The sequence below is a fragment of the Aromatoleum tolulyticum genome, assembly GCF_900156155.1.
Lineage (GTDB): Bacteria > Pseudomonadota > Gammaproteobacteria > Burkholderiales > Rhodocyclaceae > Aromatoleum > Aromatoleum tolulyticum.
The window spans coordinates 1-57671 of the sequence record NZ_FTMD01000009.1 but is presented as its reverse complement, the minus strand read 5'-3'; the positions used below and the strand labels follow the sequence as shown (position 1 = coordinate 57671).

The window sequence follows — 57671 nt, the reverse complement described above, 5'->3', positions numbered from 1 at the left end:
GTGCCAGGCGCTGCAGCGAGGTGTGCAGTTGCGCGGCCGTGCCGCCGAAGAGGCGGCCGCATCCCGCGCTGAACAGCGTGTCGCCCGCGAACACGATGCCGGGCGTGTGGTAGGCGATGTGCGTCGGTGTGTGGCCCGGGATCGCGAGCACGGAGAACCGGAGTTCGAGGGCGTGGAGGACGACCTCGTCGCCGTCGCCGACGCGGCGCGTGACGCCGGGGATGTTCTCTCCGGCGGGGCCGAACACGGCGGGGTGGTGGCGCGCGGCGAGTTCGGCCACGCCGCCGATGTGGTCGTCGTGGTGGTGGGTGAGCAGGATCGCCACGAGCCGCAAGCCGTGTTCCCGCAGGGCCGCTTCGACGACGGATGCGTCGCCGGGGTCGACGACCGCCGCCCAGGGGCCGCGGCGAAGCAACCAGATATAGTTATCGCGGAAGGCCGGAAGAGGGATAATGTCGGCGCTGCGGATTTTTGAGTGCTGATCGTCCATGTCCATCCTCAGTCTGTCGGACTGGCTTGAAACCCCGCAGGGAAGTTATCTGCTGCGATGGGAGCAGGCCAAGTTCGATCTCATGGTAGCCGACATTTTCGGCTACAACGCCGTGCAGATCGGATTGCCGGAATACGACTTCCTGCGCGGCAACCGCATTCCGTTCCGTTTCCATTGCGCGCGCTCCGGCGACATCGCAGTCGTTGCGGAGGGCGGCGCGTTGCCGTTCGCGTCGACGAGCATCGATCTCGTGCTGTTGCCGCACGTGCTGGAATTCTCGCGCAATCCGCACCAGGTGCTGCGCGAGGTCGAGCGGGTGCTGGTGCCCGAGGGCAGCGTGATCATCGCGGGGTTCAATCCCCTGAGTTTGTGGGGATTGCGGCGCCTGGCGGCGCGGCGTTCGGGGGGCTACCCGTGGCGCGGGCAGTACCTGTCGGTGCGCCGCACGAAGGACTGGCTGGCGCTGCTGGGTTTCGAGACCCAGGCGGGCAGCTTCGGCTGCTACGCGCCGGCGTTCGCGAGCACGAAATGGCTGGAACGCTGGGGCTTCATGGACAAGGCGGGTGACCGCTGGTGGCCGATCTGTGGCGGTGCCTACATCATCCAGGGCATCAAGCGGGTGCAGGGAATGCGCCTGATAACGCCGAACTGGCGCGATGCGCGCGCCGCGGCAAAGCGCCTTTCACCGGTGGCCCAGCGTGGGCGGCAGGTGACGGGCGGCGTACAGAAAGTGGAATAGATGGAAGAAGTCGAGATATTTACCGACGGGGCCTGCAGCGGCAACCCGGGACCCGGCGGCTGGGGCGCGATCCTGCGCAGCGGCCCGCACGAGAAGGAAATCTGGGGCGGGGAGCCGCAGACGACCAACAACCGCATGGAACTGCTCGCGGTGATCCGCGCGCTGGAGACGCTCAAGCGCCCGGTTGCGGCGCGCGTGCATACCGACAGCCAGTACGTGCAGAAAGGCATCTCCGAGTGGATCCACGGCTGGAAGAAGCGCGGGTGGAAGACCGCTTCGCGCGAGCCGGTGAAGAACGAGGACCTGTGGCGTGCGCTCGACGAGGCGGCGAGCCGCCACAAGGTCGCGTGGATCTGGGTGCGCGGTCATGCGGGGCACGCGGAGAACGAGCGCGCGGACGAACTCGCGCGCCGCGGTGTCGAGGCCGTGCGTGCGCGCGGCACCGTCGTCGCGGAAATCTGATCAACCGTCCCGCGAGGACGCGAACGAACTACCGGGGATGAACCCTTGAGACAGATTGTCCTGGATACCGAAACCACGGGCCTCGACTGGCGCAATGGCGACCGCGTGATCGAGATCGGCTGCGTGGAACTGCTCAACCGCAACCTGACCGGGCGGCACTACCACGTCTATATCAATCCGGAACGGGGGATCGACGCCGAAGCGGTGGCGGTGCACGGCATCACCGAGGAGTTCCTCGTCGACAAGCCGAAATTCCGCGATGTTGCGGGCGAGTTCATGGATTTCGTCCGCGATTCGGAACTTGTGATCCACAACGCGAGTTTCGACGTCGGCTTCCTCGACCACGAACTGTCGCTGCTGGGGCATCCGAAGCTCGGTGCGATGTGTTCGGGCGTGATCGACACGCTCAAGATGGCCAAGGAGCTGAATCCGGGCAAGAAGGCCTCGCTCGACGCCCTGTGCGACCGCTTCGAGATCGACAACGCCGCGCGTACCCTGCATGGCGCGCTGCTCGACGCGGAACTGCTCGCCGAGGTCTATCTGGCGATGACCCGCGGGCAGGAAAGCCTGATGATGCTGCTCGACGACGAGCCGGGGATGGACAGCCTCGACGCCAGCGGCAGCCCGATCCAGCGGCCGCCGCTGCGCGTGCTGCGCCCGTCGGCCGACGAACTGGCCGAGCATGACCGCGTGCTGCAGGACATCGTCAAGGCCAACAAGGGCGCCTGCCTGTGGATTCCGCCAGTGCCCGCGGAGGAAGCACCGGTCGCCTGACCGCCTCGGTGCATGCGCCCGGAAAGGTGGGCTTCGTCATTCCTAGATACTGTTATCCGGTTCAAATGCCGTGCAATCTGGCGTAGGGCGGGAGCAGCGCAGCGCATCCCGCCAATCCACCGCTGCGCCGCTCCCCTGCGGCGAGATTCATTTGGTCGACCGGTGGTGTTGGGCTGCGGGCGCAGAGATTGATGGTGAAGAAGCAGGTTCCGCCCGGGGATGCGGTTGCCGCGATGTTCGGGTATTCGCGAATCATGCAAAATAATATTTTGCACGGAAGGAGGCGGGATTCGCTGCGCTGCTCCCGCCCTACGAAACGGGTTAAACGCAAACGAAATCCCGATTGTCCGACGATGCGCGCACTCGCGCGATCAAGCTTTGCATGTGGGCTGATGACGCCTTCAGAGGATGAGCCGCCCCCCCGGCAGGCTTCCGGCTTGCTCCAGCCGCGTGACGGTGGGGCCGAGGTCCAGGCCGGTCTTTTCCTTCAGCGTACGGGCGCGGTCGCGCAGTTCGGCGACCGGAATGTCGATCCGGTCGCCCGCCGCGCCGAAGGCGACGACGTTGCCGCTGTCGCAGGACGGGAACGCGATCGCGCGGTCGTCGAAGGCGGTGATGATGCGATCGACGCTGGAACGGAAGCCGCGCGAGCGTCCGAAGAGGTTCACCGACATCAGCCCCTGTTCCGACAGCCGCGCCCGCGCCGCGGCGTAGAACGGGGCAGTGTCCAACGCGCCGGCGCGGGCGTTGCGGTCGAAGCCGTCGACGAGGATGAGGTCGAACTTGCGCTCGGTCTCCATCACGTAGCGCACGCCGTCGCCGACGTGGACCGCCAGCCGCTCGTCCTCGTCCGGCAGCTTGAAGAACTGGCGCGCCGCGGCGACGACGCGCGCTTCGATCTCGACCACCTGGGTGCGCGTCTGCGGGCAATGGTGATGCAGGAAGCGCGTCAGCGACGCCGCGCCGAGTCCGATCACGAGCGCCGTGCGCGGCCACTCCTCGGCGTCGCGCAGCAGCAGGCCCGCCATCATCTCGCGCGTGTAGGCGAGTTCGAGCGCGTTGGGGCGGCGGATGCGCATCGCGCCCTGGACCCACTCGGAGCCGAAATGCAGGTAGCGGACGCCGCCGTCTTCGCTGATGTCGATCGGGGTGCTCATGCCGTCAACCGCTTCAAGGCGTACAGCTGTTCGAGCGCCTCGCGCGGGCTGAGGCTGTCGGGATCGATGTCGGACAGTGCGGTGAGCGCCGGATGCGACAGCGGCTCGTCGTCCGCTTCGGGCAGTGCGGCGAACAGGTCGGCCTGCGGGCCGGCGCCGACTTCGCGGTTTTCCAGCGCGCGCAGACGGCGCTTGGCGTCGCGGATCACCGAGCCGGGAATGCCGGCCAGCGCCGCGACCTCGATCCCGTAGCTCTGGCTCGCGGGTCCTTCCTCGACGGCGTGCAGGAAGACGATGCGGTGCGCGTGCTCGACCGCGTCGAGGTGCACGTTGGCGCACTCGGGATAGTCGGCGTTGAGGCGCGTGAGTTCGAAGTAATGGGTGGAGAAGAGCGTGAGGCAGCGGTTCTTCTCCAGCAGGTGGCGTGCGATCGCGAAGGCCAGCGCGAGGCCGTCGAAGGTCGAGGTGCCGCGGCCGATCTCGTCCATCAGCACGAGGCTCTGGTCGGTGGCGCCGTGCAGGATCGCCGAGGCCTCGGTCATCTCGACCATGAAGGTCGAGCGGCCCGACGCGAGGTCGTCAGAGGCGCCGATGCGCGTGAAGATCGCATCGAGCGGACCGATGCGCGCGGCCTGCGCGGGCACGAAGGCGCCGACGTGGGCGAGCAGCGCGATGAGCGCGACCTGGCGCATGAAGGTCGATTTACCGCCCATGTTCGGGCCGGTGATCATCTGCATGCGGCGCGTCGGTGCGAGGCTGCAGTCGTTGGCGATGAAATTCTCGACCTGGCGCTCGACCACCGGGTGGCGGCCGCCGACGATGTCCATGCCGGGCTGGTCCGAGAACTGCGGGCAGACGTAGCCGTAGCGCACGGCGGCCTCGCCGAAGGCGCCGAGGCCGTCGAGGCAGGCGAGGGAGCGGGCGATGTGCTGAAGTTTCGGAATGTGGGCGGCGAGGTCTTCGAGCAAGGCCTCGTAAAGCATCTTCTCGCGCGCGAGCGCGCGCTCCTGCGCGAACAGCGCCTTGTCCTCGAAGGCCTTCAGTTCGGGGGTGATGTAGCGTTCGGCGTTCTTCAGCGTCTGGCGGCGGCGGTAGTCGTCGGGCACCTTGGCGGCGTTCGCATGGCTGACCTCGATGTAGAAGCCATGCACCTTGTTGAACTCGACCTTCAGGTTCGCGATGCCGCTGCGTTCGCGCTCGCGCGCCTCGAGCGCCATCAGGAACTCGCCGCAGTTGGTCTGGATGCCGCGCAGTTCGTCGAGCTCGGCATCGAAGCCGGTGGCGATGACGCCGCCGTCGCGCACCGCCGCGGCAGGTTCGGGGGCGACCGCGCGCACGAGGAGATCGAGGGCGGCTTCCGGTATGCCGAGCCCGGCCGCGAGTTGGGCGAGCAACGCGGATTGCGGACGGCCGAGCGCGTCGTGCAGCTCGGGCAGGCGCGCGAGGCTGTCGCGCAGCGCGGCGAGATCGCGCGGGCGGGCGCTGCGCAGCGCGATGCGCGCCGTGATGCGGTCGACGTCCGCGACGCCGCGCAGGGCCTGGCGGGCGTTCGCGAGCATGCGCGCATCGCCGGTGTCGTTGCCGATCAGCTCGCTGACGGCGCCGTGGCGCGCGGCGGCGTGGTGTCGGTCGCGCAGCGGGTGATGCAGGGCGTGGCGCAGCCAGCGCGAGCCCATGCTGGTCACGCACGAGTCCAGCAGCGAGAGCAGGGTGGGCGAGGGCTCGCCGCGCAGGGTCTCGGTGAGTTCGAGGTTGCGTCGCGTCGCCGCGTCGAGGCGGAGGTATTCCGATTCGCGCTCGACCTTGAGGCTGGTGACGTGTTCGAGGCTCTGGCGCTGCGTGCTGCGCGCGTAGTCGAAGAGGGCTGCGGCAGCACCCAGCGCGACCGGCATGGCTTCGACGCCGAAGCCGGTCAGGTCGCGCGTGCCGAAGTGGTTGGTGAGCAGCCGTTCGCCGGTTTCGCCTTCGAATTGCCAGTCGGCAAGGCGGCGCAACACCGGCGACAGCGTCTCGACCAGCGGCAGCGCGAGGCCGTCGGGCACCAGCACCTCGGCCGGACGCAGGCGTTCGAACTGGGCCTGCAAGTGTTCGGCGGGACATTCCATCACGCGCAGGTCGCCGTTCGCGAGGTTCAGCCAAGCGAGGCCGAGGACGCCGCGATGCAGGTTCGCCGCGAGCAGGAGCGAATCGGAGCGGTCGTCGAGGAGGGCCGCGTCGGTGAGCGTGCCCGGGGTCACGATGCGGCTGACGGCACGCTCCATGGGTCCCTTGGTGGCACCGGGGTCGCCGACCTGTTCCGCGATGACGACCGATTCGCCGAGCTTCACCAGCCGCGCGAGGTATTGCTCGACGGCGTGGAAGGGGACGCCGGCCATCTTGATCGGTCGTCCCGCGGACTGTCCGCGCGTCGTCAGTGTGATGTCGAGCAGTCGGGCGGCCTTCTCGGCATCCTCGAAGAACAGTTCGTAGAAGTCGCCCATCCGGTAGAAGAGCAGCGTGTCGGGGTGCTGCTGCTTGATCCGGAGGTACTGCACCATCATGGGAGTATGGCCGGCGAACTCGTCATCGTTCAGCGGCTTGGGTAATGTTTCTTTTTTCATTCAGTAGCTTGTCTGATTCTGTCGACGACTTCCCGATCGTCCTGCGTCATCTGTCGTCACGCTGGGGAGATCAGCCGGCCGGGTCTGGTCCGCGGCATCGATCTGGTGACGCGCCGTCGGCGGGAGGCGAAGCCATCCGGACGACGACGGCAAAGGTCGTATTGTCTTCGAAGACCACCCCGCACGCGAGCGCTGCATCAACGATGACGCATTCGACGCGACGGGTGCGCCGATTCGATGAGCGCGCGGCGTCGAAAACCGTGGATCTGCTGTCGCGTGCAGACAAGTGGCCTCCTGGCGACTCACGTAACTTGAGGGCGCATTACAGGAGGAGAGACATGCACGACACACAACAAAAGCGCTGGACGCTGACCGTTGCCTGCGCCAGCGCCGCAGGGCAGGTCGCCGCGATTTCCGGCTTCCTTGATCGTCAGGGCTGCTACATCAACGAGTTCTCGTGCTTCGACGACGACCTCAGCGATCGCTTCTTCGTGCGCTGCGTGTTCAGCCGCGAAACCGAGGGCGAGCGCGAGGGCGCGGTCGACGTGGCGACCCTGCGCCATGAGTTCGCGCCGCTGGCGAAGCGTTTCGACATGGACTGGGCGATGCACGCGCTGTGCGCGCGGCCCAAGGTCCTGATCATGGTGTCGAAGCTCGATCACTGCCTGCGCGACCTGCTCTATCGCTGGCGCATCGGGGAGCTGCCTATCGACATCGTCGGTATCGTGTCGAATCATCCCGACCTGGAATTCCTCGCCGCGGCCGATGGCCTGCCGTTCCACCATGTCCCCGTGACGGCCGAGACCAAGCCGCAGCAGGAAGCGAAGCTGATGGGGATCGTCGACGAGACGGGCGCCGAGCTGGTGGTGCTGGCGCGCTACATGCAGGTGCTGAGCGAGGACCTGTGCAGGCGTCTCGATGGTCGCGCGATCAACATTCATCATTCCTTCCTGCCCGGATTCAAGGGGGCGAAGCCGTATCACCAGGCGCATGCGCGCGGCGTGAAGCTGATCGGCGCGACGGCCCACTACGTGACGACGGACCTCGACGAGGGGCCGATCATCGAGCAGGTGGTCGACCGTGTGACGCACGCGCACAGTGCCGAACAGTTGCTCTCGGTCGGTCGCGACATGGAATGCCAGGCGCTCGCGCGGGCCGTGCTGTATCACGTCGAGCGTCGCGTCTTCCTCAACGGCACCCGTACGGTCGTCCTGCCCTGATCGTGTCGATTCCGTCGGTCGGCGTCTTGATGGCGCCGGCGGTGCGTATAGACTTCGACCAGAAACTACGACTTTCAGGGTATCTCGATGAGCAACGCGACTCCCGGCCACGGGCCGGGCCACTGGGCCGGGCGCGGCGGCGACGCGCCGATCCGCTTCGGCTTTCTCCTTGTTCCCGACTTCACGCTGATCGGCTTCGGCGCGGCGGTCGATCCCCTGCGTCTTGCGAACATGGTCGCGCGCAGGAAGCTGTATGAGTTCGTGACGATCACGATGGACGGCGAGCCGGTGCGTTCGAGTGCCGGCATCTGCGTTCAGCCCGACCATGCGGCGGCCGATGCGGGCGACCTCGACGGCGTCTTCGTCGTCGGCCCGAATCCGCTGCCGATCGCCGGCACCGAGCCGATCCAGCGCTGGCTGCGCACGCTCGCGGGCCGCGGCGTCGCGCTCGGCGGGGTGGATACGGGCAGTTATTTCCTCGCCTGCGCGGGGCTGCTCGACGGACATCGCAGCACGATCCATTGGGAGGACATGGATGCGCTGCTCGACCGTTTCCCGCGCCTGGTCGTGTCGAACAAGCTCTACGAGGTCGACCGCAACCGCTGCTCATGCAGCGGCGGCATCGCGCCAGTGGAGATGATGATCCACCTGATCGGCCTCGGCGGAGGAGGGCGCAAGGTGGCGAAGGCGGTGGCCGAGCTGCTGATCTACGAGTGCCGCGGCCCGGACGAGAAGCAGAAGACCTCGCTGCGCGACGTCTCCAACGCGTCGCATCCCAAGCTCGTCGAGGCGATCAAGCTGATGGAGTGCAACATCGAGGAACCGCTGTCGATGGAGGAACTGGCGGCGCACATGCAGTTCTCGGCGCGCCAGCTCGAACGCCTTTTCCGCGAGACGCTCAACTGCACGCCGCGGCAGTACTACCTGCAGATCCGCCTCGAGCGCGCGCGCCAGCTTCTTACGCGCACCAACCGTCCGATCGCCGACATCGTGATGGCCTGCGGATTCGTGTCCTTCGCGCATTTCTCGCATCGCTACCACGCCGGCTTCGGCATCTCGCCGAGCGCCGAGCGCCGGCGTCACACTGGAGACGCGGCAGGGTCGGCCAAGCCGGCCTGAGTCCCGTCACGCCCTCGGTTCCCCTCTCCCACGGTCGTTCCGCGACCGGGTTGCGCGCCTCCGGCCGGTTTCGGCCGGAGGTTTTTTTACGTCGTTTTCACGAAACAGACTGTCGGCAGCCGGATATCAACGCGGGACGCCCGTCACTAGGATAGGGTTAAATACAGCCGGTCTGGCGGCGGTACCGAGCGCGGTCTTGCGTGACGAGCCATGCCAGCAGTGCAGGATGACCAGGGAGCGGGTACACAAAGACTCCCGGCATCACCGCATCGCCCCTTCGGGGGCGAAGCGGCAAAACAAATACAAGACAGCAAGGCCACACAAAGGAGGCAGTACGATGGAGTACGGAACAGCGAGAATCCCGCACGACAAGCGGGAATACGGGTTCGTCGACACGGTATTCACGTGGTTCGGATCCGGGGTCAACACGGGATCGTGGGTTTTCGGCGGCATGGCGGCCGCGCTCGGGATGTCGTTCGTGTGGTGGTACAGCGCCGTGTACCTGCCGCTGATGATGATCCCGTGGGCGATGGTGGCGTGGATCGGGTGGAAGCACGGGGCGTCCACGGTGACGTCGACGATTCCCGCGCTCGGCGTGAAGGGCGCGCGCTTCATGGGCATCGGCGAATTCCTCGGGCTGATCGGCTGGCCCAGCATCAACACCTTCATCGCCGCGATCTCGCTGACGCACGTGTTCCACGCGATGTTCGACTGGCCTGCCTATGGTTCGCCGGGTTCCACCTGGCCGCTGGTCGCCGGCATCCTCGTGACGGCGCTGCTGCAGGGCATCATCGTGTGCATCGGCCACAGTGCGATCAAGTACCTGGAATGGCTGGCGGTGGTGCTGTTGCTCGTGCTCGGCATCTGGGAGACGAAGGTCGTGCTCGAGCATTGGGACTACGACAAGATCGCGAACTTCACCCTGCCGGCGGCCCAGCATTCGCCGGCGTTCTACATCGATCTGGCGTTCGGGTTCTGCTGGGGCTGGGCGCAGATCTGCGACTTCTCGCGTTTCTCGAAGAGTTCCGCCTCGGCCACCGTCGGCAGCTGGCTGGGCGTGAACCTGGGGCAGGGGTGGTTCATGCTGGTCGGTGCGATCGGCGTCATCGGCGTCGTCCTCGAAACGGGCGTCTTCGATCCGAACAACGCCGACCCGAGCTCGACCATCGCTTCGCTCGGCCTGGGCATGGTGGCCTTCCTCGTGGTCTTCTTCGCCACGGTGAGCACCAACGTCACGGTTCTTTACGGTGCGGGGATGGGACTGGTCGGGGCTGCACGCACGTCGAATCCGCGCAAATTCCTGTACTTCATCGCGATCCTGCAACTGGTGATGTGCTTCCTGCCGCTGGTGTTCGACAGCTTCATCCACTACTTCGAGTTCTTCCTCGGCATCGTGGGCGGCGTTTTCATCCCCTTGTGGACCCTCGTCGTACTCGATTATTTCGTGGTGCGGCGGGCGCGCGTGCGCGACGAGGATCTCTTTGCCGGCGAGGACCGTCTCGGGCGCACGCTGAGTGCGCTGGGCGACTGGAACATCTGCGGGTGGGTCGCAATGATCGCCGGACTGGCGGTGTTCTATCTGCTGCACTACGGGTTCAAGGAAATCGCCATCGTCACGACGGCCTCGCTGCCCGCCATTGCGGTCACCGCGGTGGCCTACCTGCTGCTGGTTGCGGTGAAGGGCGTCCCGGCACAGTCGCGGGTGATGAAACGCGCCTGAGCAGCATTGATTGACAGACTCGGCCCGACACACGACTGCCGGCAGGGCAGGTGGTCGGGCCGGCACGAGGAGACGAATGAATGAAGAGTGTTCACATTTCCGAGCTCGCCTGGCCGGAATACGATGCCCGGGTCCGCGACGGCCGGACCCCGGTCTTGATCCCGGTCGGCGCGCTCGAGCAACACGGCCCCCACATGTCGATGAACCCGGACGTGCTGCTTCCCACCGCCATCTCGGAACGGGTCGCGGAGCGCATCGGCGCACTCGTCGCGCCGCCCATCGCCTACGGCTACAAGTCGCAGCAGAAGAGCGGGGGCGGCAACCACATGCCGGGGACGACCAGTCTCGACGGCATGACGGTGACCTGCACGATCCGCGACGTGCTCAAGGAACTCGCGCGCCACGGTGTGCGCCGCACGGTGCTGGTCAATGGCCATTACGAGAATTCGGCCTTCATCGTCGAGGGGGTCGATCTCGCACAACGGGAATTGCGCTGGGACGGCATCCGCGATTTCTCCACGGTCGTCCTGTCGTATTGGGATTTCGTGACCCAGGAGGCGATCGACGCGATCTACCAGGGCGAGTTTCCGGGTTGGGCGGTCGAACATGGGGGCGTGCTGGAGACTTCGCTGATGCTTCATCTGCATCCGCAGCTCGTGGATATGGAAAAGGTCTGCGACCACGCGCCGGCGCAATTCCCGCCCTATGACTTCTTCCCGATCAAGCCCGAATGGACTCCGGCTTCCGGTTGCCTGTCATCGGCGAAGCGCGCGAGCGCACAGCATGGCGAAACCTTGCTGAAGGTTTGCGTCGACGGCATCAGCACGGAATTGATGTCCGCCTTCGAGTGATCCTGCCGCGGCGCGCCGCCCGGGCGTCGTCGCTGAATTGAAATCGACCCTGTCTGCGTCATGCGACGACGCAGGCAGGGCCGATTGCCGTTTACGCCCCGCACCCGTCCGCAATTCGTCGTGATCGCCGGGAGCCCGTATTGGCCCCGCTCCGCTGATCCAACGATGGGTTGCCGAACTCCAATTATCCGCTGATTTTCGACTGCCGGCCCGATGTCGTCAGCACGACAAGGCGCGTCGATATCAGGAAATGCGTCGGGGCTGCGCATTTCCATACTTGCCTCCACCTGATCCCGAAAAGTACAGCAACAAATCGGCCGGATCAGTCAGGGTGCGCCGCAGGCGCTTGCGACTCGAGTTTGAAGAGGAGGGATTTGCGCAGATCGATTCGCGTGTCGAGCAAAAACATTCCGGATGGCCCATTGAGAACTGCAAAAGCAGTCGCGCCACGGTAATCAAAACAATGAATTAACACCAAAGGAAAGCGAATGAAGAGCATTGGACGGAAATCCGGCTCCGCCTTTATTGCGGGCTGCTGTGTCGCTCTAGGGATGGTCGCAGCGAAAAATGCGTTCGCCACGGAAAGCTGGCAGAACACCAACGTGACCGTCGGGTATACGACGGAATCCAAATTCGATCCCGTCTTCGGCACCGGCACGGCCGACAAGAAATTGACGACCGTGCGCCTCGAACATTTCGGCGTGCATGAATACGGCGACAATTATTTCTTCTTCGATACCTATCATGGCAAGGAAGTCGGCAGCTTTTTCGGCTTCGGCGCAGGTTCCTTCGGGGAGCAGACCAAGGACCAGTATTTCGGCGTGTGGAATCCGCGGCTGAGCCTCTCCAAGATCACCGGCGCGAATCTCTCGTTCGGATTCATTGCGGACGTGAATCTCGCGGCGCGCCTCGAACGGGGTTCCTATGCGAATTTCCGTGCGAACAATTTCGGCGTTGCCTTCGACCTGAAAGTGCCGGGTTTCAGCTTCTTCGAAACCGACTTCTACGCACGCAGCGCGAGGTTTACCGGGGACGGAGGAAAGGACATCCACACGCTGTTCTGGCGCACGTTCGCGATGCTGCCGTTCGAGATCGGCGGGTTCAAACTCACCTGGTCGCCGTTGCTGCTCGTGAACTTCAACAACAAGCAGCGCGACAACACCATCTTCGTTCAGCCCGACCTGTGGCTGAAACTCAACAAGCATTTCGACATCGGCTATCGGCACGAATACGCGACGTACAAGAAGACGCCTGGCGAAGGCGGGGGTACGTACTCGCGCACCACGCCGACGCTGCAGGTGCGTTGGAACTTCTGATTTTCCGCCGACCACGATCGGCCGCCGCCGCATGCAGGTTGACGGCCGATTGCCAATGTATTCCGAAGATTCGTCGTCTGGTCAGGAGAGCTGCCGCAGCCGCCGCGGCCTGCCGATCCGTTCGTGCCAAAGGAGATCGAAATGAAAGAGGAAGACAAGAACCTGCAGTCGCCGTTCCGCCGTCGCTTCCTGCAGGGCAGCAGCGCCCTCGCAGTCGGCAGCGCATTGCCACTGTCGCTCGTGTCCGCGAACAGTAGTGCGCAAAGCGCCGGTCAGCCGCGTACGCTGACCATGCTGGCGTGGTACGGCCATGCCGAGCCGGACATCGTTGCCGAGTTCGAGGCCAAGTACAACGTCAAGGTGAAGCCGAAGTACTACACCGGCGGCGACAACATGCTGGCGCTGATCTCGCAGTCGCCGGCCGGGACCTACGACCTGATCCTGTCCGACGCGGAGTACGTGCCGCAGCTGCGCAAGGCGGGCTACCTCGAGCGGCTCGAGGCGAAGGACTACGCGTTCGACGACTATTTCCCCGAGTTCCAGAAGTTTCCCGGGCACTGGGACGGCAACGACCTGTACGCCGTGATGGTCCGCTTCGGCTTCCTCGGCGTCGCGTACAACACCGATGCGGTGCCGGAGAGCAAGGCGCGCTCGTTCAAGGTGTACTGGGACCCGGCCTACAAGGGCAAGGTGGGGCACTTCGACTGGTATCTGCCGAACATGGGCGAGATGAGCCTGTACGCGGGCCACAAGGCGCCCTACAAGCTCGAGGCGGACCAGTTCTCGAAGCTCAAGACCGTGATGAAGAGCCTGCGTCCCCAGGTCGCCGGCTTCTTCGACTACGGCGGCACCTTCAGCGGCCTGAAAAACGGGCAGCTCCAGCTGGTGTGCGGCATCGGCGACTGGATCACCGGCACGCTCGCGCGCTCGGGGGCGAAGGTGAGCTCGGTCGTTCCGGACGAGGGCGGCCTGCAGTGGACCGAGTCCCTGTCGATCGGCAAGGGCACGCGCAACCGTGACCTCGCCAACGCGTTCATCCAGTACATCACCTCCGCACAGGGTCAGGTGAAGTCCGCGAAGATGGCGGCGTATCCGGCGCTGATCCCGAACCGCAAGGGCTGGGAGCTGCTGGGGCAGAGCGATCCGGCCGAGGCGCGCCGGCAGGGCATGGTGTTGCAGGGGCACAATGTGATGGACGACATCCGCTCCGGGAAAATCGTCTTCCGCCAGCTGCCCGTGCAGCAGAGTATCGAGGACTGGAACGACTTCTGGTCCGAGTACAAGGAAAAAGCCTGACCCTTCCCGCTTCGCCGGACGGGTCGCGGGCCCGTCCGGCGGCATCCCGGAGCCATCGCCATGTCGTCGAATTCCAGCCGTCGGAGGTGGCCGCTGTTGCTGCCACCGCTGCTGTGGCAGCTGACCTTTTTCCTGCTGCCGCTGCTTTTCCTTTTCGTCATCTCGTTCTGGAGTGTCGTCAATTTCCGGCTGGAACCGGACATGACCCTCAAGAACTGGGACTTCATGCTGAGCCGCAGCTCCTTCTGGTCGGCCTACGGCCATACGTGGTCCCTGGCGCTGGGCGCGGCGGTCGTCACGACCTGCTGTTCCTTTCCTGCGGCCTGCAGCCTCGCGTTCACCGTGTCGGAGCGCACGCGCAAGCTCGCGCTGATGTTCCTGGTGGTGCCGTTCTTCACCAGCTACCTGGTGCGCGTGTATTCGTGGCAGGCCTTCCTCGCGGACAACGGCATCGTCAATGCCTTGCTCGCGCTCGTGGGCCTGGACGGGCTGCCGATGCTCAATTCCGACTTCGGTTCGCTCGTCGGCTACGTGACGCTGGCGCTGCCGCTCGTGACGCTGGTGCAGACGATGGGGCTGGCGCAGATCGACCGCAACCTGATCGAAGCGGCGCATAACCTGCGCGCCGGGCCGGTGCGGACGCTGTTCGAGGTGATCATGCCGCTGGCGAAACCCTCGCTGGTCGTGGGGGCGCTCTTCGCGTTCATCCTCGCCTTCGGTGATTTCGTCGCGCCCACCTATCTCGGCGGCGGTGCACCGCCGACGCTGAGCAACCTGATCATCGACACCACCAAATCCGGCCAGCAGTGGCCGCGTGCCGCGGTGGTCGCGATCGTGATGATCCTCACCCTCGTCGTCACCTCCCTTGCGGCGGTGCGGCTTGCCTACGGGAGGCGCAAATGATGCTGAGACTCGGCCGCTGGTTCGGGTGGGCTTATACGGGCTACACCTTCCTTTTCATCCTGGCGCCGATCGCCGCCAGCCTGGTGTTCTCGTTCAACGCGGATCGCTTCCCGTCCTTGCCGCTGAAGGGATTCACGACGGAATGGTATGGCGGAACCTTCACCGATCCGCTGGTCATCGAGGCGTTCCAGCGCAGCGTGATGGTGTCGATCCCCGTGGCGCTGCTGTCGACGATCCTCGGCTTCTGCGCGGCCTACTGCGACTTCCGCTTCGATTTCCGCGGCAAGTCGCTGTTCAGCCTGCTGATGCTGCTGCCGCCGACGATCCCCGCCGTCATCATGGGGCTGGGGATGCTGTCCTACCTCTCCCGCATGAGCCTCGCCGGGGAGGTCTGGGCCGTGCTGATCAGCCACGTCGTCATCGCCTTGCCCTTCGCGATGGCGATGATCCGGCTGCGTCTGGCGCAGATGGACAGCGCGCTGGAGGAGGCCTCGTGGAACCTGCGGGCGTCCCCGGCGCAGACCCTGTGGTACGTCGTCCTGCCCTTCTGCAAGCAGAGCCTGGTCGCCGCCTTCCTGATCACCGCGGCGGTGTCTTTCGACGAATTCGCCGTCGCGTGGTTCGTGTCGGGCCTCAACGAGACGGTTCCGGTGCGCGTGCTGGTGTTCCTGCAGGGGCAGGTCAGTCCCGTGATCAACGCGATCGGCACGGCGGTATTCACCTCCTCGATCTTCCTGGTTGCAATCGGAATGGCCTTTTCCGGCATGGGCAAGGCGAAACGCGCAGCCGCCGAGGCCCCCGCTCAGCCGGCAGCAGGTGCGCTGGTCTCCAACAACGGTTTGTCTTTGTGAGAGTGATCATGAGTGAAGCACTGGTAGAGATCGATCGCGTATCGAAGAGGTTCGGCGACTACACGGCGGTGACCGACACCTCGTTCAGCATCGGCGAGGGCGAATTCCTCGCGATCATGGGTTCGAGCGGCTGCGGCAAGACGACCATGCTGCGCATGCTGGCGGGGCTGGAGGAGCCGAGCGAGGGGGAGATCCGCCTCGAGGGCCGGTCGCAGAAGGGTCTGCCGCCGTGGCGGCGGGACCTGCCGCTGGTGTGGCAGAGCCTCGCGCTCTTCCCCTTCCTGAGCGTGCTCGACAACGTCGGCTTCGGCCTGAAGATGCGCGGCGTCGCGAAAGCGGAGCGCGATCGGCGCTCGCTGGCGTGGCTGCACAAGCTGGAGCTCGGCGAGTTCGCGAGCCGCAACGTGATGCAGCTCTCGGGCGGTCAGCGGCAACGCGTCGCGCTGGCGCGGGCGCTCGTCACCGAGCCCAAGGTGCTGCTGCTCGACGAGCCGCTGAGCGCGCTCGACGCCCACCTCAGCGTGCGCATGCAGGCCTTGCTGCGCTCCCTGCAGCGCGAGCTGGGCATCACCTTCGTGTATGTCACGCACAGCCAGACCGAGGCCTTCTCGATGGCCGACCGCGTCGTGATCATGAGCCGCGGCAAGGTGGAGCAGATCGGCTCGCCACAGGCGATCTACCGTCACCCGGCGAACCGCTTCGTCGCCGAATTCATCGGCAACGTGACGATCCTGCGCGGGAGCGTCGCGGAAGTCGGGGAACAGGCGGTGCGGCTGAACACGGCGACCGGGGGGATGAGCGTGTCGCGCGGCAACTTCGCGGGTTCGCACGGGGCGCAGGCGGACTTCTACGTCAATGCCGACCAGATCGCGATCGGCGACGAACCACGGCACGAGAACCACGTGCGTGCGCGTTTCCTGAGCCACAAGTTCATCGGCAACATGGTCACGCTGTTCCTGGAGGTGCCCGGCATCGAGGACGACCTCAAGGTCATCCTGCCCGAAAGGACCTACGACTGCCTCGGCATGCAGCCGGGCGACTCGGTCGTGGCGTCCTGGCCAGCTGCTGCGGCGCACTTTTTCGGCGGCGCCGCCTGACCCCGGCGGGCCGCGTTCCGTGCGCATTTTCGCCGTCGTCGTTTTCACGCAAACGCCCGTCGAAGTGCGGAAATTGGCGGCCCCGTCCCTTCTCTAGCATGGACTCACGTTGTCGGTGCGCAAGTTCTTAGGCGACCGGCGATGGTATCCGGAACACCCCACCACATATAACAGGAGCGGATGGACATGACGAATCTGGTTACCGGCATTCAGTCGATCAAGGAGATGAAGGACCTGCTGCGCATCGAGAACGGCGAGAAGGTGAAGCACACGTTCTCCGAGCAGGAGTTCCACAACCGCCAGGCGAAGCTGCGCGCTTACATGGCGGCCAACGACATCGACGCAGTGCTGTTCACGTCGATGCACAACATCAACTACTACAGCGACTTCCTGTACTGCTCGTTCGGCCGTCCCTACGGCCTCGTCGTGACGCAGGAGAAGGTCGTCTCGATCAGCGCCAACATCGACGGCGGCCAGCCGTGGCGTCGCACGGTGGGCGACTACAACGTCGTCTACACCGACTGGCGCCGCGACAACTACTTCCGCGCGATCCAGCAGGAGATCCCCAACAAGGGCCGCGTGGGCGTCGAGTACGACCACATCCCGGTCGATCGCCTGGAGAAGCTGAAGGCGGCGTTGCCGGCGGTCGCGCTGACCGACATCGGCGCACCGACGATGCGCATGCGCATGGTCAAGTCGGCCGAGGAAATCGCGCTGATCAGGCACGGCGCGCAAGTGTGCGACGTCGGCGGCGCAGCGCTGGCGGCGGCGGTGCATGAAGGCGTGCCCGAGCATGAAGTCGCACTCGCCTCCACGCAGGCGATGGTGCGCGAGATCGCCAAGCGCTTCCCCGATTCGGAACTGATGGACACCTGGACCTGGTTCCAGTCCGGCATCAACACCGACGGCGCGCACAACCCGGTCACGACACGCAAGGTGCAGAAGGGCGACATCCTGTCGCTGAACTGCTTTTCGATGATCTCGGGCTACTACACGGCGCTCGAGCGCACGATGTTCTACGATCATTGTGACGACGCCTCGCTCAAGCTGTGGGAAGTGAACGTCAAGGTGCACGAGGCCGGCCTCAAGCTCGTGAAGCCGGGCGTGCGCTGCTGCGACGTGGCCGCCCAGCTCAATGAGATCTTCGCCGAGCACGGCCTGCTGCAGTACCGCACCTTCGGTTACGGCCACTCCTTCGGCGTGCTGTCGCACTACTACGGCCGCGAGGCGGGCCTCGAATTCCGCGAGGACATCGACACGGTGCTCGAGCCGAACATGGTCGTGTCGATCGAGCCGATGATCATGCTGCCCCAAGGCATGCCCGGCGCGGGCGGCTACCGCGAGCACGACATCCTCGTCGTGACCGAGAACGGCGCCGAAAACATCACCGGCTTCAAGTACGGGCCGGAGCACAACATCATCCGCCGCTAAGTCGACGGAATCAGGCCTGTCGCGCCCGCGGCAGGCCGCCAAAACAAATGACTGCCCCGCAAGAGGGCGGCGATCACACCGGAGACACGCTCATGAAAAAAAGCCGCAGGGTCTCGTCCTAGAGCACCCTTCGCGTCGATCCCCAAGAGGTCGCTGACGACCCGCCTTCCGTGCCGCACCGTTGCGGCAGGAGCGACGCTGCCTGATCACCCGGATTCAACCTCCCGCGCGCCCGTGCCTTTCGGGCCCGCCGTGGCTTGCCGTGCGCGTCGGACGGATTCACACCTGGTTTCGTGGAGACAACATGAATACACAACAAGCCGTACTGAGCGGGTTCGCCGTGGATAGCGAACAGCGACTCGTGCGTCGCGCCGCCGCCGGAAGCTTCATCGGCAATTTCGTCGAATGGTTCGACTACGCGGCCTATGGCTATCTCGCCACCATCATCGCCGCGGTGTTCTTTCCCAGCGAGGACCGTGCGACGGCATTGATGTCGACCTTCGCCGTGTTCGCGATCTCGTTCTTTGTGCGCCCGATCGGAGGGGTGATCTGGGGTCACATCGGCGACCGTATCGGTCGTCGCGATGCCCTTTCGCTGTCAATCCTGATCATGTCGGGGTCGACTTTCCTCATAGCCTTTCTGCCCAGTTACGAGATGGTCGGCATCTGGGCACCGGTTCTCCTGTTAGTCGTCCGCCTGGTGCAGGGGTTTTCGGCGTCGGGTGAATACGCCGGCGCTTCGGCCTTCATCGCGGAGTACGCACCGCCGAAGAAGCGTGGCCTGTACACCAGCCTGGTCCCCGCCAGCACGGCGGCTGGGCTTCTGTTCGGCTCGCTGCTCATCGCGTGGATGCATACGGTGCTGACGACCGAGGAAATGCATTCGTGGGGCTGGCGCCTGCCTTTCCTGCTCGCCGCGCCTTTCGGCCTGGTCGGCCGCTGGATCCGCTCCAACCTCGAGGACACGCCGGCGTTCCGCGCGATGGAATCGAAGCACGCGCACAAGGAAGCTGCGCCGATCGGACTGCTGCTTACCCGCTACCGCCGGACGGTGCTCGTCGCGCTCGGCGTTTCCAGCTTGAACGCTGTCGGTTTCTATGTGCTGCTGTCGTACATGCCGACCTACCTCAGCACGGAGCAGGGGCTGAGCGAGGCGGCGTCCTTCCGGGCAGCGACGATCTCGCTGACGGCCTACATCGGGTTCATCTTCCTGATGGGCAAGCTATCCGACATGTTCGGGCGCAAGACGATGCTGGTCTTCGCGTCGGTGAGTTTCATGGCCATGAGCGTCACGCTGTTCGAGGCGCTGCCGGGGGCCAGTTTCGAGATGATGCTGGCCATCCAGATCATGTTCGGGCTCTTGCTCGCGATGAACGACGGCACGCTCGCGTGCTTCCTCGCCGAGAGCTTCCCGACCACGGTGCGCTACAGCGGCTTCGCGTTGAGCTTCAACCTTGCGAACACGCTTTTCGGCGGCACCGCCCCGTTCGTCTGCACGTGGCTGATCAAGAACACCGGCAACCCGTTCGCGCCGGCCTGGTACCTGGTCGGCGCCGCGGTCGTGTCGCTGGTCGCGATCCTCGCAACGCGCGCGCACTCGGGCGAGGACTTCATCGAAGCGAGAAGCTGAGCGGGAATCGCGTCGCTGCCGGAGAAGCACAGGTCGCAGGCCGGCAAGCGACGCGCAGGCCGACTGCCTATGTACGATCCACGTCACCGGCCCGGCGCCGGTGACGCCCCAGTCCCACAGAGACCCCAGCCATGAAATTCATCACCGCTTCCTCCGCCGCATCGCCGGCCGGACCGTATTCCCCGGCCGTGCAGGCCGGCAACCTGCTCTTCGTCTCGGGACAGATCCCGCTCGCCGCCGACGGGTCGGTCGCCGGCGAGGACATCACGACGCAGACCCGCCAAGTGTTTGCGAACCTCGAAGCGATCCTTGCGCAAGCGGATGCCGGCCTCGCGCACGTCGTCAAGACGACCGTGTTCCTGAAGGATCTCGGCGACTTCGCCGATATGAACGCGGTGTACGCCGAGGCCTTCGGCGAGCACCGCCCGGCGCGCTCGACGGTGCAGGTCGCGAAGCTGCCGCGCGACGTGCGCGTCGAAATCGAGGCGATTGCCGTCTTGGGCTGATCGGCGGCCGACGAACAGGTTGCGCTCGTCGTTATTGCTGGCACCCGTCACGTAGCCGTCGGCATGCACCACATTGACCAAGTAACGGTTCGCGCCCTTCGAGGTGCCGGTCCAGTCGCCACCGTCGGTCGGATAGAAGCCGACTTGGATATCCACCGGGCCGGACTTGTACTGGAACTTCGCGCCCAGGTTGTGGACATCTTCCAGTCCGACTCCGGCGGTTGCGCAGTGTTGTGACAGGTGTATTTACAGTTTCCCTCCTACCTACTTCTCCGGCAGGGTCTGCGCTACCGCGAGCAGATCGGCGAGCGTCGTGTCGGGCAGCGTGATCAGCGAGATCATCGGGATGCCGGGCTGGCCGAAGCGGGCCTTGTGCATGAACTCCCACGGATTCTCGCGCGCGATGGTGCCGACGTATTCCGGGGTCTCGGGCGTCTTGAAGTTCAGCGTCTTGCCGTCGAAACCGTGGCACACCGCGCAGATGGTCTGGTAGGTCGGCGCGCCGCGGCCCGGTTCGCCGCGCGACTTCCGCGTCGCCCGATCGATGTGCTGGTCCATGTCGATCTGCCCGAGGCTCACGAAGAGCGCCAGTTTCTCCATCTCGCCGCGGCCGATCATCGCCTCCGTATAGCGGTGATTGTCATCGCTGATGATCTTGAGGATCGCCTTCGGATCGGCGCCGACCATCGCGCGCAGGCCCTTGATGCCGGTGTAGTGGGAGCCCTTGCCGTAGGCCCCGTCTGCGCCCTTGTAGTCCCAGCCGTGGCACTCCTTGCAGCGCCAGGTCGCCTCGCCCTTCTGCTTGCCGCTGGCGGGATAGGCCGGATGCGTCTCGGCCGGCAGTTCCTTGCCGAGCACCTTGCCCCAGTTGTCGTAGAGTTGCCCGCCGCGCGCGATGTCCCACACCTGGCTGCGCGCTTGCTCCGAATCGGCCGAGGTGGTCATTGGTACGACCAGCACGACTGTGGCCGCCAGGCCGCGCATGATGCCTACGGCGAGTCCTGATGGATGTCGCTTCATATTCCCCTCCATTGGGTATGGTCATGATGCAAACGGCACACGTCGCTAATCATTTCTAGCACGCGGACCGGTGGGAGGACAGAAGCGTGTCCGGACGATGAGCGACCGGATCCAGGGACTGTCCGAATGGGCTGGGGCGCGACATCATCCCCGTGGACTTTGGCATTGACGACGTTCGTGCCGTTGCACGGCAGCTCGCCGCTTGTTTGTGCACAAGACGCGCGAGTCCTTCCCGCCGGTCCGTATCAAGCAAACGCGTGACGGATACAGGCAAAAGCGTCGCGGCCTAACTTCCTAACATCTCCTCCCATGAAGCCGCCATCCGTTGCGGCCGCTGTCGGCGACGACAGTCCCAACCAGAGGAGACACGCTGCATGTTCGCAATGACCGACCGTATTGCCGATTTCGACGACGAGCTGAAGGCTGCGATGGATGGCGAGTTCGAGCGCCAGGAGTCGCACATCGAGCTGATCGCCTCCGAGAACTACACCAGCCCGCGCGTGCTCGAGGCACAGGGCAGCGTGCTCACCAACAAGTACGCCGAGGGCTACCCGGCGAAACGCTACTACGGCGGCTGTGAGCACGTGGATGTGGTCGAGCAGCTCGCGATCGACCGCGCGAAACTCCTCTTCGGCGCGGACTACGCCAATGTGCAGCCGCACTCGGGCTCGCAGGCGAACGCCGCGGTGTACATGGCGCTCCTGGAGCCGCACGACACGGTGCTGGGCATGAGCCTCGCGCACGGCGGCCACCTCACGCACGGCGCCAAGGTGAACTTCTCCGGCAAGCTCTACAACGCGGTGCAGTACGGCCTCGACGAGGCGACCGGCGAGATCGACTACGCCCAGGTCGAGGCGCTCGCGCGCGAGCACAAGCCCAGGATGATCGTCGCGGGCTTCTCCGCCTACTCGCGCGTGGTCGACTGGAAGCGCTTCCGCGACATCGCCGACCAGGTCGGCGCCAAGCTCTTCGTCGACATGGCCCACGTCGCGGGCTTGGTGGCCGCGGGCCTGTACCCCAACCCCATCCCCTTCGCCGACGTCGTCACCACCACCACCCACAAGACCCTGCGCGGCCCGCGCGGCGGCCTGATCCTCGCGCGTGCCAACGCGGAGCTCGAGAAGAAGCTCAACGCCGTGGTGTTCCCCGGCATCCAGGGCGGTCCGCTGATGCACGTCATCGCCGCCAAGGCCGTGGCGTTGAAGGAGGCGCTGCAGCCCGAGTTCCGCGCCTACCAGCAGCAGGTGGTGAAGAACGCCCGTGCGATGGCGGGCGTGTTCATCGAGCGCGGCTACAAGATCGTCTCGGGCGGCACCGATGATCACCTCTTCCTCGTCGATCTCGTCGCCAAGGGCCTCACCGGCAAGCAGGCCGACGCGGCGCTGGGCGCGGCGCACATCACGGTGAACAAGAACGCCGTGCCCAACGACCCGCAGTCGCCCTTCGTCACCAGCGGCATCCGCATCGGCACGCCCGCGATCACCACGCGCGGCTTCAAGGAGACGGAAGCGAAGGAACTCACGAACTGGATCTGCGACGTGCTCGACCACATCGACCGCGTTGACCAAATCGAGTCGGTGATCGCCGCGGTGCGCGAGAAGGCCCAGGCCTTGTGCGCGCGCTTCCCGGTCTATCCGGCCAGCCGCTGAGCGGCCACGGGAGCGACACGCCATGGCGATCAGCGTATTCGAGATGTTCAAGGTCGGGATCGGCCCGTCCAGTTCCCACACCGTGGGGCCCATGCGTGCCGCGCTGACCTTTGCGACCGGACTCAAGGAAGACGGCCTGCTGGCGCGCGTGCGCCGCGTCAAGGCCGAGCTCTACGGCTCGCTCGGCGCGACCGGCAAGGGCCACGGCAGCGACACGGCCGTGCTGCTCGGGCTCGAGGGCGAGGCGCCGGATCTCATCGACCCCGACACGGTCGCGGCGCGCCTCGCGCGCATCCGCGAGGCCAAGCGCCTGTCCTTGCTCGGCCTGCATCCGGTGGCCTATTGCGAGAAGACCGACCTCGTCTTCCTGCGCCGCCAGACGCTCCCGTTCCACCCCAACGGCCTGCGCCTGACGGCCTACGGCGAGGATGAGGTCGAGCTCGCGAGCCACGTGTATTACTCGGTCGGCGGCGGCTTCGTCGTGAACGAGGCGGCGGCCGGGGCGGACCGCATCGTCGAGGACCGCACCGAGCTGCCGTACCCCTTCCACAGCGCCGACCAGCTCCTCACCCAGTGCGCGGTGAACGAGCTCTCGATCAGCCAGCTGATGCTCGAGAACGAGAAGGCGTGGAGGAGCGAAGCCGAGACGAGGAACGGCCTGCTGCACATCTGGAAGGTGATGCAGGCCTGCGTGCGCCGCGGCTGCGAGATCGAAGGCACGCTCCCCGGCGGCATGAAGGTCAAGCGCCGCGCCGCGGCGATGCACCGCATGCTGTCCGCGGCGCCCGAAGCCTGCCTGCGCGACCCGCTCACGACGATGGACTGGGTGAACCTCTACGCGCTGGCGGTCAACGAGGAGAACGCCGCCGGCGGGCGCGTCGTCACCGCCCCCACGAACGGCGCGGCCGGGATCATCCCCGCGGTGCTGCACTACTACTACCGCTTCATCCCCGGCGCGACCGAGGACGGCGTCGTGCGCTTCCTCGCGACCGCCGCCGCGATCGGCATCCTCTTCAAGGAGAACGCCTCGATCTCGGGCGCCGAAGTCGGCTGCCAGGGCGAGGTCGGTGTGGCGTGCTCGATGGCCGCGGGCGCGCTCACCGAGGTGCTCGGCGGCACCCCCGAGCAGGTCGAGAACGCCGCCGAGATCGGCATGGAGCACAACCTCGGGCTCACCTGCGACCCGGTCGGCGGGCTGGTGCAGGTGCCGTGCATCGAGCGCAACGCGATGGGCTCGATCAAGGCGATCAACGCCGCGCGCATGGCGCTCCGGGGCGACGGCAAGCACTACGTGTCGCTCGACAAGGTGATCAAGACCATGCGCGACACGGGGCGCGACATGAAGGACAAGTACAAGGAAACCTCGCGCGGCGGGCTGGCCGTGAACGTCATCGAGTGCTGAAGATCAGGAGAACAGGGTCATGCAACATTACTCAGGATTCGGGCTCGTCAAGCACGCGCTCACCTACCACGAGAACTGGCAGCGCGCGTGGCGCAACCCGACGCCGAAGAAGAAGTACGACGTGATCGTCGTCGGCGGCGGCGGCCACGGGCTCGCCACCGCCTACTACCTCGCCAAGGAACACGGCATCACCAACGTCGCGGTGGTCGAGAAGGGGTGGCTGGGCGGGGGCAACACCGCGCGCAACACCACCATCGTGCGCTCGAACTACCTGTGGGACGAGGCCGCGTGGCTGTATGAGCACGCGATGAAGCTGTGGGAAGGGCTGTCGCAGGATCTGAACTACAACGTGATGTACTCCCAGCGCGGCGTCATGAACCTGGGGCACACCCTGCAGGACATGCGCGACATCCACCGGCGCGTGAACGCCAACCGCCTGAACGGCATCGACGGCGAGGTGCTCGACATCAAGCAGATTCAGGAGATCGTGCCGATCATGGACTGCTCGAAGCACACGCGCTACCCGATCATGGGCGCCTCGTGGCAGCCGCGCGGCGGCGTCGCCCGCCACGACGCGGTGGCCTGGGGCTTCGCCCGCGGCGCCGACGCGCTGGGCGTCGACATGCTGCAGCAGACCGAAGTCACCGGCATCCGCAAGAGCGGCAACAAGGTGCTCGGCGTCGAGACCACCCGCGGCTTCATCGCCGCCGACACGGTGGGCGTGGTCACCGCCGGCAACTCCGGCGTGCTCGCCAAGATGGCCGGCTTCCAGCTGCCGATCGAATCGCACCCGCTGCAGGCGCTGGTGTCCGAGCCGATGAAGCCCATCCTCGACACCGTCGTGATGTCGAACAAGGTGCACGGCTATGTGAGCCAGTCGGACAAGGGCGACCTCGTCATCGGCGCCGGCATCGACGGCTACAACGGCTACGGCCAGCGCGGCAGCTACTCGACCATCGAGCACACGCTGCAGGCGATCGTCGAACTCTTCCCGATGTTCTCGCGTGTGCGCATGAACCGCCAGTGGGGCGGCATCGTCGATACCTGCCCGGATGCGTGCCCGATCATCTCCGCGACCCCGGTCGGCGGCCTCTTCTTCAACTGCGGCTGGGGCACCGGCGGCTTCAAGGCGACCCCGGGCTCGGGCAACGTGTTCGCGGCGACGCTCGCCGCCGGCAAGCCGCACCCGCTCGCCGCCCCCTTCTCGATCGACCGCTTCATCAGCGGCAAACTCATCGACGAGCACGGCGCCGCAGGCGTCGCGCACTGACAGGAGCAGACCTCATGCTGCACATCTACTGCCCGCACTGCGCGGAATACCGCGAAGAGGAAGAGTTCCGCCCGAAGGGCGAGGCGCATATCGCGCGCCCGGTGGCGCCCGAAGCGGCGAGCGACGAGGAGTGGGGCACCTACCTCTTCTTCCGCAAGAACCCGCGCGGCCTGCACCACGAGCTGTGGTACCACGCCGCGGGCTGCCGCAAGTTCTTCAACGCCACGCGCGACACCGTGAGCTACCAGATCCTCGAAACCTACAAGGTCGGCCAGAAGCCTTCGGTGGTGGCCGGCCAATCGTCCAACAAGGGGGCGGCCAAATGAGCCAGCAGAACCGACTCGGCACGGGCGGGCGCATCGACCGCAGCCGTCCGCTGCGCTTCACCTTCAACGGCGTCGACTACCAGGGCTTCGCCGGCGACACGCTCGCGTCCGCCTTGCTCGCCAACGGCGTCGATGTCGTCAACCGCAGCTTCAAGTACTCGCGCCCGCGCGGCATCGTCGCGGCCGGCGCCGAGGAACCGAATGCGATCGTGCAGCTCGGCGCGAGCGAAGCCGCGCAGGTCCCGAACGTGCGCGCGACGCAACAGGCGCTCTACGGGGGGCTGGTGGCCGCGAGCACCAACGGCTGGCCCAACGTCGACCGCGACCTGATGGGCGTGATCGGCTCGGTCGGCGGCAAGTTCATGCCCCCGGGCTTCTACTACAAGACCTTCATGGCGCCCGCGTCGCTGTGGCCGAAGTACGAGAAGTACATCCGCAAGGCCGCGGGCCTCGGGCGCGTGCCGAAGGAAGCCGACCCCGACATCTACGACCACATCAACCGCCACTGCGACGTGCTGGTGATCGGCGCGGGCCCCGCGGGGCTGGCCGCAGCGCTCGCCGCGGCGCGCTCCGGCGCGCGCGTGATCCTGTGCGACGAGCAGGAAGAGATGGGCGGCTCGCTGCTCGACTCGCGCGAACTCGTCGACGGCCGGCCGGCTTCCGCCTGGGCCGCCGCGGTGCTCGCGGAGTTGGCGACCCTGCCCGAAGTGCTGGTGCTGCCGCGCACCACCGCCAACGGCTACCACGACCACAACTTCGTGACGCTGCACGAGCGTCGCACCGAACACCTCGCCGACCTCGCGCCGAGCCTCAACGGCCGCCGCCAGGTGCGTGCGCGCATGCACCGCGTGCGCGCCGGCGAAGTCATCCTCGCGACCGGCACGCACGAGCGTCCGCTGGTCTTCTCCAACAACGACGTGCCGGGCAACCTGGTGGCCGGGGCGGTATCGACCTACATCCGCCGCTACGCGGTCGTGCCGGGGCGCCGCCTGGTGCTGTCGACCGCCAACGACCACGCCTACCGCGCCGCGCTCGACTGGCATGACGCCGGGCGCGAGGTGGTGGCGATCGTCGATGCGCGCGAGCACCCCGAGGGCGATCTCGTCAATGAGGCACGTGCGCGCAACATCCGCATCATCCCCGGCTCCGCGGTGATCGAGGCGCAGGGCAAGAAGCGCGTGAGCGCGGTGCAGGTGGCGCGCATCGACATCGGCGGCTTCAAGGTCGCCGGCCGCGTCGAGACGCTCGCCTGCGACACGATCGCCACCTCCGGCGGCTACAGCCCGGTCGTGCATCTGGCGGCGCACACCGGCGCGCGCCCCGAGTGGCGCGACGACATTCTCGGCTTCGTCCCCGGCAAGGTGCCGGGCATGACCCCGGTGGGCGGCGTGCACGGCAAGGGCGCGCTCATCGAGGCGCTCGCCGACGGCGCCGCTGCGGGGACCGCCGCGGCGCAACGCACCGGTTTCACCGCCCCGGCAGTCGAGCTGCCCAAGGTCGCGAAGGTCCGCGAAGGCAAGGCCGCCGCGCTCTATCAGGTGCCGCACGTGAAACCCGCGATGCGCGCCCCGAAGCAGTTCGTCGATCCGCAGAACGACGTCACCGCGGCGGGCATCGAACTGGCCACGCGCGAAGGCTTCGAGTCGATCGAGCACGTCAAGCGCTACACCGGCATGGGCTTCGGCACCGATCAGGGCAAGCTCGGCAACATCAACGGCATGGCCATCGCGGCGCGCTGCCTCAAGCAGACGATCCCGCAGACCGGCACCACGGTGTTCCGCCCGAACTACACCCCGGTCACCTTCGGCGCCATCGCCGGGCGCAACTGCCGCGAGTTCTTCGACCCGCGCCGGTTCACCGCGCTGCACGCGTGGCACGTCGAGCACGGCGCGAAGTTCGAGGAAGTGGGGCAGTGGATGCGCCCGTGGTACTTCCCGCGCGGCAACGAATCCATGCATGAGGCGGTGCAGCGCGAATGCCGCGCCGTGCGCGAGAGCGTGGGCATCCTCGACGCCTCGACGCTCGGGAAGATCGAGATCCAGGGCAAGGACGCGCGCGAGTTCCTCAACCGCCTGTACACCAACGCCTGGACCAAGCTCGACGTCGGCAAGTGCCGCTACGGCCTCATGTGCAAGGACGACGGCATGGTGATGGACGACGGCGTCACCGCCTGCATCGCCGAGAACCACTTCCACATGACGACCACCACCGGCGGCGCGGCCGCCGTGCTCGACTGGATGGAGCTGTGGCACCAGACCGAATGGCCCGAGCTCGAGGTGTACTTCAACTCGGTGACCGACCACTGGGCGGCGATGGCGATCAACGGCCCGAATGCGCGCAAGCTCTTGGCCGAGCTCACCGACGACATCGACCTCTCGGGCGAGAACTTCAAGTTCATGGACTGGCGCGCAGGCACGGTCGCAGGGGTGCCGGCGCGCGTGTATCGCATCTCCTTCACCGGCGAGCTCTCGTTTGAAATCAACGTGCAGGCCAACCACGCGCTGCACGTGTGGCAGGCGCTGTTCGACAAGGGCGAGAAATACGGCCTCACCCCCTACGGCACCGAGACCATGCACGTGCTGCGTGCCGAGAAGGGCTTCATCATCGTCGGCCAGGAGACCGACGGCTCGATGACGCCCGAGGATCTCGGGATGCAGTGGTGCGTCGGCTACAAGAAGCCGTTCTCGTGGATCGGCCGGCGCGCGCTCACGCGCCCCGACACGAAGCGCGAGGACCGCAAGCAGCTCGTGGGCCTGAAGCCGCTCGACCCGCAGCTCGTGCTCGACGAGGGCGCGCAGATCGTGCTCGAGAAGGAGATCCGCATCCCGATGCCGATGGTCGGGCACGTCACCTCGAGCTACTTCAGCCCCACGCTGGGCCACGCCTTCGCGCTCGCCGTCGTCAAGGGCGGCAGCCAGCGCATGGGTCAAACCGTTTATCTGCCGATGGCCGACGGCCGGGTGCACGCGGCCGAGGTCGTGAGCCCGGTCTTCTACGACGCGGAAGGAGCACGCCAACATGTCTGATTACGCCCAAATGGAACTCAATCCGCGCGGCGCGGTGAAGTCGGAGTCGCCGCTCGCGATGACCCGCGCGCGCGTCGCGCAGGCGGCCTCGCCGCAGGAGGCGCGGGTGCTCATCTGCGAGAAGGCCTTCCTCGGCCACCTCGTGCTGCGCGGCAACGCCGATGACGAGGCGTTTCGCGCCGGCGTCGAGCGCGCGCTGGGCCTCGCGCTGCCGCTGGAGATGGGGCCGCTGTCCCTCGACGAGGCGCGCGGTATCAGCATCCAGTGGATGTCGCCCGACGAGTGGCTGCTCATCGTGCCGGCGGGGCAGGAGTTCGCCGCGGAAGCCGCGCTGCGCGGGCAACTCACCGGCCACTACGCGGTGATGAACGTGAGCGGCGGGCAGACGCTGCTCGAACTCAGCGGCCCGTGCGTGCGCGAGCTGCTGATGAAATGCACGCCCTACGACGTGCATCCGCGCCACTTCCCGGTGGGCAAGGGCGTCACGAGCGTGTTTGCGAAGAGCTCGGCCGTGATCCGGCGTGTCGGCGAGGCGCGCTGGGAGCTGGTGATCCGGCGCAGCTTCGCCGACTACCTCTATAGCTGGATTCTCGATGCGGCGGAGGAGTTCGGGGTGTTCGTCGCGTCGGGCGAGGCGGCCCGTTCTGCCGCCCGCGATGCCGCCCGCGAGCTGGCGACCGAGGCGAGGTGAAGGCGATGAGGCTCGATCGCATCGAAGCGCCGGCACCCGCGCGGCCGGGCCTCGCCGTCCCGGCCGCGGCGCCCGCAGAGCCGTGCGAGGACACCATCTTCCTGCGCGGCGTCCGCGTCGAGGCGCTGATCGGTGTGTACGAGCACGAACGCCACGCGCCCCAGCCGCTCGTGATCGACCTCGAACTGGGGCTGCAGCACGCGCGCTGCTGCGCCAGCGACGACCTGCGCGACGCGGTCGATTACGGCCAGGTGCTCGCGGCCGTGCGCCGCCTAGCGCAGGTGAACCGCGCGGTGCTTCTGGAAGCCTTCGCGCAGAACGTCGCCGATGCGCTGCTCGCGGGCTTCGAGCTCTCGTCGGTTGCGATCAGCGTGAGCAAACCGGCGATCTTCGACGCCGCCGATAGCGTCGGGGTTTCGATCCGGCGGCGTCGCGAGGCGTTGGCCGGGGCGTAAGCGCACCGAAAAGTGGCGCGAGAAACGGAATATGCAATCCATGAAAGGAGAAATGGACCGGTTTTCGTAATTGCGTAATTGGACGCATGCGTCATGCATGCCGGACGAACAAGACATCTATTCGGCACGTCGCAAGCCTTGCGCGCCTCGCGACGAGTTGTCGTCCCCGGTTCATCGTACCGCCCCAGGACACTGAAGCGGTTCACGATTTGCGCAGATTGTAATTAAATAAACCAGTTAAAACAGTGCATTGCGGTTTATATTCTGCATGTGGCATTTTTGGTTGCGGAATCGGCAGCGAGCTTCCGGATCGGCTGTGCAACGGTGTCCATTGCAGGAATCCGGAATTGGCGGCAATTGCGAGTCAATGAATTAGTTAAGCATTAAATATTGGTAATGCATGAAAAGCGGTGCTCCTAGAATCGTTCCATCGATTCTATACGGAGGCTTTCATGACGATTACCGGGCAGAAACAATCCGGCGTGATTCGGACGGCAGGACGCATTGCAGGCGAGATGCGTCATGGCTGATCCGCGGCAGGTCTATTCCGGAAAACGGCGCGTGACGCCGTCGGAGGCCTTTGTCGAAACGCTGGTCGCGCAGGGCGTGACCGATGTGTTCGGCATCGTCGGGTCGGCGTACATGGATGCGCACGACCTGTTCCCGCTGGCCGGCATCCGCTTCATCTCCACCGCGCACGAGCAGAACGCCGCCCACATGGCGGACGGGTATGCACGCGCCACCGGACGGCACGGCGTGTGCATCGCCCAGAACGGCCCGGGCGTCACGAACTTCGTCACCGCCATCGCCGCCGCCTACTGGGCGCATTCGCCGGTGGTCGCGATCACGCCTGAATCGGGCAGCCTGACGGCCGGACTCGGCGGCTTCCAGGAGACGGAGCAGCTGCCGCTGTTCTCGAAGATCACGAAGTGGCAGACGCACGTGAACAGCCCGTCGCGCATCGCCGAGCTGACCGGCCGCGCCTTCCATTACGCGCGGCACGAACGCGGGCCGACGCAGGTGAACATTCCGCGCGATTACTTCTACGGCGAGATCGAGACCGAGATTCCGCGTCCCTTCCCGGTGCGGCGCGGCGCGGGCGATGCCGAGGCGATCCGGCAGGCGGCGCAGCTCCTGGCGGAAGCGAAATCCCCGGTGATCGTCGCCGGCGGCGGCGTGGGCATGGCGGGCGGCGTGCAGGCGCTCACGGCGCTCGCCGAGCAGTTGACGGCCCCGGTGGTGAATTCCTACCTGCACAACGACAGCTTTCCGGCGAGCCATGAACTGGCGGCCGGGCCGTTGGGCTATCAGGGTTCCAAGGCGGCGATGAACCTGATCGCGCGGGCCGACGTCGTGCTGGCGATCGGCACGCGCCTCGGGCCGTTCGGCACGCTGCCCCAGTACGGCCTCGACTACTGGCCGGCCAACGCCAGGATCATCCAGGTGGATGCCGACCTGCGCGTGATCGGCCTCGTCCGTCCGGTGGCGCTCGGCATCCACGGCGATGCGAAGGCGGCGGCGGAAGCGATCCTGGCGGAGCTGCGCGCACGGCAGGGTGAGCGCGCGCGCGACGAGGCGCGGCTGGACATCATCCGCGGCGTGAAGGGGGCGTGGGAGCGCGAGCTGGCGAGCCTTGCGGGCGCGAACGAAGCAGGCCGCGTCGATCCCCGCCGTGCGCTGGCCGAATTGGCGAAGGCACGGCCGCGCAACGCGATGGTGGCGACCGACATCGGCAACGTGTGCTCGGTCTCCAACAGCTACCTGCAGTTCGACGAACCCAACTCCTTTTTTGCCGCAATGAGCTTCGGCAACTGCGGCTACGCCTTTCCCACGGCGATCGGCGCCAAGGTCGGGCGGCCCGACCGCCCGTCGATCGCCTATGTCGGCGACGGCGCGTGGGGGATGAGCCTTGCCGAGGTGTTGACCTGCGTGCGCGAAAACATCCCGGTCGTCGCGGTCGTCTTCGACAACGGCCAGTGGGGCGCGGAGAAGCGCAACCAGATCGACTACTTCGACAGCCGCTTCCTCGGCACCGATCTGCAGAACCCGAACTTCGCCGACGTGGCGCGGGCGATGGGCGCGAACGGCCTGACCGTGGAGCACGAGGACCAGGTCGGCAGCGCGCTGCGCGAGGCGATCGACAGCCAGCGTCCGACGGTGATCAACCTGCGGCTGACGCAGGCCCTGGGCGACCCCTTCCGGCGCGACGCATTCAAGCCTCCGCACCGCCTGCTGGACAAGTACGCCGCATACAGCGCGCGGGGCTGAACGACCCGCAGCAAGACATTTCGCAAACTGACCGGAGCATTCTCATGAAGATCATCCACACCGGCGCCCTGAAGCGCCGCCTGCTGGCCGCGCTGGGTTTCGGCCTCGCGCTCGCCGCCCAGCCTGCCGCCGCGGCCGAGGACGTGCTGCGCATCGGCTATCAGAAATCCTCGAGCATCCTGATCATCCTGAAAGGGCAGGGCACGCTGGAGAAGGCGCTCGCGCCGCTGGGCGTGAAGGTGCAGTGGCACGAATTCTCGTCCGGGCTGCCGCTGCTCGAAGGGGTCAATGTGGGCAGCATCGACCTGTCCGCCGACGTCGCCGAGACGGTGCCGCTGTTCGCCCAGGCGGCGGGCGCGAAGCTGACCTATCTGGCGCAGGAGACGCCGTCGCCGAGCGCGCAGGCCATCGTCGTGCCGAAGGACTCGCCGATCCGCACGGTTGCGGACCTCAAGGGCCGCAAGGTGGGCGTCGCGAAGGCCGCGGGGGCGCACAACCTGCTGCTGCAGTCGCTGGAGAAGTCCGGTCTGCGCTTCACCGATGTCGAGGCGGCCTACCTGCAGCCGGCCGACGGCCGCGCGGCGTTCGAGAAAGGCGCGATCGACGCATGGGCGATCTGGGATCCCTTCCTCGCGACGGTGCAGGCGAAGAGCGGTGCGCGGATCGTGGCCGACGGGTCGTACGCCGACGTTGGCTACCGCCGTTTCTACCTCGCCTCGACGACCTACGCGCAGCGCCGTCCCGACGTGCTGCAGAAGGTCTTCGAGCAGCTGCGCGAGACGGGCGAATGGATCAAGAAGAATCCGAAGGACGCCGCCCAGGTCCATGCGCCGCTCATCGGCCTCGATACCGCGACGGTGGAGGTCGCGAACGGGCGCCGCAGCTATGCCGTTGCGCTGGTCGACGACACGGCGCTCGCGGAACAGCAGGGCATCGCCGACGCCTTCACGACGGAGAAGCTGCTGTCGAAGAAGCTCGACGTGCGTGAGAACGACATCTGGAAGGGACTGCGATAGGCGTACGCACGACGGCGGCGCGGCGCGCAGGTCGTTCCGCCGCCGCCCGCGCAACGCTCTCGGGATGAATTCGATGAAGACCGTGACTCCTGCATTCCTGCACAGACTCGTTCCCTGGCTTCTGCCCGTGGGGCTCCTGCTCGGCTGGCAGGCCGGCACCTCGTTCGGCTGGATAGCTTCGCGCGTGCTGCCGGCGCCGCTCGACATCGGCCGCGCGCTGATCCAGCTGAGCGCTTCCGGCGAACTGTGGGCGCACCTCAAGGTGAGCTGCGCGCGGGCATTCGGCGGCTTTGCCGTCGGCGCCTTCGCCGGGCTGCTGCTGGGCTTCTGGACCGGCACGTCGCGCCTGACGGAGCGCCTGCTCGATACTTCGGTGCAGATGGTGCGCAACGTGCCGCACCTCGCGCTGACGCCGCTGGTGATCGTGTGGTTCGGCATCGGCGAGGAGGCCAAGCTGTTCCTCATCGCACTGGGCGTGATGTTCCCGGTGTACCTCAACACCTTTCACGGCATCCGCTCGGTGGACCGGCAGTTGATCGAGATGGGGCGGGCGTACGGCTTGTCCCGCTGGGGCCTTTTTCGCGAGGTGATTCTGCCCGGTGCGCTGCCGTCGATCCTCGTCGGCGTGCGCTTTGCCCTCGGGGTGATGTGGCTGACGCTGATCGTCGCCGAGACGATCGCGGCCAGCAGCGGCATCGGCTACATGGCGATGAACGCACGCGAATTCTTCCAGACGGATGTCGTGGTGCTGGCGATCCTGCTCTATGCCCTGCTGGGGAAGCTCGCGGACGTCGCGGCGAAGGGGCTGGAGCGTCATTGGCTGGGCTGGAACCCCAATTTCCAGCGTGCGGGAGCGTGAAATGCAGATTGCCGAACTCGAATACGACCTCGTCAGCCGGGCCGCAGGCGCGGGGCATGGCGTGGCCGTGTCGGCCCGCGGGCTGGAGAAGGCCTACGGCGCGCAGCAGGTGTTGCGCGCGCTCGATCTCGATATCGCGCCGGGCGAATTCGTCGCCATCGTGGGGCGCAGCGGTTGCGGCAAGAGCACGCTGCTGCGGCACGTCGCCGGCCTCGAACGGGCGGACGCGGGGACGATCCGCGTCGATGACGCCGAGCGGCGGGGCCTTGGCGCCGACACGCGCGTCATGTTCCAGGAAGCCCGGCTGCTGCCGTGGAAAACCGTGCTCGAAAACGTCGGACTGGGCCTGCCCGGCGATTGGCGCCCGCTGGCGCGCGCGGCGCTCGCTGACGTGGGGCTCGCCGAACGCGCAGACGACTGGCCGGCGGTGCTGTCGGGCGGCCAGAAGCAGCGCGTCGCGCTGGCGCGGGCGCTCGTGCATTCGCCGCGGCTGCTCCTGCTGGACGAGCCGCTCGGGGCGCTGGACGCGCTCACGCGCATCGAGATGCAGGGGCTGATCGAGCGGTTGTGGCGACAGCAGGGCTTCACCGCGCTGCTCGTGACCCACGACGTCGCGGAGGCCGTCACGCTCGCCGACCGCGTCATCCTCATCGAGAACGGCGCGATCGCGCTCGATCTGCGCATTCCCCTGCCGCGCCCGCGCGAGCGCGGTGACGGGGCCTTCGCCGAACTCGAGGGCGAGGTGCTGCATCGGGTGCTCGCCCGGGAGGCTCGGGAATCGTGACGGCCAGACTTGCTCCGCACGCGGTCACTGCCGGTGATGAGGCTGCCGTGGTCGGCGAACTGCTGCGCCGCGCCCGCGCCGCGCAGGCCGCGTTTGCCGATGCCGACCAGGACACCGTGGACCGCGTCGTCACCGGCGCCGGCTGGGCGATCATGGAACCCGCGCGCAACCGCCTGCTCGCCGAGCAGGCGGTGCGGGAGACCGGCCTCGGCAAGGTCGACGACAAGGTGCGCAAGAACCACCGCAAGACGCTGGGCCTGTTGCGCGATCTGCAAGGCGCGCGCTCGGTCGGCATCCTGAGCGAGGATCGCACCACCGGCATCACCGAGATCGCCCGTCCCGTCGGTGTCGTCGCGGCGATCACGCCCTCGACCAACCCGGCGGCGACGCCGGCGAACAACATCATCAACGCCCTCAAGGGGCGCAACGCGATCATCCTCGCGCCGTCGCCGAAGGGGGCGGGCACCTGCGCGACGCTGGTCGGCTTCGTGCAGCGCGAGCTGGAAAAGGTCGGCGTTCCGGCCGATCTCGTGCAGATGCTGCCGCCGCCGGCCTCGAAAGCGCTGATGGGCGAACTCATGCGCCAGGCCGACCTCGTCGTCGCGACCGGATCGCGGGCGAATGTCCGCGCGGCCTACGCCAGCGGCACCCCCGCGCTGGGGGTCGGTGCCGGCAACGTGGCGGCGATCGTCATGCCCGGCGCGGACTTCGCGCTGACGGCGGAGCGCATCGCGGCATCCAAGACCTTCGACAACGCCACCAGCTGCTCGTCGGAGAACAGTCTCGTCGTCGTCGGCGACGCATGGGAACCGCTCCTCGCGGCGCTGGCGCAGGCGGGCGGGGTGCTCGCGACCGCGGAGGAGCAGGCACGGCTGGAGGCCGCGATGTTCCCCGGCGGCAAGGCGGACGCCGCATTCATCGCGCAGTCCGCCCCGCGGGTGGCAGCGCTGGCCGGCCTGACGCGCACGGCCTATGCCGGCGCCCGTTTCATCCTGGTGCGGGAGCAGGGCGTCGGTCCCGATCATCCCTTCTCGGGCGAAAAGCTCTCGCCCGTGCTGACGCTGTATCGCGTCGCGGACTTCGACGCGGCGATCGCCCAGGTCGGGGCCCTGTACGAGTACCAGGGCAAGGGGCATTCGGTCGGCGTGCATGGCGCGACGGCGGACGAAGTGCTGCGTCTGGGCTTCGAGTTGCCGGTGTGCCGCGTGATCGTCGAGCAGACCCACTGCGTCGCCGTCGGCGGCGCATTCGACAACGGGCTGCCGTTCTCGCTCTCGATGGGCTGCGGCACCTGGGGCGGCAACGGCTTCTCGGATAATCTCAACTACCGTCATTTCCTCAATGTCACACGCATCGTCAGAACCATTCCCGCGCGCGAGCCGGATGAAGCGTCCGTCTTCGGCGACTATTGGCGGCGCTACGGCCGTTGAGCGGGCGGCGCCCCGTTCGGTGCGCGCGCTGCTCGAACGGCAGGCGCTGGAGCGCCCCGACGCGACCTACGCGATCTGCCCCGAGACCGGCCGCGAGCTGAGCTTCGGCCGTCTGGCACGCGCGTCGCTGTCGCTGGCGGCGCTTCTCGCAAGTCAGGGGCTTGCAGCGGGCGACCGCGTGGGGCTATTCCTGCCCAACGGCTTGCAGGCGCTGCGCCTGTTCGTCGGTACGATGGCGGCGGGCTGCGTCGCGACACCGCTCAGCCTGCTCGCGCAGCCGCAGCAGCTCGCCTACGTGCTGGAGCATTCGGACTGTCGCGTGGTGTTCGTCGCTCCCGGCCAGCGCGCAACGCTCGAAGACGCGCTGGCGCGGATCGGGCGGCACATCGCGGTCGTCGTCGTGGATCCCGACGACGATGCAGTTCCGGGCGAGGATGCGGCTGCGGCCGGCGCCGTGTGGCCACTGACCGAACCGCTGCGCGACGGCGAGGCCCTGATGATGTACACCTCCGGCACCACCGGACGGCCCAAGGGGGCCGTGCTGTCGCAGCGCAACGTTCTGGCGGGGGCGCGCTTCGTCAGCGACGCGCATGAACTCGGACCGGCCGACCGCGTATTGGCGGTGCTGCCGCTCTATCACATCAATGCGCAGATCGTGACCGCGCTCGCGCCGCTGCTGCACGGGGGCAGTCTCGTGCTGCCGCGTCGCTTCAGCGTCGGCGCGTTCTGGGGGCTCGCGGAAGAATATCGCTGCACCTGGCTCAACGTCGTGCCGACGATGATCGCCTACCTGCTCGATGCTCCGGATCGAACTACCGCGCCTGCCGGCGTGCGCTTCTGCCGCTCGGCCTCCGCGCCGCTGGCACCCGAGCTGCACCGCGCGTTCGAGGCGCGCTTCGGCATCGGCGTGATCGAAACCATGGGTCTTACCGAAACGGCGGCGCCCGTGTTCAGCAATCCGCTGGACCCGGCCCGGCGCCGCATCGGCAGTCCCGGCCGGGCATTCGGCTGCGAGGCGAGGGTGGTCGATCCGGCGACCGGCCGACCGGTGCGCGACGGCGTGCCGGGCGAGATCCAGATCCGCGGCGACAACGTCATGCTCGGCTACTACAAGGCGCCGGACGAGACGGCGAAGGGTCTGGGCGACGACGGCTGGCTGCGCACCGGCGACCTGGGCTACCGCGATGCGGACGGTTTCTACTTCATCACCGGACGTTTGAAGGAACTCATCATCAAGGGCGGCGAGAACATCGCGCCGCGCGAGATCGACGAGGCGCTGTTGCGGCACCCGGGGGTGCTCGAAGCGGCCGCCGTGGGCGTTCCCGATCCGGCCTACGGACAGGAGATCGAGGCCGCCGTGGTGCTCCGGCCCGGCGCGTCCAGCAGTGAAGCGGAGCTGCAGGGTTTTTGCCGCGTCGAACTCGGACCGTTCAAGACGCCGCGTGCGATCCGCATCGTGCAGGCGCTGCCCAAGGGGCCGTCCGGGAAGGTGCAGCGCCTGAAGCTGCTCGACGGCGTTACGGCCTGAGTGGTTTTCCCGGGCCGAACTCACTCTCGATGACGTCCGGCCGCGTCCGCGCCCGCTCGTCATCCGAAGCCGTCAGACATGCCCCTTCCACGGCAGGAGGCGGGATTCGAGGATGCGCATGCCGAGGTCGAACACCCACGCGACCGCGCCGATCACGAGGATGCCCATCAGCACCACGTCGGTACGCAGGAAGTTCGACGCGTTCATGACGAGCTGGCCGAGCCCGACCGTCGCCGCGACCAGTTCGGCGGCGACCAGCGTGGTCCAGCCGAAGCCGATGGCGATGCGCATCCCGGTCAGGATCTCCGGCAGCGCCGCGGGCAGGATCACGTGGCGCACCACCTGCAGGCGCGTCGCGCCCAGCGACAGTGCGGCATTGATCTGCTCGGGCTGCGCCGAACGCACGCCGGCGCGGGCGGATACCGCGAGCGGCGCGAAGCAGGCGAGATAGATCAGCAGCACCTTCGCGGTCTCCTCGATGCCGAACCAGATCACGATCAGGGGCAGGTAGGCGAGCGGCGGCAGCGGACGGTAGAACTCGATCGGCGGGTCGAAGACCCCGCGCGCGGTCCGCGACACACCCATCAGGATGCCGATCGGCACCGCGGTCGCGCAGGCGAGCAGGAAGCCCGCGAGCACGCGCCCGAAGCTCCACAGGAAGTGCTCGAGCAGGGTCCGCCCGCCCTGCAGCTCGCCCCGGTGGGCCGCGACCAGCGCCTCCAGGATCGCGGAAGGCGCCGGCAGCACCAGCGGGGGTATCCAGCCGCTCGCGGTGGCGAACCACCACAGCGAGAACAGCGCGCCGACCGCCGCGAGCGAGGCGCCGAGCGCGCGCCGGGTGTCGGGAAAACGGTGCGTCTGCGCGGGCGGCAGTGCTGCTCCGGCGTGGTCGATCCGGTCGGGGGCTGCAGGGAATGGAAGGACGGTCATTGCCTTGCTCATGCGGCCTCGCCATTGGCGTGGATCAGCGCGATGATGCGTTCGCGCCATTCGATGAATTCGGGATCGGACTTCACCTTGCGCGCGTCGCCGCATTCCACGTACCGGCGCGAGAAGGGCAGGTCGAAGCTGCGCACGATGCGGCCCGGCGACGGGCTCATGACGATCAGGCGCGTGGCGAGGAACAGGGCTTCCTCGACGTCGTGGGTGATGAAGAACACGATCTTGCGCTCGCTCGCCCACAGCCGCAGGACCAGCTCCTGCACCTGCTCGCGCGTGAGCGCGTCGAGTGCGCCGAAGGGCTCGTCCATCAGCAGCACGTCGGGATTGGACGCGAGCGTGCGGGCGAGGCCGACGCGCTGCTGCATGCCGCCGGAAAGCTGGTAGACCGGCCGTTCGGCAACGGCCTCCAGTCCCACGGCGCACAGCTTGTCGAGGGCGGTGCTGCGGCGCGTGGCCGCATCCACGCCGCGCATGCGCAGCCCGAACTCGACGTTGCCGCGCACCGACAACCACGGCATCAGGGCGTGCTTCTGGAACACCACGCCGCGGTCGGCGCCCGGCCCCGCGATCGGCCTGCCGTTGAGCAGGATCTCGCCGGCGGAAGGCTGGATGAAGCCGGCGATGCACGACAGCAGCGTCGTCTTGCCGCAACCCGAGGCGCCCAGCGCGACGACGAAATCGCCGTCGCGCAGATCGAGATCGACGCCCGCCAGCGCAAGCGTCGCATGCCCGGCCGCGGCACGCTTGTTCGCAAAGCGCACCGACAGACCGCGGATCGACAGCGTGCTGCGCGCCGGTTCTTCCGCCGCCATTTCGGGCACCGCGGCGGGCACTGCGTGCCGTTCGAATCCGGCGCGCAGCGGCTGGTTGGCACTCACTGCGCCGCCTTCTCGGCGTATTTCGGATTCACGCCGACCGAATAATCCGGCAGCACGTTGGCGATCGTGCCCTGGCTCTTCAGGAAGGCCGCGGTGGCCGCGAGCGAAGCCGCCGCGCCGCTCGCCTTGCCGCCGCCGAGCCAGGTCGGTGACGCCTGTTCGCTGGCGCTGGGAAAACGATACAGCGCCAGGCCGGCCGGTACGTCCTCGGCCTTCGCCCCGGTGATCTTCGCGATCGCCGCGGCTTCGGACGAGGTGCTGGTCCACCTGGCCTTGTCGCGGCGATAACGCTCGTCGGCCACGGCGAGGATCTTCGTGAACTGCGCGACGAATTCGGCGTTGTCCTTCGCCCAGTCGCGGTTCACGACGATGCCGTCGAAGGTCGATTTGCCGGTCTGCTTCGAGATCTCGCCGGACGTGATCAATTGCTTGCCGCCTGCCTTGACCTTCGACAGCACCGGTTCCCAGATGAAGGTCGCGTCGATGTCGCCACGCTCCCACGCGGCGGCCACTTCGGGCGGGCGCAGGTTCACGATCTTGACGTCGTTGGGGTTCAGCTTCGCGTGATCGAGCGCGACCAGCGTGTGGAAATGGGTGGTGGAGGTGAAGGGCACGCCGATCTTCTTGCCCCTCAGGTCGGCGAGGCTCGCGACGCCGCTGCCGTTGCGCACGACGAGCGCTTCCGCATCGTTGATGTCGTCGAGAATCCAGAACAGCTCGACCGGCAGGCCCTGCGAGATGCCGGCGGCGATCGGCGCGGAACCGGCTTCGCCGATGTGCACCTGACCGGAGGCGAGCGCACGGATCACGTCTCCGCCGCCGCCGAACTGGCGGAAATTGATCTTGTAACCCGTCGCCTTCTCGATTTCCCCGGCCGCGTGGGCCACACGCCACGGCACCAGCATGTCCTGGTAGGCGATGGTGACCTCCTTCTGCGCGGCGAAGCCCGGCGCGGAAAGGAGGGCGGAGGTCGCCGCGAGGGCGAGCAGGAAGTGGCGTCTGTCGGTCATGGGGGCACCTTTGCGAAGAACCATTGCGGTCGATTCAGGATTGGCGGGCGAGGACCCGACGGAGAACGTCGAAGATCTCGTCCAGGTGGGCGGGCTGCGCGACCAGCGCCGGCGCGAGGATGGCCGCGTCGCCGGTGGTCTTGAGATGCAGGCCGGCGTCGAACAAGGCTTTCTGCACCGCGTAGCCGCGCTGTCCCGGCTTGTCGGCGGGCTTCAGGTCGATGCCGGCGAGCAGACCGTAGTTGCGGATGTCGGCCACCACCGGCAGGTCGCGCAGCGCGTGCAGCCGAGTCTCGAAGATAGGGGCGAGCGCTTCGCCGCGGGCGAACAGATTCTCCCGTTCATAGATGTCGAGACTGGCGATGCACGCGGCGCACGCGGCGGGGTGAGCGCTCCAGGTGTAGCCGTGGAAGAATTCGATGGCATCGTCCGGCGCCGCATCGATTACGGCGTCATGGATGCGGCGGTCGACCGCCACCGCGCCCATCGGCTGGGCGCCGTTGGTGATCGCCTTGGCCATCGTGATGATGTCGGGGCGCACGCCGAAACTCTGCGCGGCAAACGCCTTGCCGGTGCGCCCGAAGCCGCAGATCACCTCGTCGAAGACGAGCAGCAGGCCGTGGCGGTCGCAGATCGCGCGCAGGCGTTCGAGATAACCCTTCGGCGGAACGAGCACGCCGGTCGATCCCGCGATCGGTTCGACGAACACGGCGGCGATCGTCTCGGCCCCGTGCAGCTCGATCAGGCGCAGCAGGTCGTCGGCGAGGTCCGCGCCGTGTTCCGGCTGGCCGCGGCTGAAGGCGTTCTGCGCCAGCCAGGTGTGGCGCATGTGGACCGCATCCGGGCCGGCATTGGCGAAGGCGCGGCGGTTGTTCACCAGGCCGGACAGCGCGACGCCGCCGAAATTGACCCCGTGATAGGCGCGCTCGCGGCTCACGAACAGCGTGCGGCGCCCCTCGCCGCGTGCGCGATGGTAGGCGAGCGCGATCTTCATCGCGCTGTCGACCGCCTCCGAACCCGAATTGACGAAGAACACCCGGTCGAGCCCGGTCGGCAGCAGCCCGGCGATCCGGCTGGCCGCCTCGAACGCGAGCGGATGGCTGCGGTAGAAGCTGGGAGTGAAGTCGAGTTCGCTCAGCTGGCGATGAACGGCGTCGGCAATTTCAGTGCGGGCATGACCCGCGGCGGTGGCGAACAGACCGGATGCGCCGTCGATGACCGGCCGCCCCTGCGGGTCGAAGTAATACATGCCGGACGCGCGGGAAAAGAGCCGCGGCTCGCGCTTGAAATCCCGGTTGGGCGTGAAAGGCAGCCAGTAGTTGTCGAGCCGGGTGGCCGGGTGGTCCGGCGGCGTGGCCCGGGGCCGGAGGGTGAGAAATTCGGTCACGAGGCGCTCCACTGACGATATGGAGCAAATGGTAGGCGTGCGCCCGGGCCGGACTGAACGAATTAGATCTGATTTGCTTATCTGGATCGGATATGTGCGGTGATCGGTTCCGGGACGGAAACCGGCGCCTGCGTGCCCACGCGCAATCGAGTGGTCCGGTCATGCGCATTCCATTCCTGTGCAGGTCGTGCGCAGGCCCGGCGCCGATTCATATGCTTCGCGAAAAATCTTGGTTCGCTCATCGAGGCGGATGCCATACGTTTCAATGATGCGACCCGCGACGCCTCGGTGTGTCGCGAGGGTTCTGGATCCGGAATGCGGGCATTTTTCCGATGGCGAAACACCGGGAGCGTGAAATGACATTTTCGAAGACCTGGCACAGGGAATGGCTTGCCGGCGCGAATGCCGCCTGGTCGTATTTCGACGAAGCATCCGCGAGCGCGCCGCGATGACGGCCGTGATCGTTGGCGGCGATCGCGTCGCACCCTATCAGGACTATCTGCATCGCCGCGGTTATGCGCCCGTGCGTCACTGGGATGGCCGGCGCGGCAGCGACAGCCGGAGGGCGATTCCGGCCGATGCGCGTCTGATGGTGATCATGGTCGATCAGGTCAATCATGGGCTCGCGGGCAAGATGCGCAGGCTCGCCAGGGAGCGCGGCGTGCCGGTGATCTTCTGTCAGCGCAGTCTGCCGCAGCTCGCTGCGGAACTCGGTTTGCTGGAAGGCGAAGGGTCCTGCGCCGGCTGATCCGGGGGCATCGCAAAGCGATCGGGCCACCCGTGGGTGGCCCGATCGTTGTTCTGCCCCGGCCGGCGATGCGGCGCAGCCTGCGGGCCGATCAGCCGGTTTTCCCTAGTCGACCTTCGCTCCCGAGTCCCTGACGGCCTTCGCCCATTTGGTGCTTTCGGCGGCGAGGAAGGCGTCGAGGGCGGCGGGCTGGGCAATCTGCCTGAGGGTGAGGCCGATGCTCTCGAGCTGACGCACGTCGCCGCTCTGTTCCGCTCCCTGCAGTTCGGCGGCGAGCCGGTCGACGATCGGACGCGGCGTGCCGGCGGGGGCGAACAGGCCCCACCAGGCGGTGCTTTCGACCTTTACGCCCGCCTGCGCGAAGGTCGGGACCTGCGGCAGCACGGGCGACGCTTCGGCCGAACTGATCGCGATGACCTTGAGCTTGCCGGCGCGGACGTGCGGCAACACCGACTGGAGCGGATCGAACGCCAGTTCGATGTGGCCGCCGAGCAGATCCTGCAGCGCCGCGGCGCTGCCCTTGTAGGGGACGTGGGTGAGCGGGGCGGAGCTCGCCTGCTTGAACATCTCGCCGGTCAGGTGACCCGGCGTGCCGTTGCCGGCCGTGCCGAAGCGCAGCGATTGGCGGCCGGCGAGTGCGAGCAGTTCAGCCACGGTATTGGCGGGGACGGACGGATGCGCGACGAGCGCGACCGGCGCGGCGGCAAGGATGGCGACGGGCGCGAGATCCTTGCGCGGGTCGTAGCTGAGCCGGGCGTAGAGCGCGGGATTGATTGCGGCCGTCCCGACCGTGCCGAGGAGCAGCGTGTAGCCGTCCGGATTCGCTTTCGCGACGTTGTCGGCACCGACGTTGCCACCCGCGCCGCCGCGGTTCTCGATCACCACCGGCTTGCCGAGGCTGCGCGTCAGCGCTTCGGCGAAGGGGCGCGCGACGATGTCGGTGGGGCCGCCCGGCGGGAAGGGCACGACGACCTTGATCGGCTGCGCGGGGTAGGGCGCGTCGGCGGCGGGCACGCTCGTGGGGAGGGCAGCCGTGAGGAGTGCCGCGGCGACGGGCAGGAGGCGGCGGAGGAAGTGCAGCGAGGGGCGCATTGTGGGCTCCATGGAATTCAGCGATAGATGTGGATCAGGCGTTCGGCAGGGTCGATGCGTACGAGGTCGTCGTTGCGCACGAGGGCGAGGGCGTCCGGTTCCCAGCCTTCCGTGAGCGTGATGCCGGCAAAGGCAGCGCCTTGCACCATCACGGGGTTGGTGACCCCGAACACCAGCGCGCGCGGCGCGAGCTTCTTGGCCACGATGTCGGGGAAGGCCCAGCCGGCGGCGATGCCGCCCTTGGCGGTGGGGAAGAAGCAGATGCGGTCGACGATGCTGCGCCCTTCCAGCTTGTGGCCGGGTTTCGTGATCAGACCGCTCCAGCGGTCGAGGTCGTAGCGTGGCGAGAAGCCTTCGGTGGAGACGAGCGCCAGGCCCTCGACCGGCTCTCCGACCGCGCGTGCGACACGCATACTGGCGATGTGCTGCCGCTCGCTCACGATTGCGCTCCCGTTACACGTCCGGTGAGCGCCGCGGCGACGCACTCGTCGGTGCGCCGCAGGATGGTGTTGAAGCGGTGCGCGCCGATGATGTTCACGAGCTTGGCGGAGTTGGAAACGAGGTTGTGCCAGCCGTTGCGCCGGCGCATCTCGGAGAGGTTCTGCAGGATGTAGAAGCACACGCCTTCGAGGATCGTGACGCCGGCCTCGCGCAGCGTCGCGAGGTAGCCGAGCGCTTCGGCGTCGCGCGCCGGACCGCGGCCGGTGGTCACGAACACCTGGCAGCCGGGATGTACGCGCTGGCCCGCGAAGCGCTCCGCGAGCGCCTTCAGTTCGAAGAGCGAGAGCTGCGGGCCGGAGAAGACGACCAGCGTTGCGCCGGGGTCGGACACGTCGTAGCCGGCGTACACGCGGTCGAGTTCCGCCCGGCCGATGCGCAGGGCCGGCTCGGGCGGCGTGCCGCCGAAGGCCGTCGCGAGATCGGGCGCTTCGGGCGTCACGCCGACGATGTGGAACATCGCCATCGAGCCATAGCTCGCCAGCGCGCAGCCCAGATGTTTCAGTTCGTCGGAGGTCGGCGCGCGGCGCAGGCCCTCGAAGACCGGGACGGCGTAGTAGTTCTGGCGGAATTCCCCCGCCAGCTTGCCCAGCGCGCCCCAGTCAGCGAGGTCGTCGAGTTCGGTGTCGACCACGACGCGGAAGGTGCCGCGGCGATGGCGTTCGAGGTGGAAGCCGTAGCGCGGCGTGCGGCCGGTGATGCCGGCGGCAAGCGCTGCGGGGCCGCTCTCGAAGTTGGTGCGCGCGCCGAACACCGAGTTGGCGTAGATCACGGTGCCCGTGTCGCCCCAAGCGACGTGCTCGCCGAGGTGGGGCTGGTACACCGTCTGGTAGTTGATGCAGGTGTCGGTGGTGACGACGTTCATCGCCTGCAGGTGCGCGATCAGGCGTTTTTCCTTGGCGATTTCCTCTTCGTCCTGCCCGAGTCGGGCGGCATGGGCGAAGTCGGCACAGCGCGCGTTGGTGGTCACCGGCACACGGCAGCGCGCGCCCTTGCTGCGGAAGCAGCCGAGGTGCGCGAGGCCGCTGTCGCCCATGACCTCGATGTCACCCATCATGTGGGCGTTGGTGATCGGGACAAAGTCTTCGGCGTCGAAGAATTCGCCGACGCGGATCTGGTAGGCGATGGCCTCGGCGACGGCTTCGCCGTGTTCGCCCGCGAGCATCGCCTGTTCGAGTGCCGTGAGCCGCATCAGAAAGTCGCTCCGGCGATGGCGGCAGTGATGAGAGGATCGGCGGGATTGGGTGCGGCTGTGTGCAGCTTGTCGGGGTTTTCTGCAGCGGTCATCGGATTGGCTCCTGAGTATTGGTATTCGATCGTCGAAAGTCGCTCGACGATCGGCGCGGCAATGCCAAAACTCTATTCATCCGACCTGGCGAACAGAAACAAGAAAACCCGATTTGTTATGCAGAAATTATTGATTGCGGTTTGCGCGATATTGCCTCAATCGCATGCGGATCAAATGGGGCGACTCTCGCATGGGAATGAGAGAGCGGCTGCTTTCCTGATCTGACGCGGGTTTCAATTTTCGCTCCGTCATGCTTTGCAAAGCAGAAATCGAGATTTGTGGCGTCGATTGCGGGTGTTAACTTGGCTTCATCGTCATTCACCCGGGATTGTCATGAAAATCAGGATTCTCAACCGTCGGGATTCGTTCGCAGGTCTTTTCTTCATTCTCCTCGGATTGGCGGGAAGCCATGCCGCCTCGGGCTATCCGTTGGGATCGGCGATGCGCATGGGGGCCGGCTATTTCCCCCTGTTGCTGGGTGCGGTGCTCGCGGTGCTCGGGGCGGTCGTCCTGATTCGCAGCGTGCGCGTGACGGATGACGAGCCGGCCCAGGACGACGGCTTCGCGTTGCGGCCGGCGGTGCTGGTCGGGGCGGGCGTCATCGTGTTCGCACTCGTCGTGCAGCAACTGGGGCTCGTGCTCGCGACCGTGGCGCTGACGCTGGTGAGCGGCCACGCGCATCGCGAGGTGCGTTTCGGCGAACTGCTGGGCCTGAGTGCCGTGCTGTCGGCCTTCGGTGTGGCGGTATTCGCCTACGGCCTGGGTGTGCCCTTGCCGGTCGGTCCGGCCTGAGCGGTGCTGCGATGGAACTGCTGTCTCATCTTGCGATCGGCGTCGACGCGGCGTTCACCGGGACGAACCTGCTGTACTGCTTCGCCGGCGTCACGCTCGGCACGCTGATCGGCGTGCTGCCGGGTCTCGGGCCGGTCGCGACGATCGCGATGCTGCTGCCGGTGACCTACGGCCTGCCGCCGACCGCCGCGCTGATCATGCTGTCGGGCATCTATTACGGCGCGCAGTACGGCGGCTCGACGGCGGCGATCCTCGTGAACATGCCGGGCGAGTCGTCGTCGGTGGTCACCTGCCTCGACGGCCACGCGATGGCGAAGCAGGGCCGCGCGGGTGCCGCGCTCGGCATCGCGGCGATCGGGTCCTTCTTCGCCGGCACCGTCGCGACGCTGGTCGTCGCCGTGGCCGCGACGCCGCTCGCCGTCTTCGCGCTGAAATTCGGCCCGGCGGAATACTTCGCGCTGATGGTGCTCGGCCTCGTCGCCGCAGTCGTGCTGGCGCAGGGCGACATCCTCAAGGCGGTGGCGATGACGCTCGCGGGCCTGCTGCTGGGGCTCGTCGGCGTCGACGTGAATTCGGGCGAGGAACGCTTTACCTTCGGCCTGCCGCAGCTCGCTGACGGCATCAGCTTCGTCGTCATCTCGATGGGCGTCTTCGGCATCGGCGAGATCATCGCGAATTTGGAGCGCGACGAACGGCGCGACGTGGCGGCGGTGCGGGTAGGGCGCATCCTGCCTTCGCGCGACGACTACCGCCGCTCGTGGAAGCCGGTGCTGCGCGGCTCCGCGCTCGGCTCGCTGCTTGGCGTGCTGCCGGGCGGCGGGGCGATGCTGGGCTCGTTCGCGTCCTACATGGTCGAGAAGCGGCTGGCGAAGGATCCGTCGCGCTTCGGCAAGGGTGCCATCGAAGGCGTAGCGGGCCCCGAGTCCGCGAACAACGCCGGCGCACAGACCTCCTTCATCCCTCTGCTGGTCATGGGCCTGCCGGCGAACGCGGTGATGGCGCTGATGATCGGCGCGATGATGATCCACGGCATCGTTCCCGGCCCGCAGGTGATGAGCGAGCGGCCCGAGCTCTTCTGGGGCGTCATCGTCAGCATGTGGGTGGGCAATGCGATGCTGCTGCTGTTGAACCTGCCGCTGATCGGCGTGTGGGTGAAGCTGCTCGCGGTGCCATACCGCGTGCTCTATCCGGCAATCCTGCTGTTCTGCTGCATCGGCGTGTACAGCGTGAACAACCAGATGTTCGACGTGCTGCTGACGGTGGCCTTCGGCCTGCTCGGCTACCTCTTCATCAAGCTGCGCTGCGAGCCCGCGCCGCTGCTGCTGGGCTTCGTGCTCGGGCCGATGCTGGAGGAGAACCTGCGCCGGGCGATGCTGCTGTCGCGCGGCGATCCGACGGTGTTCCTGACGCGTCCGCTGAGCTTGGCGCTGCTGCTACTGGCCCTCGCCCTCATCGTCGTCATGGCCCTGCCGCGCCTGCGCGCGACCCGCGAGGTCGCGTTCGCCGAAGGCTGAAACCCGGCCGTCCCTTGCGTAACACCGATTTCCCCTTTCTGTTTCCATTCCGGAGCCGATCCGTCATGACCATCCAGCCGCCGCGCGCCAATCACGCGCTCCACGATTTCGACGTGCCCACGCGCGACCCCGGCGAATACCTCGCCGTCCTCAACGCCCGCCGCTTCGAGAAGCTCAAGCGCCAGATCCGCTACGTGTGGGGCAACGAGGATTACTACCGCCAGCGCTTCCTCGAGGCCGGCGTCGATTCCCCCGAGGCGATCCGCACGCTCGACGACTTCCGCCGCCTGCCGGCCCTCCTCGACAAGACTCGCCATCGCGACTCGCAGGATGCCTCCCTGCAGCGCTACGGGCATCCGCTGGGCCTGCACCTGACGACCGCGCCGGAGAACGCGATCCATCTCGCGGCGACCTCCGGCACCACCGGCACGCCCACCTTCTACGTGTTCTCGCGCAAGGACCTCGACATCACCTACACGGTGCTGGGGCGCATGTTCCGCGCCGCCGGCATCCGTTCGGGCGACACGACCTTCCATGCGTTCGGGCTGTCGCTATGGCTCGCCGGCATCACCTACGTGCAGGCGCTCGAAGCTTACGGGGCGCGGCCGGTGGCGGTCGGGGCGGAGGGCGGGGGGCCGAAGATCCTGCGCTACATCGAACTGACGCGTCCGCGCGTGCTGTTCGCGACGCCGTCGATGGTGAACCAGCTGATTGAGCGTGCGCCGCAGGAGATCGGCAAGCCGGTGGGCGCGCTCGGCATCGAGATCATCTACTGCTCCGGCGAACCCGGCGCGAGCCTGCCCACCTTCCGTCAGCGCGTGCGCGAGCACTTCGGCGCGCAGGTCTTCGATGCGACCGGCGGCGCGTGGCACAACGGCACGATCACCTGCGACAGCGAGCACTCGCACGGGATGCACTACCTCGCCGAGGACTACTGCTTCCGCTACGACCTCGTCGATCCCCACACGAAGGCGCCGCTCGAGCTGAAGGACGGCGCGGTCGGGGAGGCGATCCACACGGCGCTCGAATACGAAGCGGCGCCCGCGTTCCGCAATGCGACCGGCGACATCCTGCGCCTCCACGTCGGCGAGTGCCCGGGCTGCGGCCATTTCGGCACGCGTATGGAGATCATCGGCCGTGTCGACGACATGCTCGCGATCAAGGGCGTGAAGGTGTATCCGGCGGCGATCCAGAACGTGGTCGGCCAGTTCCGCCCGCAGGTCTCGGGCGAGCTGCGCATCCGCCTCGACGCGCCGCCCCCACGCGTCGAACCGCCGCTGCGCCTCGCCATCGAGGCCGCGGCCGACACGCCGACCGGCGAGTGGCCGGCGCTCGGCGCACGGATCGAGCAGCGCATCCGCGAACTGCTCACCTTCCGCCCGCAGGTCGAGATCGTCCCCTTCGGCAGCTTCCCGCGCAGTGGCGCGAAGACGAAGCTGATCGAGATCGTGGGGAAGGGGGCGTGATGGCTGGCGCCGACATCGACGAATCCGCGAACCTCGGATTCGCACCGGCGCACGACCGGCCGGTCGCGTACATCGAGCGCTCGCGGGACTATTACCTCGCACTGGGCTATGACAATCCATACGTGTGGGCACACTACGCCGAGGTGCCGTTCGCGCCGCTCGCGAAACCGCTGTCGGCGAGCCGGCTGACCATCGTCACGACGGCGGCGCCGTACCAAGCCGACAAGGGGCCGCAGGGACCGGGTGCGCCGTACAACGCCGCCGCCAAGTTCTACGCGGTGTATTCGGGCGACAGCGCCGCCGACCATGACCTGCGCATCGCCCACGTCGGCATCGACCGCAAGCACGCGTCGATGGCCGATAGCGCCTGCTGGTTCCCGTTGCCGGCGCTGCGCCGGGCGCTTGCCCGGGGTCGGGTCGGGGCCCTGGCGGCGCGCTTTCACGGCGCGCCGACCAACCGCAGCCAGCGCCGCACGCTCGACGTGGATGCGCCCGAGATCGTCGCCCGCTGCCGCGAGGATGGCGTCGATGCGGCCGTGCTGGTCGCGAACTGCCCGGTCTGCCACCAGACGCTGAGTCTCGTCGCCCGCGAGCTCGAAACTGCCGGCATCGCCACCGTCGTGCTCGGCTGCGCGAAGGACATCGTCGAGTACGCCGGGGTGCCGCGCTTCCTGTTCAGCGATTTTCCGCTCGGCAATGCGGCGGGCCGCCCCGACGATGTGGCGTCCCAGGACGACACGCTGGAACTCGCGCTGCGCCTGCTGGAAGCGGCGCCCGCGACGCGCACCACCGTGCAGTCGCCACTGCGCTGGGCCACCGATGCCGTATGGAAGCTCGATTACGCCAACGCCGGCCGTCTGCCTGCCGAGGAACTGGCGCGCCTGCGTGCCGACAACGAGCGCGCCCGCCTCATCGCCCGCGACCTGCGTGCGGCAGTGGTGCCGTCCGACACGGCCGCCACGACGAACTGAACGAACCCCAAGCACAGGAAGGAACCCATGTCGTCAGTCACCTATACCTCGCGCAACGGCATCGCCGAAATCGCCATCGATCGCGCGGACAAGTACAACATCATCAACCACGACGTCGTGCGCGAACTCAACGCGGCGTGGCATCGCTTCAACGCCAGCGACGACCGTGTCGCGATCCTCACCGGTACCGGCGAACGCGCCTTCACGGCCGGCGCCGACCTGCGCGACATTCCGCACGACTTCTGGCGCGCGGTGCCCGGCGTCGGCGTGCCGGTGACGAAGCCGGTGATCGCCGTCACCGCCGGGCTCGTGGTCGGCGGCGGGCTGGTCCTCGTGCAGATGGCGGACCTCGCGGTCGCCGCAGACAACACCGTGCTGTCCTATCCGGAGGCAAAGGTCGGCTATAGCGGCGGCCTGATCAGTTCGCTCGCCGCCCGCATTCCGCACAAGATCGCGATGGAGCTGTTGGTCGTCGGCGGCTCGATTTCGGCACAGCGCGCCTACGAGGCGGGGCTCGTGAATCGTGTCGTGCCGCTCGGCCAGCAGCTGGCCGTCGCGCGCGAACTGGCGGCGCAGATCGCCGCCAATGCGCCGCTGGTGGTCGGAATGCTGAAGGACTACGTCGGGCAGGTGCTGCCTAAGGGGCCTTCGGAAGCAGCCGCGATCGCCCGCGCGCGCGTCGAGGCGGTGAACAGCGCCGAGGACTACCACGAGGGCATCGCCGCCTTCATCGAAAAGCGCACTCCGCAGTTCGCCGGACGCTGAAAGCCATCCCCCATCCCCCATCCCCAGGAAAGAGAGAGTGAATTCATCGAACTCACCCGTCGCGCTGTCGCGGCGACGTTTCATCCCGTTCCTCGCGCTGACCGCCCTGGCCGCCCTCGGCGCGCCCTTCGCGGCACATGCCGAGACCTGGCCCGCGCGCCCGCTGAAGCTGATCGTGCCCTACCCGCCGGGGGGCGCCGCCGACTCGGTGGCCCGCATCTATGCCGACGCGTTGGGCGAGTCGCTCAAACAGGCGGTCGTCGTCGAGAACAAGCCGGGTGCCGGCACCGCGATCGCCGCTGAAGCGGTGGCCAATGGCCCGGCCGACGGCCATACCTTGTCGCTGGTGCCGACGGGGCAGCTGACGGTGCTGCCGCACATCGCGAAGAACCTCAAGTTCGACCCCTTCCGCAGCTTCGCGCCGGTGTCGACGCTGGCCTTCACCGGCCTCGTCATCGCGGCGAACGATTCCGTGCGGGCGAAAAACCTCACGGAGCTCGTGACGCAGGCGAAAGCGCAGCCGGGCAAGCTGTCCTATTCGTCGAGCGGTAGCGGCACGATCACCCATCTTGCCGGCGCATCGTTCGGGCTCGCAACGGGCGCCGACATCTTGCACGTGCCGTTCAAGGGCAGCGCCCCCGCGGTCACGGCGGTGCTGGGTGGCGAAGTGAACCTCGCCGTCGATACGCTGACGGTACTCGCCCCGCAGATCCGCGGCGGCAAGCTGCGCGGGCTCGCGATCGCGTCGCGCGAGCGTTCGCCCCTGTTGCCCGAGGTGCCGACCGTCGCCGAAGCCGGCTACCCGGACTTCGAGGTCACCTCCTGGTTCGGCCTCGCGGTCGCCGCCGCCACCCCGCCCGAGATCGTCGCGCGGCTCAGTTCGGAGATCGCGCGCGCCGCCGCCCAGCCTTCCGTGCGCGAAAAACTCGCGGCCCAGGGGCTGGAGGCGCGCTCATCCAGCCCCGAGAAGTTCGCCGAGCTGATCCGCAACGACCACGCCAAATACGGCCGCGTCGTGCGCGAGGCCGCAATCCGTTTCGACTGAGCGAAATACATCCCCTGGAGCCTTCCATGCCTGCACACAAGAAAACCAAGGTCCGCGCCGGACTCGTCCGCCTCGTCGCAGCCGGCGTCGTGTCGCTGCTGTCGATCGGCGCACATGCCGACGTCTATCCCAGCAAGCCGCTGAAGCTCATCGTCGCGTTCCCGCCCGGAGGCGCCTCCGACATCGTCGGCCGCTTCTATGCCGAGCAATTGTCGACCGCGCTCGGCCAGCCGGTCGTCGTCGAGAACAAGCCGGGCGCTGGGACCGCCATCGCGGCGGAAGCCGCGGCGAAGTCGGCGCCGGACGGTTACACGCTGTCGCTGGCTCCGGCCGGACAGCTGACGATTCTGCCGAATCTCGCCAGGGACCTGCGCTACGACCCGGTCAAGGACTTCGCACCGGTCGCGATCGTGGCATCCGTGCCCTACGTCGTCGCCGCGAACGGCACGGTCGGCGCCAATTCCCTGCAGGAACTCGTCGGCACCGCGAAGGCGCAGCCGGGCAAGATCAGCTACTCCTCATGCGGCAACGGCACGCTGTGCCACCTTTCCGGGGAGCTCTTCAAGAGTCTCACCGGCGTCGATCTGCTGCACGTGCCATACAAGGGCAGTGCGCCCGCGGTCACCGCGCTGCTCGGTGGCGAGGTCAATCTCGCCTTCGACACGCTCGCCGTCCTCGCGCCCCAGGTCAAGGCCGGCAAGGTCAAGGGCCTCGCGATCAGCAGCGCGAAGCGCTCGCCCGTGCTGCCCGACGTGCCCACCGCGGCCGAGGCGGGGCTGAAGGGCTTCGAGGTGGCGTCGTGGTTCGGCATCGTCGTTCCGGCCGCGACACCCAAGCCGGTGGTCGAGCGCCTGCACGCGGAGTTCGCGCGCATCGCCAGCCTGCCGGCGACGCGGGCGCGGTTGGCCGAGCAGGGCCTCGACGTCGAGACCAGCACGCCGGGCGAATTTGCGCGCGTGATCCGCGAGGACAGCGCGAAATGGGCCAAGGTCATCGCCGAGTCGGGGGCGCGCATCGAATGAGGACGAGCGCGCGGCACGTGTTCGACCCGCAGACCGGGGTGGCTAAACCCTTCGTCTCCGGCTACGCCAGCGACGTCGTTCCCAACATCTGGAGCTGATCCGATGCCCGGAAAGACTGCAACACGCACCTACGCCGAAGTTCGCGCCGCCCTGCTCGAACGCCGCGAAATCGCGCTGCTCGACGTGCGCGAAGAAGATCCGCACGCACAGGCCCATCCGCTGTTCGCCGCGAACTTCCCGCTCGCGCGCATCGAGCTCGATGCGTACGCAAAACTCCCGCGGCGAGACGTGTCCATCGTGGTGCTCGATGACGGCGAAGGCCTCGCCGAGACCGCCGCCGCGCGCCTGGTCGCGCTCGGCTACACCGACGTCGCTGTGCTTGCGGGTGGGGTGGCCGGCTGGCGGGAAGCGGGCGGCGAACTGTTCCGCGACGTGAATGTGCCGAGCAAGGCCTTCGGCGAACTCGTCGAAGTCGAACGGCACACGCCATCGCTCGCGGCGGAGGAGGTCAGGGCGCTGCTCGACCGCAATGCCGACGTCGTCATCGTCGACGCGCGGCGCTTCGACGAATACCACACGATGAGCATCCCGACCGCGACCAGCGTGCCGGGCGCCGAGCTGGTGCTGCGCATCGCCGAACTCGCACCCGATCCGACGACGCAGGTGATCGTCAATTGCGCCGGACGCACGCGCAGCATCATCGGCACGCAGTCGCTCGTGAACGCGGGCATCCCCAACCCCGTCGCGGCGCTGCGCAACGGCACCATAGGCTGGACGCTCGCGGGACTGGCCCTCGAACGCGGGCAGGAACGGCGTTTCGGCGAAGTCTCCGAGGCCACCCGCGCGCGTGCCGCGCAGGTAGCCCGTGCGGTCGCGGACCGAGCCGGCGTGCAGCGCGCCACGCTCGCCGACGTCGATCGCTGGCGGTCGCAGCGCGACCGCAGCACCTATTTCTTCGACGTGCGCACGCCCGAGGAATACGAGTCCGGCCATCTGCCGGGCTTCCGTCCGGTGGCGGGCGGGCAGCTCGTGCAGGAAACGGAAATGGTCGCGCCGGTGCGTGGGGCGCGCATCGCGCTGGCCGACGACGACGGGGTGCGCGCCAACATGACGGCCTCGTGGCTCGCGCAGATGGGCTGGGTCGTCCACGTCGTCGACGACGTCCCCGCGGTCGATTTTCGCGAGCAGGGTCCGTGGCGCGCGCCGCTACCGTCCTTGCCGCGGATCCGCCGCATACTGCCCGAAACGCTCGCCCGCTGGCAGGTCGCGGGCGAGGACGTCGCCGTGCTCGACTTCAGCCCCAGCGCGCAGTACCGCAAGGGCCACATACCCGGCGCGTACTTCGTCCTGCGCTCGCAGCTCGCCGATGCGCTGCAGGCACTCCCGCGGCACCAGCATTACATCCTCACGTGCGACGACGGCCTGCTTGCGAGCTTTGCGGCGCCGGAGCTGGACGCCCTTGTCGAGGCGGGCGTATGGCTGCTCGACGCTGGCAATCGCGCGTGGTCGGCGGCGGCACTGTCGCTGGAATCCGGCGAGACCCGACTCGCATCGCCGACGATCGACCGCTATCGCCGCCCCTACGAGGGCACCGACAACCCCCGTGAGGCGATGCAGGGCTATCTCGATTGGGAATTCGGCCTCGTCGCGCAACTCGCCCGCGACGGCACGCATGGCTTCCGCGTGATCTGATCCACGCGTGAGTCGAACCGGGCAAACCGCCACAGACCCAGCAGTCCGCCGACGGCGCCGACGAAGAGCGGGATGCCGCCGAAAATCTGCATCGGCCGGCTAACCGCGCCGGAGAAGAACAGCACCCAAGTCGTCGGCGCCAGGAAGGCAACGAGAAGGACGGCGTGGTTGAGGAACAGCAGCCAATGACGCCGGTCCGGGAAGGCCGCCGAGATTCCCCCGCAAAGGAAGGCGAGACCGAAACTGGTGATCTGCCAGTGATGCGACGTTGCGAAAAGCCCCTGTTTCTTCGAACGGGGAAGATCCGGGATGACACCGAGCGACAGGAGCACCACGTAGACGCCGATCACCACGAAGAACAGGGGCGTCAGTTTCGTCACCCAGTCCCACGGCAGGAAGACGCCCGGTCCCGCGAAGCGGCGCCGGTCGGCCTGGTAGAAGATCGTTACGCCGCGTCTGTCAGCGCGATACATGAGCGGTGGCCGCCACATGTCCCGCAACCCGATCAGCAGTCCCAGAACCATCAGTATCGTCATCAGCCAGGCGAAGCCGCTCACCGGCGCAGGTAATGAACCACCGGCGCGGACAAGAGCGAAGCCCGCCGCCCCGGCCAACAGGCCGCAGCAGGCTGCAAGGAAGGCGGAATTGGATCGCCGGTAGTGCACCAGCTGCATCGGATCCATCTGGGGCAGGTCGGGGAGTGCGGAAATGGAGGGGGGGCGAAAATACCGACGGCATTGTGCCGCCGCTCGTGCCCCCAGACAACCCTGTAGCACCAGTTGGACTGGCTACCGACAAGCCCTCGGCCAGAACGGTCTGTGGGGACCGGAGCCATCAACGTCCGGATTGAACAGGTCATCGATCAGCAACCAGGACATGGTCACCAATGGCCGCTTCGCGCGGTGCTCATAGCTACACCCGACCCACAGCGGACGTGCGCCAGTAGTTGTCATTGGCATTGATCGGGAGTAGCCTCCCGCCTATTTTTTTATCCATGGCCCCCGTGTTACCCGGTCGGGGCGCCGACAGCGAGGAAATCCCCAAATGTCAGACTTGAAGGTCCATCACAGTACAGTACCTGGTGTGCTCGACAGCCTTAGAAGGGGTGAATGGCTTGTCCCGCAATTTCAGCGTGACTTCGTCTGGACCACAGATCAAGTCTCGTCGCTGGTCCAATCGATACTGGAAGCTCGTCCGATCGGAATGGTTACCCTTTGGGAACAAAGTGACTCCTCTCAGTTGAACCTTGAGCGTGTCTCGATCCCCGACCAGGACAGCGCTACACGTACCGCTTCGCTGCTTTACTTTGGGCCCCAGGTTCAAGCCTCAAAAAAATTTGCGCTGCTTGATGGCCGCCAACGGTGCACCGCCATCGCAATGGCCTTCGCCGGTTTTCGTGCGACACATGGCCTATATAGATACTCGGGACGCTACTTCCTGGACGTCAAGCAATCTGACCCGCGAAAGCGCGTCAAGTACCTTCGGGAAACGGATATCCGAAGACAAGGTCTCGATTCAGATGCCACTTGTGTCGGACAGGGGCTTTTCCCTCTGGCATCCAACACTCCTGACGAGCCAATCCTTAGTCAATGGATGCGCTATCTGCAAGCGCTAGAGAAGCCTGAGAATTATCGCGACCACCAATTGCCACCTCGCGATGAAATCCAACGCCGCAACAAAATCCTTCAAGATGCATTCGAGGGAATCGTAAAGACGAAGCTCGCCGTTTATGTCGTCCCGGAGAAGTACTCGCTGGCAGACATTTGCGACATCTTCGAGACGCTCAACACAACCGGCACAAAGGTCTCGACGGTCGATCTGATTCACTCTTGGCTCTATGCCGAAACCTCCAGTAACGACGCGGAACCCTTCCTATTGAGAGATTGGTTTGATGACCTAGGGCAAAGGAACGGAGCAATCGGATGGGCGTCGTCATCTGACCGCCCTGAGTTGGTGGCGCAGATCGTCACTGCGTGCCACGTAGCCCTAATTGACAAGCCGCAACCCCGACCGGTTGGTCGCGGACGTCCCGAGCCTATCACATCAGTTAAGTCCGGCGACCTCCTCGCCGTCCCAACTTCGCATTGGCAGTCTGTTAAGACGCATGACGAAATGTTAGCAAGATTTCTGGGAGATGCTCAACACGTAGTTGCAGAAGGATACTTTCCGTGGAGTATTTGTCCATATCCGGTAGCTATTGGCATATATGTAGCACTTCGATGGCATGCAGAGTTTGATCGTTCTGACACTCATCCGTGGGCGCCGGAAGACCTCAACGCTCTGTTCCGAGCATTCTTCTGGAGAAACGCTCTGACTCGGCGGTATGACCAAGGCTTCCTAACAGGGTGATGCAAAAACGCGCGACACGGTGTCAACCGGGGGGGCACGGATTGATTTTCATGACGACTTCCTCGCCGGAATTGGATTTTCAATTCGGCTCGAATTGCCCAAGCGGCCACCGGCGTGTGCCGTGGAGGCCCTTTTTGCTCCGCAGTTCACGCCTTCACCCCCGAATCACTCAATTTCGCGATTCTAAGCAGGTTGTACGCCGCGCCAGAGATGAAGGCCGCCATCTGGGTCTTCGCCTGCCCGATGAATCGACTCTTGCGCATTCCACCGACCGTTTTAAGCCAGCCGAAGATTTCCTCGACCCGTTTGCGCTTGCGTTGGCTGAT

At 66.9% G+C, this 57671-nt stretch carries 52 protein-coding genes (1 of these 52 running past the window's edge); 38 read left to right on the top strand and 14 right to left on the bottom strand.

The genetic code is table 11. The features are described 5' to 3' along the window. Window positions 1-490, bottom strand: partial view of a hydroxyacylglutathione hydrolase gene (gene gloB / locus BW991_RS14275; RefSeq protein WP_076602785.1) — the 5' portion only. 302 nt of this gene lie to the left of the window's left edge; 490 of the gene's 792 nt are visible here — the first part of the coding sequence; the start codon lies at window positions 488-490; its stop codon lies off the left edge, out of view. Between gloB and BW991_RS14270 the strand changes: the two genes are divergently transcribed. Genes BW991_RS14270 through dnaQ form a run of 3 tightly spaced genes read left to right on the top strand, consistent with a single transcriptional unit; the run spans window position 489 to window position 2465 of the window. Then, window positions 489-1229, top strand: coding sequence for a class I SAM-dependent methyltransferase (locus BW991_RS14270; protein ID WP_076602784.1), 741 nt, complete (start codon window positions 489-491; stop codon window positions 1227-1229). The two genes, gloB and BW991_RS14270, sit on opposite strands and share 2 nt — an antisense overlap. Further along, complete coding sequence (gene rnhA, locus BW991_RS14265) at window positions 1230-1691, top strand: ribonuclease HI (protein ID WP_076602783.1); 462 nt, start codon at window positions 1230-1232, stop codon at window positions 1689-1691. A 45-nt stretch (window positions 1692-1736) separates the two neighbouring features. Continuing rightward, window positions 1737-2465: a DNA polymerase III subunit epsilon gene (dnaQ, locus tag BW991_RS14260; protein ID WP_076602782.1), complete on the top strand. Its 729-nt coding sequence runs from the start codon at window positions 1737-1739 to the stop codon at window positions 2463-2465. A 401-nt stretch (window positions 2466-2866) separates the two neighbouring features. Here dnaQ and BW991_RS14255 read toward each other — a convergent pair whose 3' ends face one another. Further along, window positions 2867-3622: a fused MFS/spermidine synthase gene (locus BW991_RS14255; protein ID WP_076602781.1), complete on the bottom strand. Its 756-nt coding sequence runs from the start codon at window positions 3620-3622 to the stop codon at window positions 2867-2869. Next, on the bottom strand, window positions 3619-6222 hold the full coding sequence (mutS, locus tag BW991_RS14250; RefSeq protein ID WP_076602780.1) for a DNA mismatch repair protein MutS: 2604 nt from the start codon (window positions 6220-6222) through the stop codon (window positions 3619-3621). Before mutS ends, BW991_RS14255 begins: the two co-directional genes overlap by 4 nt. A gap of 338 nt (window positions 6223-6560) precedes the next feature. Here mutS and purU point away from each other — a divergent pair, with 338 nt between their 5' ends. From purU to BW991_RS14230, 4 genes are all read left to right on the top strand, one after another. Next, window positions 6561-7442, top strand: a complete 882-nt coding sequence (gene purU / locus BW991_RS14245; RefSeq protein WP_076602779.1) for a formyltetrahydrofolate deformylase — start codon at window positions 6561-6563, stop codon at window positions 7440-7442. Window positions 7443-7529: 87 nt separating this feature from the next. Continuing rightward, window positions 7530-8561 carry a GlxA family transcriptional regulator gene (locus BW991_RS14240; RefSeq protein ID WP_076602778.1) on the top strand — a complete coding sequence of 344 codons (1032 nt, stop codon included), beginning with the start codon at window positions 7530-7532 and terminating at the stop codon, window positions 8559-8561. A 337-nt stretch (window positions 8562-8898) separates the two neighbouring features. Then, entirely contained in the window at window positions 8899-10281 is a 1383-nt protein-coding gene (locus BW991_RS14235) for a purine-cytosine permease family protein (protein ID WP_076602777.1), read from the top strand. Window positions 10282-10361: 80 nt separating this feature from the next. Next, on the top strand, window positions 10362-11132 hold the full coding sequence (locus BW991_RS14230) for a creatininase (RefSeq protein WP_076602776.1): 771 nt from the start codon (window positions 10362-10364) through the stop codon (window positions 11130-11132). 322 nt (window positions 11133-11454) lie between these two features. Here BW991_RS14230 and BW991_RS23885 read toward each other — a convergent pair whose 3' ends face one another. Further along, complete coding sequence (locus BW991_RS23885; RefSeq protein ID WP_170879110.1) at window positions 11455-11631, bottom strand: hypothetical protein; 177 nt, start codon at window positions 11629-11631, stop codon at window positions 11455-11457. A 52-nt stretch (window positions 11632-11683) separates the two neighbouring features. On the opposite strand from BW991_RS23885, the gene BW991_RS14225 reads away from it, so the two are divergent. From BW991_RS14225 to BW991_RS14190, 8 genes are all read left to right on the top strand, one after another. Continuing rightward, window positions 11684-12448 carry a hypothetical protein gene (locus tag BW991_RS14225; RefSeq protein ID WP_076602775.1) on the top strand — a complete coding sequence of 255 codons (765 nt, stop codon included), beginning with the start codon at window positions 11684-11686 and terminating at the stop codon, window positions 12446-12448. Window positions 12449-12589: 141 nt separating this feature from the next. Next, the gene (locus BW991_RS14220; RefSeq protein WP_076602774.1) at window positions 12590-13744 is read left to right on the top strand and encodes a polyamine ABC transporter substrate-binding protein; all 1155 of its coding nucleotides are present in this window, start codon (window positions 12590-12592) and stop codon (window positions 13742-13744) included. Between the two features lie 60 nt (window positions 13745-13804). After that, window positions 13805-14647: an ABC transporter permease gene (locus BW991_RS14215; RefSeq protein ID WP_076602773.1), complete on the top strand. Its 843-nt coding sequence runs from the start codon at window positions 13805-13807 to the stop codon at window positions 14645-14647. Further along, entirely contained in the window at window positions 14644-15498 is an 855-nt protein-coding gene (locus BW991_RS14210) for an ABC transporter permease (protein ID WP_076602772.1), read from the top strand. Before BW991_RS14215 ends, BW991_RS14210 begins: the two co-directional genes overlap by 4 nt. Window positions 15499-15506: 8 nt before the next feature. Beyond that, on the top strand, window positions 15507-16595 hold the full coding sequence (locus BW991_RS14205) for an ABC transporter ATP-binding protein (protein WP_076602771.1): 1089 nt from the start codon (window positions 15507-15509) through the stop codon (window positions 16593-16595). 186 nt (window positions 16596-16781) lie between these two features. Beyond that, complete coding sequence (locus BW991_RS14200; RefSeq protein WP_076602942.1) at window positions 16782-18026, top strand: M24 family metallopeptidase; 1245 nt, start codon at window positions 16782-16784, stop codon at window positions 18024-18026. Between the two features lie 304 nt (window positions 18027-18330). Beyond that, window positions 18331-19656, top strand: coding sequence for an MFS transporter (locus BW991_RS14195; RefSeq protein ID WP_076602770.1), 1326 nt, complete (start codon window positions 18331-18333; stop codon window positions 19654-19656). Window positions 19657-19787: 131 nt separating this feature from the next. Then, window positions 19788-20162 (top strand): RidA family protein, encoded by a 375-nt coding sequence (locus BW991_RS14190; RefSeq protein WP_076602769.1) that lies wholly within the window; start codon window positions 19788-19790, stop codon window positions 20160-20162. A gap of 264 nt (window positions 20163-20426) precedes the next feature. Here the strand turns inward: BW991_RS14190 and BW991_RS14185 are convergent, their stop codons facing one another. Continuing rightward, window positions 20427-21182: a cytochrome c family protein gene (locus BW991_RS14185; RefSeq protein WP_139335943.1), complete on the bottom strand. Its 756-nt coding sequence runs from the start codon at window positions 21180-21182 to the stop codon at window positions 20427-20429. 374 nt (window positions 21183-21556) lie between these two features. On the opposite strand from BW991_RS14185, the gene glyA reads away from it, so the two are divergent. From glyA to BW991_RS14120, 13 genes are all read left to right on the top strand, one after another. Then, window positions 21557-22831 (top strand): serine hydroxymethyltransferase, encoded by a 1275-nt coding sequence (glyA, locus tag BW991_RS14180; RefSeq protein WP_076602767.1) that lies wholly within the window; start codon window positions 21557-21559, stop codon window positions 22829-22831. 22 nt (window positions 22832-22853) lie between these two features. Next, a complete protein-coding gene (locus BW991_RS14175) occupies window positions 22854-24233 on the top strand; it encodes an L-serine ammonia-lyase (RefSeq protein ID WP_076602766.1) in 1380 nt (459 codons plus the stop codon). 19 nt (window positions 24234-24252) lie between these two features. Then, complete coding sequence (locus BW991_RS14170) at window positions 24253-25503, top strand: sarcosine oxidase subunit beta family protein (protein ID WP_076602765.1); 1251 nt, start codon at window positions 24253-24255, stop codon at window positions 25501-25503. Between the two features lie 14 nt (window positions 25504-25517). Beyond that, window positions 25518-25829, top strand: a complete 312-nt coding sequence (locus BW991_RS14165; protein ID WP_076602764.1) for a sarcosine oxidase subunit delta — start codon at window positions 25518-25520, stop codon at window positions 25827-25829. Next, window positions 25826-28855 (top strand): sarcosine oxidase subunit alpha family protein, encoded by a 3030-nt coding sequence (locus BW991_RS14160; RefSeq protein ID WP_076602763.1) that lies wholly within the window; start codon window positions 25826-25828, stop codon window positions 28853-28855. The genes BW991_RS14165 and BW991_RS14160 overlap by 4 nt, the downstream gene beginning before the upstream one ends. Further along, window positions 28848-29546, top strand: coding sequence for a sarcosine oxidase subunit gamma (locus tag BW991_RS14155; RefSeq protein ID WP_244551697.1), 699 nt, complete (start codon window positions 28848-28850; stop codon window positions 29544-29546). Before BW991_RS14160 ends, BW991_RS14155 begins: the two co-directional genes overlap by 8 nt. Window positions 29547-29551: 5 nt before the next feature. Then, entirely contained in the window at window positions 29552-30001 is a 450-nt protein-coding gene (folB, locus tag BW991_RS14150) for a dihydroneopterin aldolase (RefSeq protein ID WP_076602941.1), read from the top strand. Window positions 30002-30523: 522 nt separating this feature from the next. Continuing rightward, window positions 30524-32269, top strand: a complete 1746-nt coding sequence (gene xsc, locus BW991_RS14145; protein WP_076602761.1) for a sulfoacetaldehyde acetyltransferase — start codon at window positions 30524-30526, stop codon at window positions 32267-32269. 44 nt (window positions 32270-32313) lie between these two features. Continuing rightward, complete coding sequence (locus BW991_RS14140; protein WP_076602760.1) at window positions 32314-33285, top strand: aliphatic sulfonate ABC transporter substrate-binding protein; 972 nt, start codon at window positions 32314-32316, stop codon at window positions 33283-33285. Between the two features lie 73 nt (window positions 33286-33358). Then, on the top strand, window positions 33359-34144 hold the full coding sequence (gene ssuC, locus BW991_RS14135) for an aliphatic sulfonate ABC transporter permease SsuC (protein ID WP_076602939.1): 786 nt from the start codon (window positions 33359-33361) through the stop codon (window positions 34142-34144). Window position 34145: 1 nt separating this feature from the next. Next, window positions 34146-34928 carry an ATP-binding cassette domain-containing protein gene (locus tag BW991_RS14130; RefSeq protein WP_076602759.1) on the top strand — a complete coding sequence of 261 codons (783 nt, stop codon included), beginning with the start codon at window positions 34146-34148 and terminating at the stop codon, window positions 34926-34928. Further along, on the top strand, window positions 34925-36358 hold the full coding sequence (gene sauS, locus BW991_RS14125; RefSeq protein WP_076602758.1) for an acylating sulfoacetaldehyde dehydrogenase: 1434 nt from the start codon (window positions 34925-34927) through the stop codon (window positions 36356-36358). Before BW991_RS14130 ends, sauS begins: the two co-directional genes overlap by 4 nt. Then, entirely contained in the window at window positions 36312-37886 is a 1575-nt protein-coding gene (locus tag BW991_RS14120) for an AMP-binding protein (protein ID WP_084205092.1), read from the top strand. The genes sauS and BW991_RS14120 overlap by 47 nt, the downstream gene beginning before the upstream one ends. Before the next feature lie 72 nt (window positions 37887-37958). Here BW991_RS14120 and BW991_RS14115 read toward each other — a convergent pair whose 3' ends face one another. Genes BW991_RS14115 through aptA form a run of 4 tightly spaced genes read right to left on the bottom strand, consistent with a single transcriptional unit; the run spans window position 37959 to window position 42103 of the window. Further along, window positions 37959-38828, bottom strand: a complete 870-nt coding sequence (locus BW991_RS14115; RefSeq protein WP_088179616.1) for an ABC transporter permease subunit — start codon at window positions 38826-38828, stop codon at window positions 37959-37961. Next, window positions 38825-39706, bottom strand: a complete 882-nt coding sequence (locus tag BW991_RS14110; protein ID WP_244551696.1) for a taurine ABC transporter ATP-binding protein — start codon at window positions 39704-39706, stop codon at window positions 38825-38827. The genes BW991_RS14115 and BW991_RS14110 overlap by 4 nt, the downstream gene beginning before the upstream one ends. Beyond that, window positions 39703-40716, bottom strand: a complete 1014-nt coding sequence (tauA, locus tag BW991_RS14105) for a taurine ABC transporter substrate-binding protein (protein WP_076602757.1) — start codon at window positions 40714-40716, stop codon at window positions 39703-39705. The genes BW991_RS14110 and tauA overlap by 4 nt, the downstream gene beginning before the upstream one ends. A gap of 34 nt (window positions 40717-40750) precedes the next feature. Beyond that, a complete protein-coding gene (aptA, locus tag BW991_RS14100; RefSeq protein WP_088179615.1) occupies window positions 40751-42103 on the bottom strand; it encodes an omega-aminotransferase AptA in 1353 nt (450 codons plus the stop codon). 448 nt (window positions 42104-42551) lie between these two features. Here aptA and BW991_RS14095 point away from each other — a divergent pair, with 448 nt between their 5' ends. After that, the gene (locus BW991_RS14095; protein ID WP_170879109.1) at window positions 42552-42851 is read left to right on the top strand and encodes a DUF2325 domain-containing protein; all 300 of its coding nucleotides are present in this window, start codon (window positions 42552-42554) and stop codon (window positions 42849-42851) included. Window positions 42852-42956: 105 nt separating this feature from the next. Here BW991_RS14095 and BW991_RS14090 read toward each other — a convergent pair whose 3' ends face one another. From BW991_RS14090 to BW991_RS14080, 3 genes are read right to left on the bottom strand one after another with little or no spacing between them, the layout of a single operon-like run. Beyond that, complete coding sequence (locus BW991_RS14090; protein ID WP_076602755.1) at window positions 42957-43943, bottom strand: Bug family tripartite tricarboxylate transporter substrate binding protein; 987 nt, start codon at window positions 43941-43943, stop codon at window positions 42957-42959. A gap of 17 nt (window positions 43944-43960) precedes the next feature. Then, the gene (locus BW991_RS14085) at window positions 43961-44383 is read right to left on the bottom strand and encodes an aconitase X swivel domain-containing protein (protein WP_212566900.1); all 423 of its coding nucleotides are present in this window, start codon (window positions 44381-44383) and stop codon (window positions 43961-43963) included. Continuing rightward, complete coding sequence (locus BW991_RS14080) at window positions 44380-45633, bottom strand: aconitase X (RefSeq protein ID WP_076602754.1); 1254 nt, start codon at window positions 45631-45633, stop codon at window positions 44380-44382. The genes BW991_RS14085 and BW991_RS14080 overlap by 4 nt, the downstream gene beginning before the upstream one ends. A 429-nt stretch (window positions 45634-46062) precedes the next feature. Here BW991_RS14080 and BW991_RS14075 point away from each other — a divergent pair, with 429 nt between their 5' ends. From BW991_RS14075 to BW991_RS14040, 8 genes are all read left to right on the top strand, one after another. Then, window positions 46063-46521: a tripartite tricarboxylate transporter TctB family protein gene (locus BW991_RS14075; protein WP_076602753.1), complete on the top strand. Its 459-nt coding sequence runs from the start codon at window positions 46063-46065 to the stop codon at window positions 46519-46521. 11 nt (window positions 46522-46532) lie between these two features. Then, entirely contained in the window at window positions 46533-48035 is a 1503-nt protein-coding gene (locus BW991_RS14070; RefSeq protein ID WP_076602752.1) for a tripartite tricarboxylate transporter permease, read from the top strand. Window positions 48036-48100: 65 nt separating this feature from the next. Then, window positions 48101-49501, top strand: coding sequence for a phenylacetate--CoA ligase family protein (locus BW991_RS14065; RefSeq protein ID WP_084205089.1), 1401 nt, complete (start codon window positions 48101-48103; stop codon window positions 49499-49501). Then, a complete protein-coding gene (locus BW991_RS14060) occupies window positions 49501-50472 on the top strand; it encodes a glycine/sarcosine/betaine reductase selenoprotein B family protein (RefSeq protein WP_076602751.1) in 972 nt (323 codons plus the stop codon). Before BW991_RS14065 ends, BW991_RS14060 begins: the two co-directional genes overlap by 1 nt. Before the next feature lie 27 nt (window positions 50473-50499). Further along, window positions 50500-51237: an enoyl-CoA hydratase/isomerase family protein gene (locus BW991_RS14055; RefSeq protein ID WP_076602750.1), complete on the top strand. Its 738-nt coding sequence runs from the start codon at window positions 50500-50502 to the stop codon at window positions 51235-51237. A gap of 37 nt (window positions 51238-51274) precedes the next feature. Next, a complete protein-coding gene (locus BW991_RS14050; RefSeq protein ID WP_212566899.1) occupies window positions 51275-52282 on the top strand; it encodes a Bug family tripartite tricarboxylate transporter substrate binding protein in 1008 nt (335 codons plus the stop codon). 26 nt (window positions 52283-52308) lie between these two features. Beyond that, window positions 52309-53304, top strand: a complete 996-nt coding sequence (locus BW991_RS14045) for a Bug family tripartite tricarboxylate transporter substrate binding protein (RefSeq protein ID WP_076602749.1) — start codon at window positions 52309-52311, stop codon at window positions 53302-53304. 102 nt (window positions 53305-53406) lie between these two features. Next, entirely contained in the window at window positions 53407-54996 is a 1590-nt protein-coding gene (locus tag BW991_RS14040) for a rhodanese homology domain-containing protein (RefSeq protein WP_076602748.1), read from the top strand. On the opposite strand, the gene BW991_RS14035 is transcribed toward BW991_RS14040, so the two are convergent. After that, complete coding sequence (locus BW991_RS14035; RefSeq protein ID WP_139335942.1) at window positions 54924-55679, bottom strand: hypothetical protein; 756 nt, start codon at window positions 55677-55679, stop codon at window positions 54924-54926. The two genes, BW991_RS14040 and BW991_RS14035, sit on opposite strands and share 73 nt — an antisense overlap. 361 nt (window positions 55680-56040) lie before the next feature. Here BW991_RS14035 and BW991_RS14030 point away from each other — a divergent pair, with 361 nt between their 5' ends. Continuing rightward, on the top strand, window positions 56041-57345 hold the full coding sequence (locus BW991_RS14030; protein WP_076602746.1) for a DUF262 domain-containing protein: 1305 nt from the start codon (window positions 56041-56043) through the stop codon (window positions 57343-57345). Window positions 57346-57491: 146 nt separating this feature from the next. Here the strand turns inward: BW991_RS14030 and BW991_RS14025 are convergent. Further along, a partial coding sequence (locus BW991_RS14025; protein ID WP_139335941.1) for a transposase occupies window positions 57492-57671 on the bottom strand: 180 nt, incomplete at its 5' end.

Bases quoted from the DNA above. Each gene is read 5' to 3' on its own strand.
- BW991_RS14060 (WP_076602751.1), top strand. From the start codon at position 49,501: ATGGCTGGCGCCGACATCGACGAATCCGCGAACCTCGGATTCGCACCG.
- BW991_RS14140 (WP_076602760.1), top strand. From the start codon at position 32,314: ATGAAGATCATCCACACCGGCGCCCTGAAGCGCCGCCTGCTGGCCGCG.
- xsc (WP_076602761.1), top strand. From the start codon at position 30,524: ATGGCTGATCCGCGGCAGGTCTATTCCGGAAAACGGCGCGTGACGCCG.
- BW991_RS14170 (WP_076602765.1), top strand. From the start codon at position 24,253: ATGCAACATTACTCAGGATTCGGGCTCGTCAAGCACGCGCTCACCTAC.
- BW991_RS14055 (WP_076602750.1), top strand. From the start codon at position 50,500: ATGTCGTCAGTCACCTATACCTCGCGCAACGGCATCGCCGAAATCGCC.
- BW991_RS14065 (WP_084205089.1), top strand. From the start codon at position 48,101: ATGACCATCCAGCCGCCGCGCGCCAATCACGCGCTCCACGATTTCGAC.
- BW991_RS14120 (WP_084205092.1), top strand. From the start codon at position 36,312: ATGAAGCGTCCGTCTTCGGCGACTATTGGCGGCGCTACGGCCGTTGAG.
- BW991_RS14215 (WP_076602773.1), top strand. From the start codon at position 13,805: ATGTCGTCGAATTCCAGCCGTCGGAGGTGGCCGCTGTTGCTGCCACCG.
- BW991_RS14095 (WP_170879109.1), top strand. From the start codon at position 42,552: ATGACGGCCGTGATCGTTGGCGGCGATCGCGTCGCACCCTATCAGGAC.
- BW991_RS14225 (WP_076602775.1), top strand. From the start codon at position 11,684: ATGGTCGCAGCGAAAAATGCGTTCGCCACGGAAAGCTGGCAGAACACC.
- tauA (WP_076602757.1), bottom strand. From the start codon at position 40,716: ATGACCGACAGACGCCACTTCCTGCTCGCCCTCGCGGCGACCTCCGCC.
- BW991_RS14185 (WP_139335943.1), bottom strand. From the start codon at position 21,182: ATGAAGCGACATCCATCAGGACTCGCCGTAGGCATCATGCGCGGCCTG.
- mutS (WP_076602780.1), bottom strand. From the start codon at position 6,222: ATGAAAAAAGAAACATTACCCAAGCCGCTGAACGATGACGAGTTCGCC.
- BW991_RS14075 (WP_076602753.1), top strand. From the start codon at position 46,063: ATGAAAATCAGGATTCTCAACCGTCGGGATTCGTTCGCAGGTCTTTTC.
- BW991_RS14235 (WP_076602777.1), top strand. From the start codon at position 8,899: ATGGAGTACGGAACAGCGAGAATCCCGCACGACAAGCGGGAATACGGG.
- BW991_RS14230 (WP_076602776.1), top strand. From the start codon at position 10,362: ATGAAGAGTGTTCACATTTCCGAGCTCGCCTGGCCGGAATACGATGCC.
- BW991_RS14155 (WP_244551697.1), top strand. From the start codon at position 28,848: ATGTCTGATTACGCCCAAATGGAACTCAATCCGCGCGGCGCGGTGAAG.
- BW991_RS23885 (WP_170879110.1), bottom strand. From the start codon at position 11,631: ATGCTCTTCATTCGCTTTCCTTTGGTGTTAATTCATTGTTTTGATTAC.
- BW991_RS14240 (WP_076602778.1), top strand. From the start codon at position 7,530: ATGAGCAACGCGACTCCCGGCCACGGGCCGGGCCACTGGGCCGGGCGC.
- BW991_RS14130 (WP_076602759.1), top strand. From the start codon at position 34,146: ATGCAGATTGCCGAACTCGAATACGACCTCGTCAGCCGGGCCGCAGGC.
- BW991_RS14080 (WP_076602754.1), bottom strand. From the start codon at position 45,633: ATGCGGCTCACGGCACTCGAACAGGCGATGCTCGCGGGCGAACACGGC.
- BW991_RS14160 (WP_076602763.1), top strand. From the start codon at position 25,826: ATGAGCCAGCAGAACCGACTCGGCACGGGCGGGCGCATCGACCGCAGC.
- BW991_RS14165 (WP_076602764.1), top strand. From the start codon at position 25,518: ATGCTGCACATCTACTGCCCGCACTGCGCGGAATACCGCGAAGAGGAA.
- BW991_RS14115 (WP_088179616.1), bottom strand. From the start codon at position 38,828: ATGAGCAAGGCAATGACCGTCCTTCCATTCCCTGCAGCCCCCGACCGG.
- BW991_RS14175 (WP_076602766.1), top strand. From the start codon at position 22,854: ATGGCGATCAGCGTATTCGAGATGTTCAAGGTCGGGATCGGCCCGTCC.
- purU (WP_076602779.1), top strand. From the start codon at position 6,561: ATGCACGACACACAACAAAAGCGCTGGACGCTGACCGTTGCCTGCGCC.
- BW991_RS14190 (WP_076602769.1), top strand. From the start codon at position 19,788: ATGAAATTCATCACCGCTTCCTCCGCCGCATCGCCGGCCGGACCGTAT.
- glyA (WP_076602767.1), top strand. From the start codon at position 21,557: ATGTTCGCAATGACCGACCGTATTGCCGATTTCGACGACGAGCTGAAG.
- BW991_RS14205 (WP_076602771.1), top strand. From the start codon at position 15,507: ATGAGTGAAGCACTGGTAGAGATCGATCGCGTATCGAAGAGGTTCGGC.
- BW991_RS14195 (WP_076602770.1), top strand. From the start codon at position 18,331: ATGAATACACAACAAGCCGTACTGAGCGGGTTCGCCGTGGATAGCGAA.
- BW991_RS14040 (WP_076602748.1), top strand. From the start codon at position 53,407: ATGCCCGGAAAGACTGCAACACGCACCTACGCCGAAGTTCGCGCCGCC.
- BW991_RS14255 (WP_076602781.1), bottom strand. From the start codon at position 3,622: ATGAGCACCCCGATCGACATCAGCGAAGACGGCGGCGTCCGCTACCTG.
- folB (WP_076602941.1), top strand. From the start codon at position 29,552: ATGAGGCTCGATCGCATCGAAGCGCCGGCACCCGCGCGGCCGGGCCTC.
- BW991_RS14270 (WP_076602784.1), top strand. From the start codon at position 489: ATGTCCATCCTCAGTCTGTCGGACTGGCTTGAAACCCCGCAGGGAAGT.
- BW991_RS14220 (WP_076602774.1), top strand. From the start codon at position 12,590: ATGAAAGAGGAAGACAAGAACCTGCAGTCGCCGTTCCGCCGTCGCTTC.
- BW991_RS14045 (WP_076602749.1), top strand. From the start codon at position 52,309: ATGCCTGCACACAAGAAAACCAAGGTCCGCGCCGGACTCGTCCGCCTC.
- BW991_RS14030 (WP_076602746.1), top strand. From the start codon at position 56,041: ATGTCAGACTTGAAGGTCCATCACAGTACAGTACCTGGTGTGCTCGAC.
- BW991_RS14090 (WP_076602755.1), bottom strand. From the start codon at position 43,943: ATGCGCCCCTCGCTGCACTTCCTCCGCCGCCTCCTGCCCGTCGCCGCG.
- rnhA (WP_076602783.1), top strand. From the start codon at position 1,230: ATGGAAGAAGTCGAGATATTTACCGACGGGGCCTGCAGCGGCAACCCG.
- BW991_RS14035 (WP_139335942.1), bottom strand. From the start codon at position 55,679: ATGGATCCGATGCAGCTGGTGCACTACCGGCGATCCAATTCCGCCTTC.
- BW991_RS14210 (WP_076602772.1), top strand. From the start codon at position 14,644: ATGATGCTGAGACTCGGCCGCTGGTTCGGGTGGGCTTATACGGGCTAC.
- BW991_RS14200 (WP_076602942.1), top strand. From the start codon at position 16,782: ATGACGAATCTGGTTACCGGCATTCAGTCGATCAAGGAGATGAAGGAC.
- BW991_RS14070 (WP_076602752.1), top strand. From the start codon at position 46,533: ATGGAACTGCTGTCTCATCTTGCGATCGGCGTCGACGCGGCGTTCACC.
- ssuC (WP_076602939.1), top strand. From the start codon at position 33,359: ATGAAGACCGTGACTCCTGCATTCCTGCACAGACTCGTTCCCTGGCTT.